General features: G+C 43.6%; 48 protein-coding genes (2 of these 48 cut by a window edge). 29 read left to right on the plus strand and 19 right to left on the minus strand.

The window, feature by feature from the left end:
* Positions 1-477, plus strand: partial view of an ion transporter gene (locus JMX82_RS00930; protein WP_087814355.1) — the final stretch only. The gene continues 507 nt to the left of window position 1, outside the view; the window shows 477 of its 984 coding nt (coding positions 508-984); the start codon falls outside the window, past its left edge; it ends in the stop codon at positions 475-477.
* Positions 478-590: 113 nt separating this feature from the next.
* On the opposite strand, the gene JMX82_RS00935 is transcribed toward JMX82_RS00930, so the two are convergent.
* The 3 genes from JMX82_RS00935 to JMX82_RS00945 all read right to left on the minus strand — a co-directional run bounded on the left by JMX82_RS00935 (position 591) and on the right by JMX82_RS00945 (position 5,455).
* Positions 591-1,238, minus strand: a complete 648-nt coding sequence (locus JMX82_RS00935) for a TerD family protein (protein WP_201538975.1) — start codon at positions 1,236-1,238, stop codon at positions 591-593.
* Between the two features lie 88 nt (positions 1,239-1,326).
* Positions 1,327-2,445 carry a helix-turn-helix transcriptional regulator gene (locus JMX82_RS00940; protein ID WP_201538976.1) on the minus strand — a complete coding sequence of 373 codons (1,119 nt, stop codon included), beginning with the start codon at positions 2,443-2,445 and terminating at the stop codon, positions 1,327-1,329.
* 175 nt (positions 2,446-2,620) lie between these two features.
* Positions 2,621-5,455, minus strand: coding sequence for an ATP-binding protein (locus tag JMX82_RS00945; protein ID WP_060490849.1), 2,835 nt, complete (start codon positions 5,453-5,455; stop codon positions 2,621-2,623).
* A gap of 392 nt (positions 5,456-5,847) precedes the next feature.
* On the opposite strand from JMX82_RS00945, the gene rsmG reads away from it, so the two are divergent.
* The 10 genes from rsmG (at position 5,848) to JMX82_RS00995 (ending at position 15,773) form a co-directional block, all read left to right on the plus strand.
* Positions 5,848-6,564 (plus strand): 16S rRNA (guanine(527)-N(7))-methyltransferase RsmG, encoded by a 717-nt coding sequence (gene rsmG, locus JMX82_RS00950; protein WP_060490850.1) that lies wholly within the window; start codon positions 5,848-5,850, stop codon positions 6,562-6,564.
* Positions 6,565-6,789: 225 nt separating this feature from the next.
* A complete protein-coding gene (locus JMX82_RS00955; protein ID WP_201538977.1) occupies positions 6,790-7,569 on the plus strand; it encodes a ParA family protein in 780 nt (259 codons plus the stop codon).
* A gap of 153 nt (positions 7,570-7,722) precedes the next feature.
* The gene (locus tag JMX82_RS00960; protein ID WP_201538978.1) at positions 7,723-8,868 is read left to right on the plus strand and encodes a ParB/RepB/Spo0J family partition protein; all 1,146 of its coding nucleotides are present in this window, start codon (positions 7,723-7,725) and stop codon (positions 8,866-8,868) included.
* Positions 8,869-8,953: 85 nt separating this feature from the next.
* Positions 8,954-9,688 carry a MotA/TolQ/ExbB proton channel family protein gene (locus JMX82_RS00965; protein WP_201538979.1) on the plus strand — a complete coding sequence of 245 codons (735 nt, stop codon included), beginning with the start codon at positions 8,954-8,956 and terminating at the stop codon, positions 9,686-9,688.
* A 72-nt stretch (positions 9,689-9,760) separates the two neighbouring features.
* Complete coding sequence (locus JMX82_RS00970) at positions 9,761-10,192, plus strand: ExbD/TolR family protein (protein WP_025651795.1); 432 nt, start codon at positions 9,761-9,763, stop codon at positions 10,190-10,192.
* A 94-nt stretch (positions 10,193-10,286) separates the two neighbouring features.
* The gene (gene msbA, locus JMX82_RS00975; RefSeq protein WP_227676242.1) at positions 10,287-12,074 is read left to right on the plus strand and encodes a lipid A export permease/ATP-binding protein MsbA; all 1,788 of its coding nucleotides are present in this window, start codon (positions 10,287-10,289) and stop codon (positions 12,072-12,074) included.
* Between the two features lie 85 nt (positions 12,075-12,159).
* Positions 12,160-13,299, plus strand: a complete 1,140-nt coding sequence (gene lpxK, locus JMX82_RS00980) for a tetraacyldisaccharide 4'-kinase (RefSeq protein WP_201538980.1) — start codon at positions 12,160-12,162, stop codon at positions 13,297-13,299.
* A 37-nt stretch (positions 13,300-13,336) separates the two neighbouring features.
* Positions 13,337-14,149, plus strand: a complete 813-nt coding sequence (gene kdsB, locus JMX82_RS00985) for a 3-deoxy-manno-octulosonate cytidylyltransferase (RefSeq protein WP_201538981.1) — start codon at positions 13,337-13,339, stop codon at positions 14,147-14,149.
* A gap of 84 nt (positions 14,150-14,233) precedes the next feature.
* Positions 14,234-15,370: a DNA polymerase III subunit delta' gene (locus JMX82_RS00990; RefSeq protein WP_201538982.1), complete on the plus strand. Its 1,137-nt coding sequence runs from the start codon at positions 14,234-14,236 to the stop codon at positions 15,368-15,370.
* A 55-nt stretch (positions 15,371-15,425) separates the two neighbouring features.
* Positions 15,426-15,773 (plus strand): PilZ domain-containing protein, encoded by a 348-nt coding sequence (locus JMX82_RS00995; protein WP_045446052.1) that lies wholly within the window; start codon positions 15,426-15,428, stop codon positions 15,771-15,773.
* A 294-nt stretch (positions 15,774-16,067) separates the two neighbouring features.
* On the opposite strand, the gene ppk2 is transcribed toward JMX82_RS00995, so the two are convergent.
* Positions 16,068-17,081 carry a polyphosphate kinase 2 gene (gene ppk2, locus JMX82_RS01000; protein ID WP_228139068.1) on the minus strand — a complete coding sequence of 338 codons (1,014 nt, stop codon included), beginning with the start codon at positions 17,079-17,081 and terminating at the stop codon, positions 16,068-16,070.
* Positions 17,082-17,329: 248 nt separating this feature from the next.
* Positions 17,330-18,889, minus strand: a complete 1,560-nt coding sequence (locus JMX82_RS01005; RefSeq protein WP_201538983.1) for an acetyl-CoA C-acetyltransferase — start codon at positions 18,887-18,889, stop codon at positions 17,330-17,332.
* A 577-nt stretch (positions 18,890-19,466) separates the two neighbouring features.
* On the opposite strand from JMX82_RS01005, the gene JMX82_RS01010 reads away from it, so the two are divergent.
* The 4 genes from JMX82_RS01010 (at position 19,467) to JMX82_RS01025 (ending at position 24,541) form a co-directional block, all read left to right on the plus strand.
* Complete coding sequence (locus JMX82_RS01010; protein ID WP_201538984.1) at positions 19,467-20,867, plus strand: 3-oxoacyl-ACP reductase; 1,401 nt, start codon at positions 19,467-19,469, stop codon at positions 20,865-20,867.
* Between the two features lie 360 nt (positions 20,868-21,227).
* Positions 21,228-22,145 (plus strand): MaoC family dehydratase, encoded by a 918-nt coding sequence (locus tag JMX82_RS01015; RefSeq protein WP_198330652.1) that lies wholly within the window; start codon positions 21,228-21,230, stop codon positions 22,143-22,145.
* Between the two features lie 176 nt (positions 22,146-22,321).
* The gene (locus JMX82_RS01020; RefSeq protein ID WP_201538985.1) at positions 22,322-22,864 is read left to right on the plus strand and encodes a beta-lactamase hydrolase domain-containing protein; all 543 of its coding nucleotides are present in this window, start codon (positions 22,322-22,324) and stop codon (positions 22,862-22,864) included.
* 261 nt (positions 22,865-23,125) lie between these two features.
* Positions 23,126-24,541, plus strand: coding sequence for a serine hydrolase domain-containing protein (locus JMX82_RS01025; RefSeq protein WP_201538986.1), 1,416 nt, complete (start codon positions 23,126-23,128; stop codon positions 24,539-24,541).
* Positions 24,542-24,559: 18 nt separating this feature from the next.
* Here the strand turns inward: JMX82_RS01025 and JMX82_RS01030 are convergent, their stop codons facing one another.
* The 3 genes from JMX82_RS01030 to JMX82_RS01040 all read right to left on the minus strand — a co-directional run bounded on the left by JMX82_RS01030 (position 24,560) and on the right by JMX82_RS01040 (position 28,903).
* Positions 24,560-25,807: a cation:proton antiporter gene (locus JMX82_RS01030; RefSeq protein ID WP_201538987.1), complete on the minus strand. Its 1,248-nt coding sequence runs from the start codon at positions 25,805-25,807 to the stop codon at positions 24,560-24,562.
* Between the two features lie 209 nt (positions 25,808-26,016).
* Positions 26,017-27,903, minus strand: coding sequence for a dihydroxy-acid dehydratase (gene ilvD, locus JMX82_RS01035; protein WP_201538988.1), 1,887 nt, complete (start codon positions 27,901-27,903; stop codon positions 26,017-26,019).
* Positions 27,904-28,108: 205 nt separating this feature from the next.
* Positions 28,109-28,903: a hypothetical protein gene (locus tag JMX82_RS01040; protein WP_201538989.1), complete on the minus strand. Its 795-nt coding sequence runs from the start codon at positions 28,901-28,903 to the stop codon at positions 28,109-28,111.
* A gap of 225 nt (positions 28,904-29,128) precedes the next feature.
* On the opposite strand from JMX82_RS01040, the gene JMX82_RS01045 reads away from it, so the two are divergent.
* The 3 genes from JMX82_RS01045 to dusB all read left to right on the plus strand — a co-directional run bounded on the left by JMX82_RS01045 (position 29,129) and on the right by dusB (position 33,098).
* Entirely contained in the window at positions 29,129-29,569 is a 441-nt protein-coding gene (locus JMX82_RS01045) for an HIT family protein (protein ID WP_201538990.1), read from the plus strand.
* A gap of 319 nt (positions 29,570-29,888) precedes the next feature.
* Positions 29,889-31,934, plus strand: a complete 2,046-nt coding sequence (locus JMX82_RS01050; RefSeq protein WP_045452155.1) for a BCCT family transporter — start codon at positions 29,889-29,891, stop codon at positions 31,932-31,934.
* A gap of 132 nt (positions 31,935-32,066) precedes the next feature.
* Positions 32,067-33,098: a tRNA dihydrouridine synthase DusB gene (dusB, locus tag JMX82_RS01055; RefSeq protein ID WP_201538991.1), complete on the plus strand. Its 1,032-nt coding sequence runs from the start codon at positions 32,067-32,069 to the stop codon at positions 33,096-33,098.
* 50 nt (positions 33,099-33,148) lie between these two features.
* On the opposite strand, the gene JMX82_RS01060 is transcribed toward dusB, so the two are convergent.
* Entirely contained in the window at positions 33,149-33,538 is a 390-nt protein-coding gene (locus tag JMX82_RS01060; RefSeq protein WP_201538992.1) for a DUF1622 domain-containing protein, read from the minus strand.
* Positions 33,539-33,727: 189 nt separating this feature from the next.
* Between JMX82_RS01060 and JMX82_RS01065 the strand changes: the two genes are divergently transcribed.
* On the plus strand, positions 33,728-34,615 hold the full coding sequence (locus JMX82_RS01065; protein WP_201538993.1) for an SDR family NAD(P)-dependent oxidoreductase: 888 nt from the start codon (positions 33,728-33,730) through the stop codon (positions 34,613-34,615).
* 381 nt (positions 34,616-34,996) lie between these two features.
* Here JMX82_RS01065 and JMX82_RS01070 read toward each other — a convergent pair whose 3' ends face one another.
* The 4 genes from JMX82_RS01070 to JMX82_RS01085 all read right to left on the minus strand — a co-directional run bounded on the left by JMX82_RS01070 (position 34,997) and on the right by JMX82_RS01085 (position 38,303).
* Positions 34,997-35,275 carry a peptidylprolyl isomerase gene (locus tag JMX82_RS01070; protein ID WP_045446094.1) on the minus strand — a complete coding sequence of 93 codons (279 nt, stop codon included), beginning with the start codon at positions 35,273-35,275 and terminating at the stop codon, positions 34,997-34,999.
* Positions 35,276-35,589: 314 nt separating this feature from the next.
* Complete coding sequence (locus JMX82_RS01075) at positions 35,590-36,612, minus strand: LLM class flavin-dependent oxidoreductase (protein ID WP_227676243.1); 1,023 nt, start codon at positions 36,610-36,612, stop codon at positions 35,590-35,592.
* Between the two features lie 137 nt (positions 36,613-36,749).
* On the minus strand, positions 36,750-37,664 hold the full coding sequence (locus tag JMX82_RS01080; protein ID WP_201538994.1) for an MBL fold metallo-hydrolase: 915 nt from the start codon (positions 37,662-37,664) through the stop codon (positions 36,750-36,752).
* 93 nt (positions 37,665-37,757) lie between these two features.
* Positions 37,758-38,303: a cysteine hydrolase family protein gene (locus JMX82_RS01085; protein ID WP_201538995.1), complete on the minus strand. Its 546-nt coding sequence runs from the start codon at positions 38,301-38,303 to the stop codon at positions 37,758-37,760.
* Positions 38,304-38,411: 108 nt separating this feature from the next.
* Between JMX82_RS01085 and JMX82_RS01090 the strand changes: the two genes are divergently transcribed.
* Positions 38,412-39,392 carry a GlxA family transcriptional regulator gene (locus tag JMX82_RS01090; protein WP_201538996.1) on the plus strand — a complete coding sequence of 327 codons (981 nt, stop codon included), beginning with the start codon at positions 38,412-38,414 and terminating at the stop codon, positions 39,390-39,392.
* A gap of 115 nt (positions 39,393-39,507) precedes the next feature.
* Here the strand turns inward: JMX82_RS01090 and JMX82_RS01095 are convergent, their stop codons facing one another.
* Positions 39,508-41,661: a heavy metal translocating P-type ATPase gene (locus JMX82_RS01095; RefSeq protein ID WP_201538997.1), complete on the minus strand. Its 2,154-nt coding sequence runs from the start codon at positions 41,659-41,661 to the stop codon at positions 39,508-39,510.
* 152 nt (positions 41,662-41,813) lie between these two features.
* Between JMX82_RS01095 and cadR the strand changes: the two genes are divergently transcribed.
* A complete protein-coding gene (cadR, locus tag JMX82_RS01100; RefSeq protein WP_413786748.1) occupies positions 41,814-42,224 on the plus strand; it encodes a Cd(II)/Pb(II)-responsive transcriptional regulator in 411 nt (136 codons plus the stop codon).
* A 141-nt stretch (positions 42,225-42,365) separates the two neighbouring features.
* Here the strand turns inward: cadR and JMX82_RS01105 are convergent, their stop codons facing one another.
* On the minus strand, positions 42,366-42,560 hold the full coding sequence (locus tag JMX82_RS01105; RefSeq protein ID WP_201538998.1) for a heavy-metal-associated domain-containing protein: 195 nt from the start codon (positions 42,558-42,560) through the stop codon (positions 42,366-42,368).
* Positions 42,561-42,711: 151 nt separating this feature from the next.
* On the opposite strand from JMX82_RS01105, the gene JMX82_RS01110 reads away from it, so the two are divergent.
* Positions 42,712-45,198, plus strand: coding sequence for a heavy metal translocating P-type ATPase (locus JMX82_RS01110; RefSeq protein WP_201538999.1), 2,487 nt, complete (start codon positions 42,712-42,714; stop codon positions 45,196-45,198).
* Positions 45,199-45,263: 65 nt separating this feature from the next.
* Entirely contained in the window at positions 45,264-45,656 is a 393-nt protein-coding gene (gene cueR, locus JMX82_RS01115; RefSeq protein WP_201539000.1) for a Cu(I)-responsive transcriptional regulator, read from the plus strand.
* 260 nt (positions 45,657-45,916) lie between these two features.
* Here cueR and JMX82_RS01120 read toward each other — a convergent pair whose 3' ends face one another.
* Positions 45,917-46,453 carry a hypothetical protein gene (locus tag JMX82_RS01120; RefSeq protein ID WP_201539001.1) on the minus strand — a complete coding sequence of 179 codons (537 nt, stop codon included), beginning with the start codon at positions 46,451-46,453 and terminating at the stop codon, positions 45,917-45,919.
* 122 nt (positions 46,454-46,575) lie between these two features.
* On the opposite strand from JMX82_RS01120, the gene JMX82_RS01125 reads away from it, so the two are divergent.
* Positions 46,576-47,289 carry an SMI1/KNR4 family protein gene (locus JMX82_RS01125; RefSeq protein WP_201539002.1) on the plus strand — a complete coding sequence of 238 codons (714 nt, stop codon included), beginning with the start codon at positions 46,576-46,578 and terminating at the stop codon, positions 47,287-47,289.
* Positions 47,290-47,432: 143 nt separating this feature from the next.
* Here JMX82_RS01125 and JMX82_RS01130 read toward each other — a convergent pair whose 3' ends face one another.
* From JMX82_RS01130 to lipB, 3 genes are all read right to left on the minus strand, one after another.
* Complete coding sequence (locus JMX82_RS01130; protein ID WP_201539003.1) at positions 47,433-47,900, minus strand: hypothetical protein; 468 nt, start codon at positions 47,898-47,900, stop codon at positions 47,433-47,435.
* 161 nt (positions 47,901-48,061) lie between these two features.
* Entirely contained in the window at positions 48,062-48,592 is a 531-nt protein-coding gene (locus JMX82_RS01135; RefSeq protein WP_201539004.1) for an inorganic diphosphatase, read from the minus strand.
* A 208-nt stretch (positions 48,593-48,800) separates the two neighbouring features.
* Complete coding sequence (lipB, locus tag JMX82_RS01140) at positions 48,801-49,628, minus strand: lipoyl(octanoyl) transferase LipB (protein ID WP_201539005.1); 828 nt, start codon at positions 49,626-49,628, stop codon at positions 48,801-48,803.
* Positions 49,629-50,229: 601 nt separating this feature from the next.
* Between lipB and JMX82_RS01145 the strand changes: the two genes are divergently transcribed.
* The 5 genes from JMX82_RS01145 to pncB all read left to right on the plus strand — a co-directional run.
* Positions 50,230-51,714 (plus strand): coniferyl aldehyde dehydrogenase, encoded by a 1,485-nt coding sequence (locus JMX82_RS01145; RefSeq protein WP_201539006.1) that lies wholly within the window; start codon positions 50,230-50,232, stop codon positions 51,712-51,714.
* A gap of 368 nt (positions 51,715-52,082) precedes the next feature.
* Positions 52,083-54,014 carry a glycine betaine ABC transporter substrate-binding protein gene (locus tag JMX82_RS01150; protein ID WP_201539007.1) on the plus strand — a complete coding sequence of 644 codons (1,932 nt, stop codon included), beginning with the start codon at positions 52,083-52,085 and terminating at the stop codon, positions 54,012-54,014.
* Between the two features lie 75 nt (positions 54,015-54,089).
* Entirely contained in the window at positions 54,090-54,998 is a 909-nt protein-coding gene (locus JMX82_RS01155) for an ATP-binding cassette domain-containing protein (RefSeq protein WP_201539008.1), read from the plus strand.
* Positions 54,999-55,458: 460 nt separating this feature from the next.
* Positions 55,459-57,273: a bifunctional peptide-methionine (S)-S-oxide reductase MsrA/peptide-methionine (R)-S-oxide reductase MsrB gene (gene msrAB, locus JMX82_RS01160; protein ID WP_201539009.1), complete on the plus strand. Its 1,815-nt coding sequence runs from the start codon at positions 55,459-55,461 to the stop codon at positions 57,271-57,273.
* 282 nt (positions 57,274-57,555) lie between these two features.
* Positions 57,556-57,671: the beginning of a nicotinate phosphoribosyltransferase gene (gene pncB / locus JMX82_RS01165; RefSeq protein WP_201539010.1), read on the plus strand. It continues 1,126 nt past the right edge of the window; only the first 116 of its 1,242 coding nucleotides appear in the window; its start codon is at positions 57,556-57,558; its stop codon lies off the right edge, out of view.

A 57,671-nucleotide genomic window follows, 5' to 3' on the forward strand; every position in this document is an offset into this window, starting at 1 on the left:
ATGATTGTGACGGCATCTAGTGGCATTTACTTGGTTGAAAACCACGCCCAGCCAGAAGAGTTTGAGTCGATACCTAAAGCGATGTGGTGGGCGGTGGTGACGCTAACAACGGTGGGCTATGGTGATGTCACGCCGATTACCAATGCGGGTAAAATATTGGGTGCGGTTATTACCATATTAGGTGTGGGTCTGGCGGCATTACCTGCAGGTATTTTAGCGACTGGTTTGGCAAATGAGCTGGCTCAGCGCCGTGAAGAGCTTGAACAGGACTTTCGAGCGCAGCTGATTGATAGTGATTTTGATTTGGTGAAAAATCAGATGATGATCGATAAAATTCGCCGTGAGCTGGGACTGGATAAAGAGCAGGCGCAAAATATCGTATTACAGGTATTACGCGAACAAGAGCTTGAGCGCCGCGAAAGAGAAGTGGAAGAACGACAAAAGAATTTTTGCCCACATTGCGGTGAGCCACTGTAAGTCTTTTATAGTGGTTACTTTAGGTTTCAAAAAATGGATATGTAAGAAAAGGGTGCAACGTTATCAGAACGTTGCACCCTTTTTATTAGCAATAAACGGATATTTTATGGTATTTAGATAGCTTGTGGAATGGGTAGCGCACGTGCCAATTCATGGGCGACTTGCTGCGCCGCCGTTGCTAAATCTTCGGCAGGAAGGGGTAAGTTTTGCAGTGTGAGATGCCAATCATCCACTTCTCGGCGTAAATGTGCCACCCAAAGCGTCGTGCAATCACGTGGCAGTTGCTTTAGATTGACTTCAAAGCATCGATTGCCTTCATCATCGCTTAGATGAATCTCGCCTTTTTTGACTCTTGAAAACGGATGACCGTGGTAAGAGTTGGCTATCATAGCAATGTGGGTGATATGTGCTGGGATTTTATCTAAGTAAAGCCTGATTTGCTCTTGGTCAAGAGGTGCCAAATACATCGCTTGTTCGCCGCGATCTTTGCCATTGAGACTGTCGCCTTGATGTTTCACTGATTCCGCTTTATCGCGCAATTGTTTGAACCAAACGATATCACTGATGGTGCAATTTTCGTCATATAGTACGCAAGCCAAATCAATATCAATAGCGCTCTGGTTTTTTTTAAAGCGCTTAAACATGCCTTTTGGCTCAATCTTGGTAAATTCATAGTTTAGCGCAAAAAATAAGGTTCCAGCATCTAAGCCCAGTCCTCTTAAACTGTCTGACAGTAATGGCAATGAGGCAGTGGTCGGCATAACATTCCTTATCTATTTTCGTTCTTCATTTTTAAATAGTGGTAATCGTCTGAATACGGTTAAATTTGAGCGTCATTACTCGCAGTTGTTATTTATGATCAAAAAACTTATCCAATACGGCTTGATGTAACAATGCTGGTTTGGCATTCAATAAACCATTGCCAAAACCACGCAACCACCAAACCAGTTGTGAAGTTAGGTTAACGGTGGCTTGAATGGTGAGCGTGTCATCATCCAACGTAACAGTTTGATCGTCACTGAGCTTGCTCTCAGTCAGGCTTTTGCCCGCTTGTTTGGTGAATTGTAGCTCAATAGCGGTGTTTTTGCCATGATTAGGCAGCTCACCGAATAAAGGGTGGCTAAAGCCCATACCACCAGCATCCAAATAAGTATCGAGTTGGAAACTATCAGGTGTTTGTGCGGCACTTTCGAGAATATCAACGCTAGTAAATCGATGTAGGGCAAAGGTACGAATGGTAAAGTTTGGATCATCAGTACGAGTTGCCAGCAGATAAATAATCACACCGCGCTGGATAATAGCGATGGGATTCAAAAGGTATTCACTGGCCTGTGATTTATTGCTGCGGGTATAGCAGGCTTTGATTTGTAATTGATAAAATAGCGCATGGTAAATATTGTCTTTGCTATCCAAGTCAATATGCGGCGCGATTAATGGCTGAGTGGCAGGCTCGATACGCACTCTGTCGATCCATGAATGGGTGACTTTACTGTTTTTTAGCTGCCGCCTTGCCAAGTCAAACCACGGAAATAATTCATCTAAAATAACAGGTGGTAGTAGCTGAGTTAGATTGGCTTCAACCATATTAAAGGCGACTGCTTGCGATAGATTCATGTGCGGTAAGCTTTGGAGTGGCGCGTCATCACGCCAGCGCCAGCCTTGTGGGTTGGCGTTGTTTTTCTCTATGGGAAAGCGTTTTGCCAGCGCATTTAAGTCGCGCTGAACGGTGCGCAGGCTGATGTCAAAGCCTGCCATCATCAGCTGCTCGTAGATATGGGTTGTGCCCACCCAGCGGTTGCGCTGTAGTTGCGATAATACTTGCCACTGGCGCGCTGTCGTCGCCGCGCCATGGCGATTATCGTTGTTATCTCCTGAGACATGACTGTCCGCTGCCGCTACAGTATTAGCTTGCTCAACAGAGTTCGTTTGAGCATGAGAGTGGTCGGCGTCAGTAGAATGTACAGTCATTAAGCGATAACCTTTATGAAATTACGAGTTGGCTTTTGTATAGCTTAGCGGAGTATTAACCATTCATCATCGCAGAAAAGCATCGTAGCGTCTAGGGCATGTCTTCAATTAGCACACTGACTTATTGATTGGTTTTGGCACGGCTAAATTTCACTATAAATCAGCTTATATGGCGTCAATGCGTGTTTTGGTGGCATATATTATCAATACCTTGATTGATGCCTTGATCATCATTTATAACGACTTCGTTGTGCTCCGCCTTGTCTTTACATTTTTCTTTTTTTCTCTTGTCCCGTTTTTTTTGACGTTTTGCTTTCTGCTTCTTTTTATCTTTCTTTTTGGATTTTTTATCATCAATACCATCGTCATTGTTATCTTGATTTTCATCCCATAACATCAGACGACTTAAGACTTTACCAAACAACGTGTCTTTACGATAGCGACCTTTCTTGTTCATGGTATCGATAGGTAAACCAGTCATCAGCGTCAATGCTTCGCTCAGTGTATAGACACCATAAATATGAAATTCGTTCGCCTTAACGGCAGCAATGATGTCGTCACGCAGCATGAGCTGTTTGACATTGGCCATTGGAATGACCACGCCTTGCTGCCCAGTCAATTCTTGCTCGCGGCATGCATCAAAGAATCCGGCGATTTTAGAATTGATGCCACCAACCGCTTGCACTTCGCCCAATTGGTTCATAGAGCCAGTAATGGCAAATGACTGGTCAATCGGGACGTTTGCTAAGGCAGATAGCAGCGCACAGCCTTCGCTGACGGTGGCACTATCACCATCGATATGGGCGTAGCTTTGTTCAAAAGCGAGCGAGGCGCTAAAGTTGAGCGCATGATGTTGGCTAAATAAGGCGCGCAAATAGCTGGTCATAATCAGCATGCCTTTGGCGTGTAAACTACCGCCCAAATCTACATCACGCTCGATATCGAGAATCTCACCCGTACCGATATTTGGTTGAATGACGGCAGTCAGGCGGGCGGGCATGCCAAACTCGCTATCGGCATAGCTGACCACTGTCAGCGCATTGACTTGTCCAACAGCGCTGCCTTGAGTTTGAATAAGCTGCTGACCGTTTTTTAGCTCATCCCAATAGAGGTCACGCAGGTATCCTGAACGCTCGTCCATATCATCGATGGCTTGTGTGACATGATAGGCGTTAACAATGTTTTTTCCGCTTAAATGCGCGTGGCGGTTAGACTCATGCAACAGCTTGATTAATAAATCACTGTGCAAGCTTAAGCGGTCTTGGTCTTCTGCTTGTAAGCTTAAATGCTCAAGTAGGGCAGCTTGCGCGCTACGATCAAACGGATAGAGATTGGCATAGTCAATGATATCAGCCATTTTCGCGACTAACGCCAATTCGTGCTCACTGCTGCGAGGCACATCATCGTGAAAATCCGCACGTACTTTAAATACCGCATCAAACTCAGGTTCAAGCTCTAACAGCTCATAATATAAGTCTGCTTCACCAAGCAAAATCACTTTAACATCAAGGTCAATGGGGGCAGGTGCTAACGATAAGCTGCCTGTTAAGGTCAGCATTTGTTCAAGGCTTGAGAGTTTGATTTTGCGTGATTGTAGCGCCCGCTTAAGACCCTGCCAAGCATACGGATGCTCAAGTAAGTGACTCGCTTCTAATAGTAAATAACCACCATTGGCACGGTGTAGAGCACCCGCTCGAATCATACTGACATCAGTGGTGACCGTGCCCAATTGGGTGATTTGCTCGACATGACCCAACAAGTTCAAATGCGTTGGCAAGTCCTCAAAGATGACGGGTGCACCGTCGTCCGGCGTGTGACTGACAATGACGTTGACCGCATAGCGACTTGGGGTTGTGGCTAAAACTGCTGTCACAAACTCTTCGTCATCGCCATTGACGATGCGCTCGACATGCGTAACCATGTCGGCAAATACGGTCTTGAGATAATCAATGACCAGCGGGTGACTGGCAAATTGCTCATAAACAGGGGCAAATAAAGGTTGCAGTGCACGACGTGCAATATTGCGATGCAGGGCTTCTATCGCATCATTGGCTTCGTCCTCTAACTGCTCTAACGCGATGGTCAACTGACTTAAGCGTTTTTGCATATGGTTTTTTTGAACAAAGTTATTTAACTCAGCTTCGTATTCACTATTGCCGTATTCAGTATTGTTTTCATTCTGCTCTGCATTCGTAGGATCGTTATACTCGGTGTTAGAAATGCTCGCTTTGCTACTATTATCGCTCACGGATTTACTTTCATGGCTAGCAGATAATTTATGATCACCACCACTAGTTTCTGTCGCGAGTTGACTGGGATGTACAAACACCGCTTTATTATCAAAGGAGCGAAACGTCAACGCCAAATCATATTGTTTGCCTTCTGCATTGAGCACATCATAAGCCTGACTTTCTTTTTGATGCGTGTCATTTTTGATGGCTTCGATTTTGCTTTGATATTGGTCACTACGAAAGCGTTGGCTCAATCGTTTTTTGGCTTGTTGCCATAATTGATTGACTTGCTGCTGCAATAAGGAGGCTTGCCCCGCAGGTAGTCGCAAGGCTAGTGGAGTGCGTGGATCGGTGAAATTATGCACATATACCCAGTCGTCAGGTGTGGGTGCGTCGGCGGCAATGCGCGTTAGCAAGCGGCTGATGACGGTGCGTTTGCCCAAGCCATTTTCACCAGCAGCAAACACATGATAGCCACTGGCTTTGATATCTAAAGCTGTTTGTAAGGCTTTTAGTGCACGCTGCTGACCAAAGCCAACGTCTAGATCTGGTGCCGTGCGAGTATCCGAGGGCAATTCATCAGGGTCGCTATAGCGTTTTAGTTGCTCAGCCGTGACAAGGCAGCGCTGCTTGATATCAATAAAGCATGGATGCGGTGCATTCGGTGTTGCTGATTTGGTGCTTTTTAATTCAATGATGGGTGTTGCCATATTATTAGCGTCTTTTTTATTAGCGTCTCTTGATAATTGAGAGGTAGGGATGTGTGGCTGTTTGGTCATAGGTATAAATTATATCGTTTGTGGAAAGTGGCGTGGTTATTAAGTGCTATTAAGTGCCATTAAGTGCTATTAAGTGTTATTAAGTTTACTAATGAGCGCTAATACTTGGTTTTTTCTAGTTAATTTGCATCGTTCATAAAAACATTTTACAAGATAAAACGGTGTTTTAAATAAATCATTAAAAGCAGTTTTGTATCATTAGCAGGCTCTGTTAAAAACACCTATATAAGCAATCATTCATCATCCATTTAACGTGATTAAAGAACAATAACGCCTCAATATAGGCTCAGATAGTATAAGATGTCTCACATTGGCGCAATCTGCAACTATTCAATGGGCAGACTGCATGATAAAATAGACGGTTCACATGTCAAAACTGGATAACTCGTTGTATGTCAGACTTTACTAAAACATCTTCATCTTCTGCTCACACGGGCAATATCCGTATTGATCCGACTGGCTTTGTAAAGCTTGGCGCACAGTTGCCAGCGCTGGCGAATACCTTGGCACAAGCAGTCAATGAGCTCAAGTTATCCTTGAGTGAGACGCAGCAGCGCACATTATTATTGTACTTAGACCAGCTTTTGTTGTGGAATAAAGCGTATAATCTGACCGCCATCACTGATCCAGAAGAGGCATTGATCAAACATATAATTGATTGTTTGGCTATTATAACGCATTTACCGTCAGGGTCACTGTTAGATATTGGCACAGGAGCAGGGATGCCAGCGGTTATTATTGCGATTTGTCAGCCAGAGCGTCAATGCACCGCACTTGATAGTAATCAGAAAAAAATTCGTTTTATTAAGCAAATCAGCAGCGAGCTTGGCTTGAATAATATGCAGCCAATTGCTTCTCGTATCGAGGCGCATGAAGCCAGCTATGACGTTGTGACTTCTAGAGCCTTTGCCAGTTTGATCGATTTTGTCGAAGTGGCTCAGCCGCGCTTAGCAGATAACGGTTACCTATGCGCGATGAAAGGCAAAGCGCCAAGCGATGAAGAACTACAAGCACTAGACAATGACTGGCATATTAAGACGATTAAGCTTAAAGTGCCTCGTTTACATGATAGTCGTCATTTAATTGAATTGTCCTATAAAAATGTCTAAGCTATGAACACCTTTTAAGTGATACGTGTCGGTGACACATGGTTTTGTTGATATCTGAATGGCAAGATATTCAAAATATGGTGATACAGATAGTGCTAATTGTATAGAGATACTCGTACTGTTTACACTTATGAGTATGATGCTATGCAAAGTTTAGCGAAAAATTGATTGTGTAAGCCAAAAGTAAAATAACAGTAATAGACCCTAATTAAATTGAGTGAGTGTATGGAAATCATAGCAATTGCGAATCAAAAAGGCGGCGTGGGCAAAACCACGACGGCAGTAAATTTGACCGCCAGCTTGGCTGCGAAGCGCAAGCATGTACTGCTGATTGACTTAGACCCACAGGGTAATGCGACCAGTGGTACGGGTGTCGATAAGAATGAATTGGCACTGACAATAGCGGACGTGCTATTGGATGGCTTGTCGCTGTCTGATGCTATTGTTACCAGTCCGGCGGGGTTTGATGTGATCGGTGCCAATCGTGATTTGGCTGGCATGGATATTACCTTGATGAATAAGACCGATAGTCATGAGCTGTTTAAAACAGCAATGGTGGCTTTGGTTAATGATCAGATAGCTGCTAAAAAACCTGCTTACGATTATGTGGTTATAGACTGTGCACCCAGCTTGAATTTGCTGACGATTAATGCGTTAGTTGCTACAGACAGCGTCATTATTCCGATGCAGTGCGAATATTATGCATTAGAAGGCTTGGCTGATTTGTCGCAGACGATAGAGCGTTTAACCGAGTTGAATCCAAAGCTATATATCCGCGGTGTGGTGAGAACATTATTTGATGCACGCAATACACTGGCTCGGGATGTGTCGGCCGAGCTTGAAGCGCACTTTGGCGATATTATGTATAAAACCCATATTCCAAGAAATATTCGTTTGGCAGAAGCGCCAGCGCATGGTTTGCCAGTTATCGCTTACGAGAGATGGTCAAAAGGTGCGCGCGCTTATCAAAAATTGGCGGCTGAAGTCATGAAACAAAGTGACTAATATGCATGTATGCATGTTTTTTAGCACCAGTGATAAAATGTCAGCACAAGCGACTAAACAGATATTGAACATTGAATGTCGTATTTATAAGTAATGAGTAAGCTGTATTAATAATTATTTGGCTTTTATTTTAGCGTTAGAGGATAGGTAATCATGGCGAAGAAAAGAGGGTTGGCTGCCAATCGAGGCTTAGATGCCTTATTGGGGTCAATCAAAAAAGAAAAGCAAATCACCGCCTCTGCCTTGCAAGACGATATGGCGGCGCGTGAGAGTACTTTGCCAGCTGAAACGCTAAACGCTGATAGATTAAATATTAGCACGCCTGCTCAATCTGATAGTAATGAGACCAGTGAAAAACCAACGACCAAAGCTATCGCCTCTGACGCCACTACCAGCAGTCGAACCACACGGTCGCCGCGCACGATAAATAAAGTTACGACTAATAAGAGTCGTGTTAATGGAACAGATGCCATTGCCTCTGAAGACCAGATCAGCTTGGTGCAAATAGATGTCACGCGTTTGCAAGCAGGTAAGTATCAGCCACGCCGTGATATGAGTGAAACGGCGCTTGCAGAGCTGGCGTCTTCGATTGAGCAGCACGGTGTCATGCAACCGATCGTTATCCGTCCGTTATTGGCTAATGAAGACAAGAGTGAAGCATTCGTTACCCATGAGATCATTGCTGGTGAGCGCCGCTGGCGTGCAGCAAAAATGGCAGGTAAATCTGTCATTCCAGCGATTGAACGTGCTTTATCGGATGAGCTTGCCATCGCACTGGCCTTGATTGAAAATATCCAGCGTGAAGACTTGTCTGTGATTGAGCAGGCCGCCGCATTACAACGTTTTCATACTGAATTTGGTATGAGTCATGCGATGATTGCCGAAGTCGTTGGCAAGGCGCGCACCACCGTATCAAACCTGCTGCGTCTCAATCAGCTACATGATACAGTCAAAGATCATTTGGCAAATAGCGCCTTAGATATGGGTCATGCGCGCACGCTATTGGCATTATCTTCTGAGCAGCAGCCGATTATCGCGCAAAAAATTATCGACGGCGGTATGACGGTACGCGACGCTGAAAAGTTGGTTAAATCGATCTTGCAGCCTGCGCCTAAAGCCAATCGTGCTGAGCAAACGCAATCTCGTGAGGTTGAGCGCTTAACGCAAAGGCTGACAGATATGTTAGGGGCTGAAGTCAAACTCAAACACAAAAAAGATGGTCAGGGTAGTGTTGAGATATTTTTCCATAACCAAGATCAATTAGCAGCTTTGATTAAGCACATAGAAGCACAGGCTTGATATCGCTAACGAGTTTGTCATGATGCTTTGAACTTGAGATATTTTGATAACCGCTATTCTTATAAAAATATAAAAGAGAGTCAGTATGTGGGAGTTGGTAAAAGCGGGTGGGTGGTTGATGACGCCTATCGTGGTGTGCTCAATATTGGCATTGGTTATCATCATCGAGCGTAGTCATACTTTACAGTTTAATAAAGTTGCCCCGAGTAGATTGCGCGAACAGCTAATCACGCGCTTACGTGAGAATGGGGATATTGGTCGTACACAGTTGATGAATGTCAAAGAAAAAACACCTTTGGGAGATATTTTAGCGACAGGGCTGCTGTATCGTCAATATGGCTTAGATTCGATGACGATGCATATGCAAAACCGCGCTAGCGTACAAGTGCATCAGTTAGAAAAAAACATCAATATGCTTGGGACCATAGGGGCGATTGCGCCACTACTCGGTTTGTTAGGCACAGTGTTAGGCATTATTTCGTCATTTTTGGCGATTACCGATGGCGCGATGCAAGACCCAACCATGCTTGCTGCTGGTGTGTCACAAGCGTTGATTACGACTGCTGCTGGTATGATCGTGGCTATTCCAGCACTGGTGGCTTATCGCTATTTTCAGCGCCGTATTATCGATATTAATGCCCAGTTTGAGACGCAAGCGGGGCTAATGATTCAAGAGTTGTATGATTATCATTTGCTGGAAAATACGTCTATTGCTGGTTTGAATGTGCCTGCACATCGTGCGCCATCGGCTGACGTTGTAGATCACGAGTATGCAGTGGATGGGTTAAACTCAAATAATGGTGTTGCTCTCACTTCTTAATATTTGTGACTGTTCAGCAGGCCCTAATAATCCATCAAGCACATGAGTATTCAGTAAATTAAAGAGAGTGATATGCGCTTTAGAAAACCGACTGTTGAGCCGCTCGAAATTAACTTGACCCCGATGATTGACTGTTTATTGTTTTTGATCGTATTTTTGCTGTTAGCAACGTCGTTTAATCATTTTAGCCGTTTAAATATTATTCTTCCTGAAGCTGAAGGTGTCGCGCTGACAGAAGAGAAAAATAGTATCGAAGTGGCAGTACAAGAAGATGGCAGTTATCTGGTGAACGGTATTACGCTTGCCAGTAGCAATGAGGCAGAGTTGACCAGCATGCTACAACAAGAAGCTGGCAGTAATCGTGACATGCTATTTGTTATTGCTGCGGATGCCAATGCCACCCATCAATCGGTTGTGCGAGTGATGGATATTGCGGGTAAACTGGGATTTTTGAATCTTAATATTAGTACGGTCGTGCCACTTGGTCAGCCGTTACCGCAGTAGCCTATAGCTACTTTAGTGCCATTGATAGATGCTCTTATAAAACTGTGATTTTAACGCAGTCCATTCATATTATGAACCCCAAATTGAGGCTTTTATGAGCCAAGCATATCAACCTGACTCTGCAAAAACTGCTGCTAAAAAACTATCAGCAGAGTCGTCAAACATACCTAAGCATAAGACCTTACTGCGTTTGCTGAGTTATTTAAAACCATACTGGTGGGCATTAATGCTTACTGTTTTGGGCTTTGCGATTAATGCGGCGACAGAGATTTGGATTGCCAAATTACTTCAATACATCACCGATGCCATTAATCAGAACGATCAAAGCAAACAGGATTTATTTCCATTATTGATCATTGGTCTGTTTTTTGCCCGCGGTGTTGGTAGCTTTTTGGGTAATTACTATTCTGCTCTGGTCTCACGTAATTTGGTATATGAGCTGCGAGTGGAAGTCTTTAATAAATTGCTTCGTCTGCCAAGCTCTTTTTACTTAGCCAATCCTGCTGGTACCATTTCATCCAAGCTGATATTTGATGTTGAGCAAGTCACCGCAGCTAGTACAGACTCTATGAAGACGCTACTGCGTGATGGTCTGACAGTCGTCGCTTTGATAGGTTTCTTGCTTTATAGCAATTGGCGTTTGACGTTGATTTTATTCGTTGTGCTACCGCCAATATTGTGGCTTATTCGCATCGCCTCAAAGCGTTATCTAAAGTTGTCTAAAGGTATACAAGAGACGATGGGTGATGTCAGCCATATTACCAATGAAGTGATTGGTGGCTATCAGGTTGTCAAAAACTATGGCGGTCAAGCATACGAAGCCGCACGCTTCGATAAAACATCAAAAAAGAACTTACGCCAAGGCATGAAGGTCGTGGTGACCAACAGTATCAATACGCCAGCAGTACAGCTGCTAATGGCTGTCGCCATGTCAGTTGTGGTGTGGCTCGCACTACGCCCATCGGTGATAGACAATATCTCAGCGGGTGAGTTTATCTCATATATCGCGGCTGCAGGTTTGCTCAGTAAGCCGGTACGCTCATTGACTGACATCAATCAAAAACTGCAAAAAGGTATCGCGGCAGGTGAGTCTATTTTTGCCTTGTTAGATGAGCCAGAAGAATCAGATACTGGTGTGCTTAGCCCTGCTTTGACGGGCGAAATCAAGCTGGATAATGTCAGTCTGGTTTATCCTGACTCAACGGTTGCTTTGCGTGACTTTACGTTAGAGGTAAGAGCGGGTGAGACGGTTGCATTGGTAGGGCGAAGTGGTGCTGGTAAGTCATCTTTAGTAAATTTATTGACGCGCACCTTATCGACCTCTTCTGGGCAAATTACCTTGGATGGTATACCGATTGAAGACATTAAGCTTGAGAGCTTACGGGCGCAGATTGCGATGGTCAATCAACAAGTAGTCCTGTTCAATACCACGGTATTTAACAATATTGCTTATGGTGGCTTAGCCAGTAAAACCCAAGCTGAGGTTGAGCGTGCCGCAAAAGATGCCTTTGCTCATGATTTTATTATGAAAATGCCAAACGGCTATCAAAGTGAAATCGGTGCTGAAGGTTTGCAGCTGTCTGGCGGGCAGCGTCAGCGCTTATCGATTGCTCGTGCGCTATTAAAAGATGCGCCGATTTTAATTTTAGATGAAGCAACCAGTGCGTTAGACAATGAATCAGAGTATTACATTCAGCAAGCGCTTGATAATGTGATGAAAGATCGTACCACATTAGTCATTGCACATCGACTGACCACCATTGAATCAGCCGATCGTATCGCCGTGTTAGACAGCGGTCAAATCGTCGAGTTGGGCACGCACGATGAGCTTATGCAATTGCAAGGTCATTATGCGCAAATGTATGAACGCGACTTTGAATAAAATTATCGGACTATTTTTTGAGCCGCTTTGTCGTTCAAATCGTGCTAAGTTCAAGTTTAGCTGAATAGGTAAGTAGTCAATTATCATGAGTATTGAAACGACAGTGACGCGTGCCTGGCAACGTCAAGCCGCTTGGCTATGGCTATTGCTACCTATTAGTTGGTTGTACGGACTTATCACCACGCTGCGTCGTCAAGCTTATAAAGCTGGGCTGTTAGCAAGTTATCGTGCGCCTGTTCCCGTTATGGTGATCGGCAATATTAGCGTGGGCGGTAGTGGCAAAACACCATTGATTATTGCCTTGGTTGATTATTTGCAAGAACGCGGAATAAAGGTAGGGGTTATCAGCCGTGGTTACGGTGGCGATACCAGTCAAATGCCAGCTTTAGTCGATGCCGCCAGTTTGCCCAACGTGGTAGGGGATGAGCCTTGTTTGATTGTCAATATGACAAATGCACCCATGGCAGTATGTCCTGATCGTAAGCAAGCAATTATGACCTTGTTAGCTGCCCATCCTGACTTGCAATTCATTATTGCCGACGATGGCTTGCAGCATTATGCACTGCAACGTGACATTGAATGGATTGTGGTCGATTCAGCACGGGGCTTTGGTAATCAACAGCTCTTGCCAACAGGGTTTTTACGTGAACCCATGTCGCGGTTGCAGGGTGCAACTGTCATCTACCATGAACCACTAACAACAGATTCAGTGGACAACAACAAAGATAACAGCAATCTGTACAGAGCCTATCGTTTGACAATGCATCTAGAAGCGGATGCTCTGCAACTCTTATGGCAACCTACTTTATCTTATTCTCAAATTGATGCGCCTAAAAAGGGTTGTAGAGTGCATGCGGTGAGCGGTATTGGTTATCCGCAGCGGTTCTTTAATACTTTAAATTCGCTAGGCTTCGATGTCGTTAGACATGCTTATCCTGATCATTATGATTTTGAGTTGGCGGAATTGTTGCAATATACCGAATATCCAATCGTAGTCACCAGTAAAGATGCGGTAAAAATAAGAGCATTGCTATCGAAAGCCACTACTGATAAAGCGTTAAATGATGAGTATCAAACGCTGATAAACAGACTATGGGTGCTGCCAGTAACTGCCGAACTCTCTGACAGCTGTTATGATAATCTGCAGCAGCAGCTAAAAAAGCTAGGTATTGATATCGCAAACGATAACAGTACCAATAACAGTACCAAAGCAAATAATAGATGATGCTTTAAACCGTATAAAAATTGCTATAGGAAACCCCATGTCGTCAGTGATTATGCCCGCCAAAACTCACATTGTTATCCCTGCTCGTTTTAAAAGCACAAGGCTGCCCGGCAAGCCATTACTAGAGATACATGGTAAGCCGATGATTCTTTGGGTTGCTGAAAAGGCGCAAACAGCGCACTTCGCTGATGATATGTGTATTGCCACGGATGATGACGATATTGCCAAGGTATGCACGGATGCAGGGTTTGATGTGGTGATGACCAGTAGCGAGCATGCTTCAGGCACTGATCGTTTGGCAGAAGTTGCCGCTATCAAAGGATGGGCTGACCATGATATCGTGGTCAACATGCAAGGCGATGAACCGTTAGTGCCACCGTTGTTATTGGAGCAGGTAAAGGCGCTTTTGGTCGCAGACAGTGATAGCGTGATGGCGACCTTGTGTGAGCCTATCGACGACTATGAGACCTTTATGCGTTCATCAGTGGTCAAGGTTGTCAGTCAACACGCTAATGACTTGCAACGTGCGCTTTATTTTAGCCGAGCGCCCATTCCTTGTGATCGTGATGTCGTATTGTCCAATGATGGTGATAGAAACCCACCAAAAAATGCTTATCGTCATTTAGGGTTATATGCTTATCGCGTCCGTTTATTACAGCAGTTTGTGCATTGGCCGCAAACGCCACTTGAGACACTTGAAAGCCTAGAGCAGTTACGCGTTTTAGAAAATGGAGCGCAGATTGCTATTGCAGTTGCCGCTTGTCAGCTACCTGCAGGGGTCGATACCCAAGAAGATTTAGACCGCTTAAATGCCATGAGCTTGACTGAATTTCAGAACCCCATTGGATGAATAGCCTAAGCAAAAATATTTCACCTAAAGCGTCATGAACACGCTATATCCTGAATAATCAAGCGAAGTTATAGGACGTTAGCTATGAGTGATAAGACGCAAAATACAGGCACAATGGATACTACAGACCACATTTATTTCGCCACGTTATTGCCATGGCAGCAAAATCTGTGGTCGCAATTGACCAAGCGAGTTTTGACATCACAGCAATCTTTGCCACATGCACTATTAGCTGCTGGTATGCAAGGTATGGGCAAGCGGGCTTTTGTATGGCGTTTGGTCGCTTGGTTGTTATGCCGTGAGCGTGATAGTCATCCCACAGGGGCTTGCGGCGCGTGCGAAAGTTGCCAATGGCTAAGATCTGGCACGCATCCAAGCTTACAGGTATTGCCACTGATCAGTATGCCAATCAGTGCCGACAATGCTGATAATAAAGAGAAACTAAGTAACGCTGCAAAGGATAAAAAATCATCCAAAACAGCCAATAACAGTGCTCTTAAGATTAAAGTGGATGATATCCGTAACTTGCAGCCTTTTATCTACCAAGGTGGTCAAGGAATGCGTATCTGTGTGTTAGACCATGCAGAGCAAATGACGATTGCCGCGGCCAATGCGCTACTCAAAACCTTAGAAGAACCACAAGCTCAAGTCCATTTATTTTTGATCAGCGATACTCCAGCACAATTACTGCCCACTATTAAAAGTCGGGTGCAGCAGTTGCCATTACAGACCATTCAGCCTGTAATCGCCGTTGACTATGTGACACAGGCACTTGGCTCTACGGTCAATCGTGAAGCGGTCGGTACGGCTGCGATTGAGCAGCTTATCCAATTAGCGAATGGCGCACCTTTGGCAGCGATAGCCACGGCACAAGCGCCATGGTATAGCAAACGTGCGCTATGGTTGACGACGTGGCAGGCATTGCGTAGTGGTAAACGTAGTAGTGTGGCAGCCAGTGACTATTGGCAAAACCAACTGAGTATCACAGAATTTATTCAGCTGTCTGAGCTGATGCTACTTGATATGCGCCGTATTTGCTTAGGTCTCAATGAGCTTCAAAAAGACGTCAATCTATCCGCTGCCTTAGAAAAGTATCCACCTGATAATAATGGCCTAGCACTTTTTTCTAATAGCTTACAGCAGACAAAAATCGCTCTGCAACAAAATGTGCAAGAAAAATTTGCCTATGATAAGCTAATGCAAGAATTGGCTTGTTTATAAGAAAATCTGCCTTGATAGCAAATAAAAATACCAAACTTAATGAAGGAATCTGACTATGGCCATGCCAGGACGCGGCGGGATATTAACCTGCCACATTGAAAATATCGAAATGTTATATGCCAGCTACTTGTCCTTTGTCAGTAATGGCGCATTATTTGTGCCATCCAATGACGCTCAGCAGCTAGGTAACGAGGTATTTATCGCCATCACTTTACCCAATTCTAGCGAGCGTTTGCCTATGAATGGCAAAGTGGTTTGGATTAACGCCAAAACGCAAGGTGGTCGACCGGCAGGTTTTGCGGTACAGATTGGAACTGATATTGCAGGTCAAAGAATTAAAAACGAAGTTGAGCGATTATTGGCGGGTAAAATAGATGGTTTGCAGTCCACGTATACCATGTAATTGTACTTATAATGGTTTTGATAAGTGTTAGACGACTATTATTAAATAAACAGTATAAAAAAAGCCACCTTATATATCGATAAGGCGGCTTTTTTTTATGAGTATAAGACTAGGGCGTGTCCTCATTTTAAAAATAGTGATAAAAATTGCCGTCAAACAATGAAGGTAATGCAAATAATATCGAGATATCAATAAGCTGTTTGACTATCCTTGGTAAAATGTAGCCATTTTTAGCCAATTTAGAGGACAATCGATTAAATTGAGGACACGGCCTACATAAAATTAGCATATCTTTTAATAGCGCGGTGGCACATACATATCATCTGGAATAGGCTCACGGTAGTATTCGTCATCACGTTTACGATCGGGTAATTCTACCTCATCACGTGGCACTTCCTTATAAGGAATTTGTTCGAGTAAATGAGCAATACAGTTTAGCCTTGCGCGTTTTTTATTGTTACCTTCAACCACCCACCAAGGTGCTTCCGGGATATGCGTTCGCTCAAACATGGTCTCTTTAGCCTTGGTATAGTCTTCCCAACGGCGGCGTGACTGTAAGTCCATGGCTGAGAGCTTCCATTGCTTGAGCGGGTCATGAATACGGCTCATAAAGCGTGAATGCTGCTCATCATCAGTGATCGAAAACCAGTACTTCACCAAGCGAATACCTGAGCGTACTAGCATGCGTTCAAACTCAGGCACCGACTGAAAAAATTCTTCATACTGTGCATCGGTACAAAAACCCATCACACGCTCAACCCCCACACGGTTATACCAACTGCGGTCAAACAGAACAATCTCACCAGCAGCAGGCAAGTGGGCGACATAACGCTGAAAATACCATTGTGATTGCTCACGTTCCGTCGGTGCAGGTAGGGCAGCCACTCGACACACACGAGGGTTTAAGCGCTGCGTGATACGCTTGATAGCGCCACCTTTACCCGCTGAGTCACGACCCTCAAATATGACAACGATACGCTCACCGCGATCAACGACCCAGTCTTGCAACTTAATAAGCTCGCGCTGTAGCCTTACCAACTCTTGAAAGTACATACGACGATCAAGTCTTTCTTGCTCACTCATTTCGCGCCCATCAAAACGAAAGTCACGCACATAATCATCTATCTCATTTTCTAGCTCTTCATCATAAGTATCGATGAGGTCTTCGTGCATCTTACGACGCAACTGATCATTAAAAACCTCCTTATCCATACGCTCGATAAAACTGTGTTGCTCAGGTGAGCTAAGTTCCTGACGCTCTTGTGGCGTAAGGGATTTGGGATTGATGGACGAAGGTATCTTACCCATAAAAAACTCCTAATCAGTGTTGTTATGATTTTTATTGGTTATCCTCTTACTTTAGCATAACTACCGATAGAGCTATGCGTTGGCTACGTTTCATTATTGTGTTGTTAGCAAGACCATGACTAATATCCAGTTTTGAGTAGTAAATGAGCATAAAAAAGCACCCTCTAATCCATCGATTAAAGAGTGCTTTAAAGTATTCGTGCTAACTATTGACTGGTAATAGCAATCAAATAATAGCAGTCAAAGAGTTATTTCTCTAAGATACAAGTCACGCCCTGACCACCAGCTGCACAGATAGAGATTAGTGCACGACCTGAGCCTTTTTGATCCAATAGCTTCGCTGCAGTGGCTAGGATACGACCGCCCGTTGCGGCAAATGGATGACCCGCAGCTAACGACGAGCCATTAACGTTCAGCTTGCTACGATCGATAGAGCCTAATGGTGCATCTAGTCCTAGACGCTCTTCACAGAACTTTTCATCTTCCCAAGCAGCTAGTGTTGATAACACTTGTGATGCAAAGGCTTCATGGATTTCATAAAAATCGAAATCTTGTAGTGTTAGACCTGCACGCTCAAGCATACGCGGTACGGCATAAGCAGGTGCCATTAATAGGCCTTCTGTGGTGCCAGATTTACCAATGAAATCAACGGCGGCCGTTTCTTGATGAACGATATAAGCCAATGGCTTAAGACCACGCTCTTTTGCCCACTCATCGGTTCCCAATAGGACACAAGAGGCACCATCAGTTAAAGGTGTAGAGTTGGCTGCTGTCATCGTTGGCTTGGCGTTCTTTTTACCAAACACAGGCTTTAATTTAGCCAGTTTTTCCAAAGTGGTATCAGGGCGCAAGTTGTTATCGCGCGTCAGACCTTTGTATGGAGTGATTAGGTCGTCAAAGAATCCTTCATCATAAGCGCGCGCTAGGTTTTGATGACTGTTAAAAGCAAGCTCATCTTGTGCTTCGCGGCTGATATTCCACTCAAGTGTGGTGATGGCTTGATGATCGCCCATTGATAGGCCAGTACGTGGCTCACCATTTTGTGGCGAATCGATTAAGTCTTTTGGATTTAGACCCATTAACGCTTTTAGGCGTTGTTTGTTGTCTTTAGCCGCGCCCAGTTTGATCAGTACTTTACGTAGACCATCACCAATCGCGATCGGTGCATCAGAGGTCGTGTCTACGCCGCCAGTAATTGCTGAATCGATAAGACCCAGTGCGATTTTATTGGCAGAAGCAAAAGTCGCTTGCAAGCCAGTACCGCAAGCTTGTGAGATATCGTAAGTTGGCGTATGTGGGTTGAGCGCTGTGTTAAGCGTGGCTTCGCGAGTTAGGTTGATGTCACGGCTTAGTTTCATGACGGCACCAGATACCACTTCACCCAACACTTCGTCTTGTAGATTATAGCGTTCAATCAAGCCATCTAATGCAGCTGTCAACATGTCGGTGTTGCTAACGTCAGCGTATGAACCGTTCGAGCGTGCAAATGGAATACGGTTGCCACCTAAGATAGCCACACGATTTTGACCAGCAACGGCTTTGGTTTTGCTGGTTTTTTTGGCAGCAGATGTTGGCTTTTTCGTAGTAGAATCTGGTGATTTATCATTTGCTTCTGTGGTGCTAGAAGACTCATTATTACTAGAAGACTCTTTATTAGACGTGTCTGTAGCTGTCGTGCTTTTAGCTTTTTTAACAGCCGTTTCTGTTTTGGCGCTGTCTGATTTATTATCAGTAGATTTTGACGCACTGGCTTTTACCACTGTGCTTTCAACAACAGGGCTATCAGGGTGATTGTTTTTATTACTCATAATATTATCCTTAAAAAATATGGGCAGAAGAAAAGAGGGTAACAATAGTAAAACTAATAATAAAAATGATTATATTAAAAAATTCAATAATCGAAAATAAACAAGAAGCAAATATTATCACTTATTACGCAGCATAACTGTTTATGATAAGACGTTTTTACGACCTTACTGTATATCTTTGGCAAACTATGTGACGCTTATCTAAGGTCGGTATCAGCTTTGAAAGATATCAATATGACTTTCGTAGACTGGCTAGTATCGATTATTGGCATTGCATAACGATAGATTTGATAATATATTGTTATCGATAATTTCATTTGCTATAACTTATAGGTCTGATTTTAGCACAATGTGGTGATTTTTAAATCCAGAAAAAGTGACCGTCTTGTATACTGAGTTGTTTACAGATTGTTGTAGACATTATCGGTTTTTGGACTTGTCTAAGATGGCAGTGTATAGTTAGGCCAGCTTTAGACTCATTTACTAAATATCAATAATTATGAGGTTATTGAGTCTATATAATAGGCACATTACATTTATTACTATTATTCTAACCGTTCGTTATAGGGATTATATTATGTCAGACCGTTATGGTGATTTTGTTCAGTCTTCTATTGGCAAAAAAGTGGCCAAAAATTTGGGTTTACCGTTACCTGTTACCCTTGATCGCTTCGAAAGCGGTGAGCCTTTAGTACGTGGTAGCGTATTGGTTGGTCGTGCTAATGGCGATAATAAAAGCGTCAGTGAGTCTGTTGCGCGAATTTTGTCAGACGTACATGCTGATGTTTATGTAAACAGCAGTGATGATATCAAAGATGCCCTTGCTGATGCAGGCGTCGAAGCAAAAGCCAATACGGGCGGCGATGATAAATTTAAAGTATTGTTGTTTGATGCCAGCAATATTAGCAATGCCGATCAATTAAAAGAAGTGTATGAGTTCTTCCATACTGTGGCTCGTCGTGTAGAAAAGTCTGGTCGCGTCATTATCATTGGCCGCCCACCAGAAAATATCACTGATATTGATACAGCTTTGGCTCAGCGTGCGCTTGAAGGCTTTGTGAAGTCTGTCGGTAAAGAGTTCAAACGCGGTATTACGGCACAGCTTATTTATGTAGAAGACGGCGCAGAGCAAAACCTAGATTCGACTTTACGCTTTTTCACCTCTGCTCGTTCAGCTTATGTCTCAGGACAAGTCGTACGCGTTAGTAAAGGTAGCAATGTTGATGTCGATTGGACACAGCCTCTTGGCGGTAAAACCATGCTGGTGACTGGCGCAAGCCGCGGTATTGGTGAAGCAATTGCTCGTGTATTGGCTCGCGAAGGCGCTCACGTTATCTGCCTTGATGTACCGCAGCAGCAAGCAGACCTACAAAAAGTCGCTAGCGAAATTAGTGGCTCAGTATTGACCGTCGACATCACCAGTGATGACGCTGGCAAACAAATCGCCGAAGCTGCACAAAAGCGTGGCGGATTAGATTCAATCATCCATAATGCTGGCGTCACTCGTGATAAGACATTGGCAAACATGGACGAGAAAAAGTGGGACATGGTTATTAATATTAACCTAGGTAGTATTGCTAGGCTGAACCGCTATTTGCTAGACAACGACGTATTAAAAGACAATGCACGTATCGTTTGTGTGTCATCGATTTCAGGTATCGCTGGCAACTTGGGTCAAACCAACTATGCCACCTCTAAAGCAGGGGTGATTGGTTTGGTGAATGCCACTGCCAAGCAGTTAGAAGACAATGCCAAAGGCATGACGATCAACGCTGTTGCTCCAGGGTTTATTGAAACGCAAATGACCGAAGCCATTCCATTTGCTATTCGTGAAGCGGGTCGCCGTATGAACTCTATGAGCCAAGGCGGCTTGCCAGTAGACGTGGCTGAGACCATCGCATGGTTTGCATCACCTGCTTCTGGTGGCTTAAATGGCAACATCGTTCGCGTTTGTGGTCAAAGCTTATTGGGTGCTTAATATCACTTTATAAGTAAGTGTCAATTATAAGTAAGTGTAAATGATGATTTAGATGATGATAAATGGTTGATATTAATCAGTATTTTTAATTTTCCTCACATATGCTTACGAAAAAATTGCTCATAAATCGTAATAAAGCTGCCCAAGGGTGGCTTTTTTATGATAAAAACACAGAGAACCAGTAGCCAAATTGTTTTTTGCTGTGAGAGTTGCTTACATTGTCTAAAACCACGCCTATGAATTGTGCCTAATTTAGGCATAATACTGGTGGCATTGCTCAATGATAGGCTGTAACCAACAATGTCATAGCATCTTTAGATACACCAAGAAAATTTGCTCAAGCCCCACTTAGGATTTATTATGTCAGACAAACATTATGATGCGTTGCCGAAAGCGCATACGACCTATGCCAATATCGTTAAAAGTTTATTGCCTATTGGTAATAATGGCAAAATCAGTAAAGACCAATTGCCGCAAGCGACTTACTATGTGGACGATTTGCACATTGACCAAAGTAACTTAAACGATTATCGTAAAATTTGTGGTTTTGCAGATAATGGCAAAGTACCTATTACTTACTTTTCAGTGCTGTCTCAAACACTGCAAATGAATATGATGGTCAAAGAGCCATTTCCATTTGCTATGTTGGGTCTAGTGCACGTCGATAATAGTGTGACTCAGTATCGTCCTATCGGTGAGCGTGAAACGGTTGCTATGTCAGTCACCTTTGATAATTTGCGTGACCATGCTCAGGGTCAGCAGTTTGATTTTGTGACGACGGTCAAGTCAGAAGATAAGGTGATTTGGGAAGGTACTTCGACGTATCTATCACGCAGCAAAAAACCCATCAGCAGCAAAGACAAAAAAAGCACTCCACGTCCAATAACGGTCAAGCCATCAGTCAATCCAGAAGGCGTGCATAGTATCTTTGAAGTGCCAGAAGATATCGGTCGTCGTTATGCTTTTGTTTCAGGTGACTTTAACCTCATTCATCTCCATCCATTATCTGCGCGTGCGTTTGGCTTTCCTAAAGCGATTGCTCACGGCATGTGGTCAAAGGCCAAATGCCTTGCTATGATGGACGAGTTGCCGGATGCTTGTACGGTTGATGTGTCATTTAAACTGCCTATCTTTTTGCCAGCCGAAGTAGAGCTTATCGCTGATCCGGTGGCTGCACTTGAAGACACAGACGATACCTGTGAGTTTGGCTTATTTAGCTCTAAAAATGACAAGCCGCATTTGGCAGGTACGGTTAAATTACAGAGTGGCAATGAATAAAAGCCAGTAGAACAACTGTCATTTAACTAAAAAATATCTCAATATGGTCGATTCGTGATAGAAAAGTAATAGCGTTAACCTCGCTTGAAGTATTGCTTATACATCGACACGCGGTTGCTTTGTACTTATTTTAACTGGAATTGACCATAGTAAATATAACGAACAAATTTATAATTATGACTTCACATACCGCCGTACCAAACCCAGATCAACTGAATCATTCAGTAGCTATTGACACAGTATCGAATGCTGGCAATAGCGTTTTAGACAATGGTGTTGATCTTAGTACTATTCTTGAGCCTTATTTTCGTCCTGATGACACTACCATTGTATGCGGTGCACTCAATGACGAAAAAGTGGTTGCCTTAGCGAAATCAGGGGTTGAGTTAGTGATTAACTTACAGCCAGATGATGAATTGAGCTTTGATGAAGCCGCAGCGGTCGAGCGAGCTGGCATGCACTATGAGCATCTGCCTATTAATGGTGCTGCAGACTTAAAGCAGCTTAATATATTGGCATTTGATAATATATTGCGCCAACATCATGGCAAAAAAACAGCAGTGCATTGTGGCTCAGGCAATAGAGTGGGTGCCGCAATGGCGCTACGCGCAGGATGGCTACGTGGACGTAAAATGGACACCGCTATGGAACGTGGGCGCAGTCATGGATTAACGAAGCTTGAGCAAGAAGTTCATAATCGTCTGTTGGTACCGCGCTAAGACATAAAGATGACAACGTATTATTAAGCGGCATTGCATGACAGAGAGGCGACCACTAGGTTGCCTTTTTTATTAAGGCGCGTTGTTATTTTTAAAATGAGGATACGCCCTAAGCAAACGAAAAAATAACGAGTTAGTATTGAGATACTGAACAGTTACGCCTTAGCAAATAATGTATTTTTTATCATATGAACACTTAATATCAGGGGCTAAATAGTTTTTTACCGTTTAGCTGTTTTATAGAAATGGAGCAGGGTAGCCATGATCGATAATAATAATAAAACCACGCAGATTTTTGATCATCAGATAAATATAACGTTGCAACAACGTTTGCAACAAATACTCACCGACTTACAGCTTGATGATGCACCAGCTGGTGGTGCCGTGGTTGTCTATCAGGCAGGAGAATGCATTGCACAGGCGAGTGTGGGGATGGCACGTCCAGAGATGCCATGGCAGCCTGATACTTTGGCGATTAACTTTTCGACGGGTAAAGGTGTATTGGCGACGCTCGTACATATATTGGTTTCGCAGCAGATGCTTGATTATGACCAACCTATTGCCCATTATTGGCCTGCATTTTCTGCACAGAATAAAGGGAATATTACACTACGTAGCGTGATGTCGCATCAAGCCAACTTATTCTCAATTCAGAGTATCGATGCGGATAGCGAAACTTTGCTTGATTGGGATCAAATGCTCAATAAAGTTGCCGCGATGCCGATAACAGCACCAGACCATGGCGAGCTATATGACAGCGCTTATAGTGCTCTGGTCTATGGTTGGGTGTTGGGCGGTCTGATAGAAGCCGTTACTGAAATGTCTTTAGCTGAGGCATTGCGCCATTATCTCACTGAGCCTTTAGGTATTGCTGACAGTTGCTATTTTGGTGTACCAAAGAATAAAGTCAACCAAGTAGCAAGACTCGCCAAAGACTTCGAAGCATCAAATGAGGCTGGCTCACAACTGCGTAATAAACGTCATAAACCAACCCTAAAAGCCGATTCACAAAATACTTTACGTACTTATGCCAATCTACATAGTTATGCTTGCTGGCAGCAGCAAGCTTTAATGGATGGCAAAGCGGCAGACCTAAGTTCAGATGATGAGCAAAATACTTTACCGATATTAGACACGGCTCATATTAATCGTTTGTACTTCAATACCAGTCAGCTTAATCTAAAAAATTATAAGGCGGCACTCATACCTGCTGGCAAACAAGCGATCGATTATCACAGTCGTGAGACACTACAGGCCATTATTCCAGCAGCAAATGGTGTCGCTTCAGCTCAGGCATTGGCCACCATCTATGCGATGTTAGCCAACGGCGGAACATGGCAAGGACACACGTTTATTAATAGCGCCACTTTTGAGCAACTATCCAAACTGCAAGTCACAGGGATAGATGCCGTCATGCCAGCAAACATGGATTGGCGCTTGGGTTATCATCGGTTATTGAGTCTTTGTCAGCATACAGACAGTGAAAAAGTTGATGCAAACAAGCAAGGATTTGGGCATATGGGCTATAACGGTTCAGTAGCTTGGTGTGACCCAGAGCGTCAGTTGTCATTTGCCTTTATCCATAATTTTGACACCACGATGCTGAATGATGTCCGTCAGTTTGCACTAACGGAAGCGGTACTTAACTTAATCGATTCAGAGCTTTCAAAACGCTAGATAGCTCTATCGATAAGGTTAATGTGATTTATTCGGCGTCATTTTAAGTAACCTTGTGGCGCTAAGACCATGGATAAAGATTGACGCCAAAATGACAATTGAACAGACGACCCACAGTTTAAGCGCATCTTCATCACCGAAAAAACCTTGGTTGAGCGCATAAGATAAATAATATAGCGTACCAATACCACGGATGCCCAAAGCAGAGATGGCATATTTTTCAGTGTGTGGCATGTTTAGTCCTGATAAAGCAATAAACCCACCAATGGGACGTATCAACAAGAGGAAGGTGAAGCTGACGATGTAAACACGCCATGTCAGCTCAACGCCCGATTGCAATCCTTGACCAAGAAACATGCCGAAAGTGACCAGCACTAGAGACATGAGTAAGCCTTCTGATTGTTCTGCAAAATCATGGAGCTTGTGGTGATAGCTGTGCTCATGCTCTGAGCGACGAAAGGCAAATGCAGCGATAAATACAGCGATAAAGCCATAACTATGTACAAATTCGGCAAGTCCATAAGCCACTAACGTTAGCGCAATGACCACATATCCTTGAGAAATAGTAGTGTTTTGGCTATATTTTGAAAATACCAGCTTGGCCATAATTTTACCAACGACAATCCCAACTACCAGCCCTGCACCAATTTTCCATAAGACATCATGAGTGAACCATGACCAGAGCATCTCGAGGGTAAAGGGATTGCCTTGGCTAAAAGCTTCCGCTATTTTTATGGCCAAATAAACAAATGGGAAAGCCAGTCCGTCATTCAATCCTGCTTCTGACGTCAAAGTAAAGCGCGGTGTGTCTTCGCGACCTGTGTTGGGTGGCCCTACTTGAATACTAGAAGCCAATACGGGATCGGTTGGAGCCAGTACTGCGCCCAGCAATATAGCGGCTCCCAGACTGAGACCAAATGCATAGTAGCCTAGCACCGCCATCGCAAAGATGCCAATCGGCATGGTAATAAGCAACAGACGCACGGTCGGTCGCCACAATTGCCAAGACAGCTTCGTATCAATTTTGATACCAGCACCAACCAAGGATACGAGCACCACAATTTCGGTTAATTTTTCGATAATTAAGCCGTTATTCATAGGGTCTAAAAATGATAAGGTCGTCCACCAGTACCCCATCAGCAGCCCAAAGCTGACCTGCAACATAGGCAAAGAGATAGGCGTGCGCTTAAATATAATGGGGAACAACGCCCCCAGTAGAAAAGCGATACCGCAGACCAATAAAAATAAATTGTAGTTTTCAATCATAAGGTAGGTGCACGCTGTTATGTTTATCTTAAAAAGTTAGAATAAGGCTATATTTACTAGTCCATTATAATGACGCTAAAAAATAATGATTACCGCAAAAAATCGTTATCAAAACGACATATGCGTTGTTTTTTGGTGAAAAAAAAGCCTGCATAGCGCAGGCTTAATAGATTTTTACCAATATACTTTAACAATTAATAATTGAAGGCTCAGCGCTCAACTTGACTCACGTCACGTACCGCACCGGTATCGGCACTGGTAGTCATGGCAGCATAGGCACGTAGCGCAGGGGTCACATGACGGTCACGGCTTACAGGCTTCCACGCATCGCGGCCACGAGCTTCCATCGCTTCGCGGCGAGTGGCCAAATCGGCATCACTGACTTGCATGTTAATCGTACGATTAGGAATGTCGATATGGATGGTATCGCCTTCTTCAACCAGACCAATTGCGCCGCCTTCCGCTGCTTCTGGGCTGGCATGACCGATTGATAGGCCTGAGGTACCACCAGAGAAACGACCATCGGTGAGTAGGGCGCATTCTTTACCCAAGCCTTTTGACTTGAGGTAAGTCGTTGGATAGAGCATCTCTTGCATACCAGGACCGCCTTTAGGTCCTTCATAACGGATGATAACCACATCACCTGCCACGATCTCGTCGGCCAATACCGCAGCGACAGCATCATCTTGTGACTCAAATAGACGAGCACGACCAGTAAAGACTAGAATGCTGTCATCCACACCTGCGGTTTTGACTACACAGCCACGCTCAGCGATATTGCCATACAATACGGCCAAACCACCATCTGTAGAATAGGCATGTTGGGCACTACGGATACAACCTGACTCACGGTTGACGTCGAGGTTTGACCATTCTTTTGATTGCGAAAATGCCTCAGTGGTACGTATGCCACCCGGTGCTGCAAGGAAGCGTGCGCGAGCCTCTTGATTATCAGGATTCATGATGTCCCACTTATCAATTGCAGCTTTCATCGTTGGACTATGGATGGTCGGTACGTCAGTCTTCAGTAATCCAGCACGATCAAGCTCGGCCAATAACGCAAAGACACCGCCAGCACGATGCACATCTTCCATGTGGTATTTCTGCGAGGCAGGGGCGACTTTTGCAAGGCAAGGTACACCGCGACTTAGACGATCGATATCTGACATTTTGAAATCGACTTCTGCTTCGTTAGCAGCCGCTAACAGATGCAAAATAGTATTGGTTGAGCCACCCATCGCGATATCTAAGGTCATTGCGTTTTCGAAAGCGGCTTTGCTCGCGATTGAGCGTGGCAATACTGAATCATCATCTTGCTCATAGCGACGTTTGGCAAGTGAGACAATGGTGCGTCCTGCTTCTAAAAATAGCTCACGACGCAATGAATGAGTTGCCAATAGTGAGCCATTACCCGGTAATGCCAAGCCCAACGCTTCGGTTAAGCAGTTCATTGAGTTAGCAGTAAACATACCAGAGCATGAACCACAAGTTGGGCAGGCTGAGGCTTCGATAGCGGCTACATCTGCATCACTAATGCTATCATCAGCGGCATCCATCATCGCATCGACAAGATCAAGCTTACGAATCGCACTACTGTCACTACCATCGGTATTATGGCTCTTACCAACGGTACTGGCTAAGATTTTGCCCGCTTCCATTGGGCCACCTGAAATAAACACTACTGGGATATTGAGGCGCATGGCTGCCATCAGCATACCCGGCGTTATTTTATCGCAGTTAGAGATACAAACTAAGGCATCTGCACAATGGGCATTGACCATATATTCGACCGAGTCGGCAATCAAATCGCGACTTGGCAGTGAGTACAACATACCGCTATGACCCATGGCAATACCATCATCGACCGCAATGGTATTGAACTCTTTAGCCACGCCGCCTGCTTGTTCAATTTCACGTGCGACCAGTTGCCCCAAGTCTTTTAGATGCACATGGCCAGGTACGAACTGGGTAAATGAGTTGGCAATCGCAATGATTGGTTTACCAAAGTCGCCATCAGTCATGCCAGTTGCACGCCATAATGCGCGCGCGCCTGCCATATTACGGCCGCCAGTAGAGGTTTTTGAGCGATAATCCATGTGATATTCCTTACAAATAGGCGAGGTTTGTGAAAATGTGCACCCTCAACTTTAATATTGATAGTGTGCTTTTTATAAAATGCGAGGACTAGTGAATAATACTAGGTCGTTACCATACCATTAGATATGAATCACTGAAAACTATTCATTGATAATGCCAAGTCAATAGTAGTCATAACATCGTAAGTATGTGGAAAATAAGGTGTTATTCGACGCGCTCTACTATCGCCGCCTCAAACCAAGGCAGCTCTGTTTTGTCCGCTTCCAATTTAGCGATAACCACTAACGCATGAGTCGCTGGCAAGCATTGATAATCAGCGTTTGCTTCAATACGAAGTAGTTGCTCATTGCCTTCAGCTTGTTCATCTATACTGATTAAGGTTTGCTTATTATTTTTGTAGAGTACATCGATACGACCAAAAAACTGCCAATCTTTAAAAGCGGCTGTAATAGCATCTGCTTCATTCTGGGTATAAAGTTGTTGGGTGTCTTTGCCCGTATTGGTCCAATGCAAGCGTACGGCTAACTGCAGCGCTTCGCTAAACACCACCAATGACCCGATGATTTTGACATGCCAAGGGCTGCTTATTAGTGCTTCGTTAATACCAATCAGCTTGGCTGCTTCATGAGCGCTCATGGGCGTATTGAACTGTGACAGGAGGGCGGGTGTGAGCGGATTCGCTTGCTTAATCGCATCATTTAAACTGTCGTAATGATATAAGAACGGTAGTGGTAAATCCTGTGTGACCGTCTTTTTAGTTATTTTGCAATTGTGTATTTTCCAACCAATCGTCTTGTCGCTTAGTGCTTCGGCCAGAATGAGCGCGTTAGGTTCAATGCTTTGAGTGGGGGCTTGAGTCTCATTTTCAGTCTCAGCGCTGCTTGGTTGTTTTTCATTATTGAATACAGAGCCAGCTGTGACAGACGTTTGCGCTGCTTGAGCAGGTTCTGTATAAATGTTACTCATATTTGATTGAGTCGGCAAAATAGACGAATCCATAAACGTAGCGTTGTTAAAGTAGAGGGTTAATATAACATTTAAAGCGCCTGACTCGCCAACCAAATTAGTGAGCTACCGCGATTAGCTTATGTATTGCTAATTTTTAATAACGAGTGCTATAGCAACTTGTGCTTAAACGACATTTCGTCCACTATATTACAGGCTATTCCATCCCTTCTAAAAGCTGTCGAGCAACCAATAATCAAACAAGTAAAGGAAAAAATAATGACCCAAGCCAATGAGCAAGCCGCGTATGACGATAACAATATCTTTGCCAAAATGCTAAACGGTGACATCCCCTATCACAAAGTCTATGAAGATGATAAAACTCTTGCCTTTATGGATATCATGCCACAAGCAGAGGGGCATGTGCTGGTGATTCCTAAGCAAAAAGCCGTTGATTTGGCAGACCTTGAACCAGAGTATGCCGCCGCGGTGTTAATGACCGCTAAAAAGGTCATGCAAGCACAGCGTCAAGTATTTGCGCGTGAAGGCATTATTCAGATGCAATTAAATGGTAGCGAAGCGGGTCAAACCGTTTTTCATTACCATGTACATCTCATTCCATCGAGTATTCATGAGCTCGGTCGCCATGCAGTGACCCAAGCTGATCACACAGAACTGGCTGAAATGGCAAAGCAACTTGCTGCTGCCATTACTATTTAATAATAAAAAAACGAGATGTCTGTCGAATTAACAAGCAAAACGTAAATTGTTCCAGAACAAAATAAAAAGGTCGCTAACAAGCGGCCTTTTTTATTACTTGGTAATAGTCATGTAACAATCGTTAAAGTCATGTTACAAGTTGGGCGCTTGTCTGGGGTTTTTGAACATAGTGTGATAAAAATTGTATTTATTTAATAACAACTGATGCATTTTCGCCTTTGTGAGTCACTTTTTATAAAAAAGGCACTGCTCCTTCTGATTATTAATCTTTATATCGAAGATTATTTTTCATTGCTACTTTTTGGGGATATCACTTTCTATGAGTAAATTACCTCGCTCCACTATTTTGTTGCCGGTTTTTGTACCGGCAGCAGCGATTATGCTGTTATTGGTGATCGGTACAGCCATCAACCCTGACGCTGCTGGCGAGCTGTTCAGCAAAGTGTTGGCATTTACCACCGACACTTTCGGCTGGTTTTATATGTTGGCAGTCGCCATATTTTTGATGTTTATTATCGCCTTGGCATTTTCGCCTTATGGCAGTATTAAATTGGGCCCTGACCATGCGGAGGCTGAGTATAAGTTTCTGGAATGGTTCGCCATGCTATTCTCCGCAGGCTACGGCATAGCCTTGCTGTTTTATGGCGTAGCAGAGCCCGTATTGCATTTTGCCAGTCCGCCACTTTCCACGCCGCAGACGATTGAAGCTGCTAAAGAAGCCATGCAAATTGCCTATTTTCATTGGGGTTTTCATATTTGGGCGATTTATGGTGTAGTAGGTTTGTCGCTGGCGTATTTCTCTTTTCGTCATGGCTTGCCATTGTCGGTACGCTCAACGCTATATCCATTAATCGGCGACAAAATCTATGGCCCTATTGGACATACCGTTGATGTGTTTGCGATCGTGGGCACGATGTTTGGTATCGCCACCAGCTTGGGTCTATCGGTGGCGCAAATTAACGCGGGTCTAAATTATTTGCTACCAGAGATGGTGCCAGTTAATACGACGGTGCAGGTTATTATCATCGCACTAGTGACTGCAGCTGCCTTGGTATCCGTGCTGGCAGGTATGGACAAAGGCGTCAAGCGCTTGTCTATCTTAAATATGGTATTGGCAACGGCACTCATGCTATTTGTCTTTATCGTTGGTCCGTCGATTTTTATTCTCAATGCTTTTATGGAAAATACGGGCAGCTATCTGGGCAATATCGTTGAGCGTACTTTTAGCTTGCAAGCGTATCAATCGAGTGATTGGATCGGTAGTTGGACACTATTTATTTTTGCATGGACGATTGCTTGGGCGCCTTTTGTGGGTCTGTTCATTGCCAAAATCAGTCGCGGTCGTACCATTCGTGAGTTTGTACTGGGCGTCATGTTAGTGCCAACGCTATTTACCTTCTTTTGGTTTTCAGTGTTTGGCGATACGGCACTGCATATGATTATGGTTGATGGTTACGACGCCTTGATTAGTGAGGTGCAAAACAACCAAGCGATTGCGTTATTTAAATTGCTAGAGAATTTACCATTTACGCAGATTGTCTCATCATTGACAGTACTGTTAATTATTACTTTTTTTGTGACGTCATCAGATTCAGGGTCATTAGTGATTGACTCGCTCGCTGCGGGTGGGCGTAGTGATACGCCTTGGTGGCAGCGCTCGTTTTGGGTGGTCACCGAGGGGGCGGTCGCAGCGGTTTTACTTATCGCAGGCGGTCTGAGTGCACTACAAACAGCAGCTATCGTTAGTGCTTTACCGTTTGCAATCATTATATTGATTTCGACATTTGGTATGTGGCGTGCACTACGTATTGAAGGACATCGCAATCAAAGCCTAGCCAATGACAACCATCTGCCGCCGCATCTACTTAAGCTCGACGCATGGCGTGATCGTATTGACTATATCACCAATCAACCAACGCGAGATAAAGTGCTGGGTTATATCAAAGGTACGGTTTTATCATCGATGCATGAGGTGGCAGAGAAATTTGCCGAAACAGGCTGGTTGCCTGATGTGAATTATGATGAGGTTAATAACCGTGCTGTATTGGAATTGAGACGCGGTGACAATGTAGAGTTCTGGTATGAAGTTCGTTTGTCAGAGCATGAAATTCCTGACTATTATACGGAAGATATGGCCAATGAATTACCACAAGAGCACCATCATCGTGCTGAGGTATATTTGCGTCGTGGCGGTCAAACCTATGATTTATATGGCTATCAATCAGAGTCGGTGATTAACGATATTATTGATCAGTTCGAAAAATATCTACACTTCTTAAATGTGTCGCCAGATAGTTTGCCGTGGCGTATGCAGGAGCATGATGAGGACATCACACTAGAGCAGGGCAGTGTGTTTGATAAGTAAGGGTGTGCTGTTGAAAAAGTAGTGTTTCTTAATGCAAGTTATTCACGTTAATAGCTTGCAATATGCGTACGATTCCTTAGAATAACGGCTTGTTTTTATTATCTTATTTTAATTAATGGCAAGCCGTTTTTTATGTCTACTGATTCTCCTAATTTACCGTCGTCTTTGCCAGTATCTGACCATCCATTATTGCAACCATTGAATATTGGTGGCTTGACGATTGAAAACCGCCTCATGGTTGCTCCTATGGCGGGCGTGACGGACAATCCTTTTCGGCGTTTATGTAAATCCTTTGGCGCTGGTCATGCGGTGAGTGAAATGATTATCGCTGATACGGCACTTTACGCACGCAAAAAGTCCTTGTATCGTGCCAATTTTGACAATGAAATTGCGCCTATTTCAGCGCAAATTGCAGGGGCTGAGCCTGATAAGTTAGCAGAAGCGGCACGTTATCAGATAGATAATGGCGCGCAAATTATTGATATAAATATGGGCTGCCCTGCCAAAAAAGTCTGCCGTAGGCTGGCAGGTTCGGCACTGTTGCAAGACGAAGATTTGGTTGCCCGTTTGCTAGATGCGGCGGTAAATGCCGTCGATGCACCTGTGACCTTAAAAACGCGATTGGGCTATGAGAATGGTCGTGAGAATATCTTGCGTGTGGCGAAGCGCGCTGAGCAAGCAGGTATTGCGGCGATTGCCATTCATGGGCGCACGCGCGAGGATATGTATACTGGCGAGGCGCGTTATGAGCTGATACGCGAAGTTAAAGAAAGCATCAACATTCCCGTCATTGCCAATGGCGATATCGATAGCGCGCAAAAAGCCCAGCGTGTTTATGAGCTGACAGGTTGTGATGCTGTGATGATTGGGCGTGCTGCCCAAGGACAACCATGGATATTTCGTGATATCGAGCACTTCTTACGCACTGGCGATAGTTTGGACGCACCCAGTGTCAGTGAGATAAAAGAGGTCGTATTGGCGCATTTGCAAGAGCTATATGACTTTTATGGTGAGTACTCTGGCTGCCGTATCGCTCGCAAGCACATTGCTTGGTATACCACAGGCATTCCTAATTCTAATGCTTTTCGCCAAGCAATGTATGGTGAAGAAAGCACCGCTGGACAGTTTCGCGTGGTCGAAGATTTTTTGCAGGCGCACGAATAGTAAGTGGGCAAACGGCTCATGCTAAGCGTCTGTTAAATAATAAAAAAGCTTTAAAGCTCGTCCACTTTAGCGGTATGTGGTTCTTTTTTGAGTGCTGTATTTTCTTTTTGCCAAGGAAATTTGCCTTCTAATTCTACTTGTAGTGACAAGCTCAAAAAAGTCCGAATGAGTACGATAAAACCTAGTACTAGGACGCTGCGTAACGTCGGTTCTGTGACGACAGTCGCCATAATATCAGCGGCGATGAGGACTTCTAATCCTAATAAAATAGATTTACCCACAGTTTGTCTGATTTCGATATAGGTCTCGTGATTAAAACCACTGGTTAGGCGAATCCCTCGATAAAAAGCAAAAAACAGTCCAAAAAACATAATAAGTACGCCAATGACCTCGACTATCTTAGCAATTAAATCAATGTAATGAGCTAGAGTTGCAATCAAAACAGATACTCCTTATCGATGCTCGGTGAAAAGCGTAAGTCTGAAAAATACTGCGATTATACGTTTATCAATCCTTATAATCGTCAAATTATCTGGCTGAGACGGCGGTTTTGTTCACTTTAAGCCATAATTTTTTGCTATGCTGTAATCGAACATTCATAGGCATAGAAACAACAAAAAGGATTTTTTATGGCCAATCCCTCAAAAAAAGCAATCAACAAAGCGGTCAAAGATAAGCATATCATTATCACAGGGGCATCAAGCGGTATTGGTGAGCGTACAGCGTATTTACTCAGTGAATGCGGTGCGCATGTTATCTTATTAGCACGTACCGAAGACAAACTAAAAGCCGTTAAAGAAAGTATCGAGGAGCTTGGTGGCAATGCCAGTTATTACCCTTGTGATTTGACCAATATGGATGATATCGAAAAAGTTAGCACGCAAATTTTGACAGATTTCGGACATGTTGATGTCTTGGTCAATAACGCTGGTCGTTCAATTCGGCGTTCGGTTCACGAGTCTATTGATCGTTTCCATGATTTTGAGCGTACTATGGATATCAATTACTTTGGCGCGGTTAAAATAGTTCTTGGCTTTTTGCCGACGATGATTGAACGTCAGACTGGTCAAATTGTGAATATCTCCTCTATTGGCGTATTGGCAAACAGTCCGCGTTTTGCCGCTTATGTCGCCTCAAAATCGGCATTGGACGCTTTTAGCCGCTGCTTAGCTGCTGAAGTGAAGGGCGATAATGTGACGATTACCAATATTTTTATGCCGTTGGTGCGTACGCCTATGATTGAGCCGACTAAGCTATACCGCTACATGCCTGCGCTTATGCCTGATGAAGCGGCGATGATGGTTGCCAAAGCGATTGTCCATAAACCAAACAGTATTGCCAGTAACATGGGTAAATTTGCGTCAGCTACTTATTCACTGGCACCAGCAATCAACGTTGGTATTCAGTCGATGGGTTATCGTATTTTTCCAAGCACCCGCGCTGGACTGACTACCGATAAGAAGCCAAACCTTGCTCAGCGTGCTTTTGCCAGAATACTTCCTGGTGAGCATCATTAGAATTGGCTGTGTATGAGCCTTGATTTAGAATAAAAAAGGACGCTGCGGTGTCCTTTTTTTAATGCCTAAAAAATTATTAATGTTGATACAAAAGAGGAGAGAGGGCAGTAGCAGCCTTTTGTTCTTAACGCTTTATTATGATCAAAATCTATTTATAACTGTCTACCATCATTATTCTTATGGGAACTAAAGTTTATTCAACTCAAATTTATATTTAGATAGGGCACTGACATTAAGTCATAAGTCGTTTTGGGTCATAAATGAATGAGTCAATCATGGCAGCTCAAATCGTGATTGCCATGATGTTAGATCCTGTATGAGTCAGGATAATGTTTAAGGCATATGTTAGTCGGCTTATAATTAAAGCTCCGCCCCCAATGCTTATGTCCTGTAGAGTACTTTGACCACATGCCAGCCAAATTTGGTTTTTACCAAATGTGGGGTGAAGAGTTTGCCGCTGAAGCAGATTTTGTCAAATGGCGGTACCATGTCGCCTTGTTGAAACTCACCTAAGCTGCCGCCTTTTTTACCTGATGGGCAGGTTGAATGTCGTTTCGCCAGCACATCGAACTTAGCGCCTTTTTGAAGCTTGGCAATAATATCTTCAGCCTGTTCTTTGTGTTTTACTAAAATGTGTAATGCGCTAGCTGTACGAGCCATAATGTAAACCTTTCATAAAATATCGATTATCGGGGCATTATATCACGGCTTATCTTGGTTGCTAACTGCACTTGTATGCGCTACTTCTTCAAAAGCCATTATCTACACAGGGACTACTATTTGGATGAGAATCGGTGTCTTTTGAGTGTCGCTGTCATTACATCGGTGCAATGCATTTGGCAGATGTGCATGAGCAGATCAATCGCACCTTGATCTGAGCTAAGAATCATGGGTAACTTACGAGCCCAATCAAGCCTAATGGTTAGGCATTAAGCGCTTTGCTAACTTTTTAATATCGTTATTCCCAACAGGATCTAGTGACTTGGCATACCATAATGATCTGCGATTAGCTCAACAGTGCGCGATTGAGCATGGCGCGAATAACCCTGAACCACCATCATGACCTCATCGACTCCTGTCTGCTCCTGAAGATCCTCTAAACCTTTTGCTACCTCATCAGCAGTACCATGAATGGTTTGATCGGTATATTGCTCAATAATCTGGCGCTCTTGCATATTACCTTGAAAGGCCGCCACTTCATCAGGAGGCAGTAGGGCAAAAGGCTTGCGCTGGAACATTCTCAACATTGCCATGGCAGACGAAGTCGACTGGCGGCGTGCTTCTACAGGATCTTCATCTGCAATCGCGCCAATGCTAACCAAACTGTATGGCTTAGCTAGAAATTGTGAAGGACGGAAGTTTTCTCGGTAAATGCGCATGGCATTTAAAACATCAGCACTGCCAAACTGCAAAGCGAAGGCATAAGGTCTGCCAAGTTTTGCTGCCATATGTGCTGAATAGGTCGATGACCCCAGGATCCAAACATTAGCAGCGGTCTTCGATGGAGGTACTCGGTTTTGCTCGGCTTGCCATGGGCCTGGCACCGCATGAACCGCATTATAAGGATGGTCTTTTGGAAAACTGTTTTCTAAAAAGCCCAACAACTCTGCGACTTGCTGAGGAAATTCATCGTTTGCTGCCTTATGCCGACGCAAAGCGGAAGCCTTTGCACCATCCGTACCCAGTGCCCGTCCCAAACCAAGATCAATTCGTCCTGGCGCCATCGCATCGAGCATACCAAATTGTTCAGCAATGACCAAAGGCACATGATTCGGTAGCATGATGCCGCCTGCACCAAGTCTAATGCGCTCAGTTTCTCCAGTCAGCCGAGCCACCATCATCTGCGGCGAAGGCACCGAGGTACCAAGCATGGCATGATGTTCAGACATCCAAAACCGCTGAAACCCTCTTTTATCCGCCAGTTTTGCAAGCGCAATCATCTCTTGAATGGTGTTCTCTGCTGTATGACCAACACCGGTGAAGGCATTGTCAAGCACCGAAAGAACGAAAGGGGCGCTACCTTAATGATTTGGCATATTCATAAACGATCTCATTTTTACCGTATTAACGATGCATGGCAACACACTTTTGGTATTGCCACACAAGAAAGATTTAAAGACTCAGCCATCAAGCACTAGAATTTATAGGTTTGACCATCATTAGGGACAAGCGCACGCTGCTTGTCTAAGTGCTTTTCTTCGATAAAGCGGCGCAGCTCTGCTTTTGTGAGGGTGGCATGATTCACCGTATCCATATGCACGCTCACAATCTGAGCATTAGGAGAGAATTTATATGCACGATATACATCGTCTTTACCCATGATGATAGAGTCATCCACAAAGGTAGTCAGCTTCGCATACCCTGTATTTAGGATGACGGCATCAGGATTATAGCGAGTGAGTGCATTCTCTACGTCTTTATTCCAAATGGTATCCCCTACTACATAGACCGTCTTATAGTTTGGTTTCTGGAATACAATTCCCATCGTTTTGCCCAGCAGTTCAGCTAATGGCGCCACTTTGTACATCTCATTAGTGCCATGCTGTCCGATGGTTTTGTTGATTCTAGTGCTTTTAAACACAACGCCTTGCTCGGTTAATACTCTGACATCAGTAAAACCATCTTTACGTACGATTGCCGCATCGGCTGCATCTTGGGTAAAAATTGGCATGTCACGAGGCACGAGGTTGCGTGCGGCATCATCCCAATGGTCCGCATGAAGATGCGTCAAGATAATGGCATCCGCCTTAAGCACTTCGGCAACAGTCATCGGCAAATCCACCATTGGATAGCGTATTTGGCTATTTACTGTGCCATCAAACCCTGGATAAGCGTTTTTAGCTGCTAGCATCGGATCCACTAAAAACGTGGTGCCAGCATAATCAAGCTTGATCGTGGCATTACGGATTTGTTGAAATTGAACGGTATTGGTCACTGTCTGTTTTACCGCGTTAGAATTTGCTGCTGGACTAGCAAAGGTGGTACATGCCGTTAACAACATGACGCCACTTAACAGTGTGGTGCCGGTCAGTGATTTTACGATATTCATAATAGTTACCTTATTGAGAAAATTCTTCTTAATGGCAATAGGGTTTAAGAGTCTATTTCATTACTAAATCATGATTTGATACTCAAACGTGGATTAACGCGCAATCCACGTTTGAGTATCAATCACTTCGCCATATAGAAACTCAATCGCTGCCATGATGGTGGCGTGAGCCTGGGCAGCGGGTACTTTTGTGCCATTAAACTCAAGATCAAGCGTGGCACAGGCATCATGAACAGTAGTTGTGGTATAACCAAAGTCCACTGCCGCACGAACCGTGGCATCCACACACATGTGGCTCATGGCGCCAATCACGGTTACTTCTTTGATACCTTCTTTATCCAATAGCTCTTTCAGATCGGTCTCACGGAACGAATTGGGATAATGCTTAGTGATGACGGCTTCATTCTCTATTGGTTTTACCTTTTCATTGATCTCTACACCATCAGTACCAGGCGTGAAGATCGGGGCATCAGCAGGCATTTCATGACGGATATGAATGACGGTATGACCTTTTTCTCTCGCAGACGCAATCACCAAAGCGGCATTATCAGCGGCTTCGTTAATACCTACGAGTGCGAGTTTACCTTGTGGAAAATACTCATTTTGAATGTCGACAACGATCAGTGCTTGTGTGTTCATGATAATTCCTTTTTGTTTATGGAAGTGACTGTATAGACGTATATTTTACAAGTACTATGCTACACTAACGAGTGGCTACATCGACACATAAGAGGTTAATAACGACATATGAATCAAAAGTATGCTATTGAAATTGGCTTGATCGTCTATGAGAAAGCACAAATGGCCGCTGTCCTTGGCCTGACTGATTTACTGACGGTTGCCAGTAAACTCGCCGTCAAACGTCAAGATACAACAGATCTGCCTCTACAAGTGAGTCACTGGGAGATTAAGGGTGCTGAGCAGCAGCCTACTTGCACTTTTTCGAGCAATCCTGATAGCGTAGGAAAATTAACAGCCGTCATCATTCCACCCACGTTAGAAGCACCGATTGCAAAGCAAGCATCAGAACCTTGGCTAGAATGGCTAAAAGAGCAGCATTCGACAGGGGTGATACTGTCGTCCGTCTGCGCCGGTGCTTTTTTATTGGGCGAAACAGGACTACTATCTAAGCGCAAGGCAACCACACATTGGGGCTATGTAGAGGATTTTAAGCAGCGTTTCCCTGATGTGGAGCTCGATGTCGATCGCATTATTATCGAAGACGGTGATATTGTGACCGCTGGTGGTGCGATGGCCTGGACAGATTTGGGACTTAGGATGGTGGATCGCTTTCTTGGTTCTCAGGTGATGAATGAGACCGCTCGTATGTTATTAATTGACCCTTCAAGGCGTGAACAATGTTATTACAGTGCTTTCTCACCTAACCTCACCCATGGAGACACAGCCATATTAAAAGTGCAGCATTGGCTACAAAGAACCAATACACAAGATATCGATTTGTCCACACTAGCCAATTGTGCGCAGTTAGAAGAGCGTACTTTTCTGCGTCGTTTTCATAAGGCGACGGGTATGACATCCACAGAATATTGTCAGCGGTTACGCATCGGAGAAGCAAAAGACTTTTTACAGTTCTCATCATCTCCTGTTGAGCAAATAGCGTGGAAGGTGGGTTATAGTGATGCCAGTGCATTTCGTAAAATATTTAAGCGCATTGTTGGTTTGACACCAAGTGAGTATCGGCGCAGATTTAATACGAATAAGGCGTGATAGGTTTAGGTAATGATTTTTTTAAAGGTAGGCACATTGACTGCTTATAGGTAAGAGTTAGATGTAATAAAACGGCCACTGATGTAGCCATAACCGTTTTATTCTTTAACTATCATTAACGGGAAGACACTCCTTTAAAACGTAGTAAACGCAATGCATTCAGCGTCACCAGTACCGTAGCACCAGTATCTGCTAGCACAGCAATCCAAAGTCCTGTCACGCCGAGCACAGTGGTTATCAGAAATATGCCTTTTAACCCAAGTGCAAATATGACATTTTGATGGATATTTCTCATGGTGGCGCGGGATAAGGCAATAAGGTTAGCAACGTCCATCACGCGGCTTTTTAATAGGGCAATATCAGCCGTTTCGATAGCCACATCCGTGCCACTGCCCATCGCAATGCCAATATCTGCCGCTGCCAAAGCGGGTGCATCATTGATACCATCACCAATCATCGCTATTTTACTATTGCTTTGCATCTCACTGAGTAGACGTAGCTTGTCTTCAGGTAACAGCTCAGCTTGCCACTCTATATCTAACTGACTGGCTAGCGCTTTTGCCGTACGGCTATTGTCACCTGTGAGCATGACAGAACGCACGTTCATCTTATTAAGCTGGGCAATAGCTTGCTGTGCATCTTCTCGTAACTCATCACGTAGAGCGACCAATCCGAGCGCATCCCTCGTTTTCTCATCAAACAAAATAGAAACCGTTTTACCATCATTTTGTAGCATCTCAATTTGAATCTGCTGCTCAGCTAGTAACATCACTTTCTCAGCGACGTAGACTGGTGAGCCGATGGCCAAAGAGCGTCCAGCGACAGTGGCATGAACGGCTTTGCCTGCCGTAGCAAAGGCATTAGAGGCATCTGGTATCACTACCTTAGCGGCTTTGGCATAATCCACAATAGCGATAGCAAGCGGATGACTAGAGGTAGCATCAACACTTGCAAACAGTGACAGTAGTTTATCGTGACCCTCAGCAGCGGTATGCGCTGTTTTAAAACCAATAACATCGGTTACGCGTGGTTTTCCTTCAGTCAAAGTACCCGTTTTATCAAAAGCGACGGTACTGACCTGACCCACCAACTCCATGACATTACCGCCTTTGATAAGCAGTCCATGGCGCGTGCCGACCGCCAAACCTGAGGCAATAGCGGCAGGTGTTGACAGCACAAGGGCACAAGGACAAGCTATCAATAATAGCGCCAAACCACGATATAGCCATATTCCCCATTCTGCTCCCATCAGTAGAGGTGGGATAATAATCACTAAAGCCGCAATCGCCATCACGATAGGCGTATAGTAGCGGCTAAAGGTTTCAATAAATCGTGCAGTCGGTGCTTTAGACGCTTGCGCTTGCTCTACAAGTTCGATAATACGCGCAATCGTATTATCTGCCGCTGTTTTTTCTACGCGTATTTGTAGTACCCCATCAACGTTGATAGATCCAGCAAAGACCTCAGCGCCTATGGTTTTGGCAACAGGAACAGATTCTCCAGTTACAGGTGACTCATCGAGGCTAGAAACACCTTGAACAATCACTCCGTCAGCAGAAACTCTATCACCGGGACGCACAAGCACCTTATCGTTAATCTGTAATGCAGTCGCTGCCACCTGACATTGTTGTCCTTGCGCGTCCAATAGAATAGCAGTCTTTGGCACTAGTGATGATAACGCTCTGATGCCAGCGCGCGCACGATCAGCTGCGACGCTTTCTAATAGCTCACCAACCGAAAATAGGAACACCACGGCAGCAGCTTCTTCTGCCTCTCCAATGATAAGGGCGCCGATAGCCGCAACAGACATGAGCATTTCAATTGAAAAAGGCGAACCTACTAACGCCAATGCAAAAGCTTTACGGGCGAATGGTAGGACACCGATAGCCACAGCGGCAATAAAAGCCCATGCGCCATATTCAGGGAAAATTAAAGACAACATATATGCGGCACTCATCAAAAGCCCAGTACCAATAACCTGTTTGCCTTTTATGGTTTGCCACCAGCGCTGATCGTTTACCGCTGCTTGACCACCATCAATACCCATCTCATTTTGTTGACTCGTTAACGCTGATACGCCAAACCCTAGGCGCTTAATAGTCTTTTCGATATCTTTAACGTCAGTACTTGTATCAGGTTCTAGAGTTAACTCTAGCTTTTGAGTCGAAAAGTTTAGCTGAACCTCAGAGACACCAGGCATACGTGTTAGTGCCCGCTCAATTTTGCCAACACAACTGGCACAGTCCATACCTTCAATATGATATTGCATAGTTATTTATCCTCTTATTAAAGACATTATGGACCCTATAGTAGCTTCAGGGTCAAGGCTTTTAACGACAAAGGGGTTTGATTTTTTATCAGCAAACCTTATAGTTGCTTTATTGTTTTAGATAATAGAAAATACTATTTAAGGAGATACACATGCTAATCAAAATTGGTGAGCTTGCCACGCGCACAGGGGCGACGGTCGAAACCATTCGCTATTATGAGAAAGAGAGGTTATTACCGGAGCCTGCGCGTAGCCAAGGCAATTATCGTTTGTACAATGAGGCGCATTTTGAGCGTCTACAATTTATCCTGCACTGCCGTACGCTCGATATGACTTTGGATGAAGTACGAACCCTGCTTCAGTATAGAGATAAACCTGAGGAAAACTGCAGTGAGGTCAATGTGCTATTGGATGAGCATATCGATGCGGTAGAAACACGTATGGAAGAGCTGGTACAATTAAAGCAACATCTACTAGCGTTGCGGCAAAAATGCGCAAGTGAAGCGCTAGCTGAATCCTGCGGAATATTGCATGCGCTTGCCGATAATTCGTGTCATAAATAAAGTATTCATTTTGGTAACATTATCCACTTTTCATACGTAAAAGTAGACATATCACCAAACGCGCGTGGTCAATAAATTCAAAATGATTCAGCCCATAATCCTTTCTGTTAATCGTATAGACTGCGCGTCTATCAGACTGATTCATTGCACTTGTGCAGGGAAGCCAGCCTTTGCTAAAGCAGCCGTCATCTGCTCAACACTTGCGATGGTTTCGATACTGATCACTTTGGCTGCTAAATCAATGTCAATCTTGGCGTTTGAGTCGATATCGTGAATGGTTGCTGTCACACCACGAGCACAGCCGCCACATTTCATATTTACAATCCATAGTTTCATAGCCTTTCTCCAAATAAGTTTTTATTTCATCACTAAGCTTAAGCCTTGTCATGATGGTAAGGTCAAACACATTTTAAAAAAACAGGCTTGACCTTACCATCATGTCAACCTCTATGCTGTTGATAACAGATTGAACATGATAGAGGGTGTTATGAACTCAGAAAATAATAAGTCTTATCTTTACAATGAAACATTGCCAATTGAGGGTATGACCTGTGCTTCCTGTGCTTCCTGTGTGGGACGAGTGGAAAAAGTATTAAAAAAAGTTGAAGGTGTTGAAAATGCTGAGGTGAATCTAGCGACTGAAAACGCCATGATTTCCTCGTCTCAACCTTTAGATCTAATTGCAGTAACCAAAGCCGTAGAACGAGCCGGTTATAAGGTCTTGACCTCTCAGCCGATTGAGTTGTCGATAGAAGGTATGACTTGTGCTTCCTGTGTTGGACGGGTAGAAAAAGCATTAAAAAAAGTCGAGGGCGTACAACAAGCAAACGTCAACCTTGCTACTGAACGCGCATGGGTACAAGGCAACGCTCAAGTACAGAGCAGTGATTTGATTCAAGCCGTTAAAAAAGCGGGATACACGGCTAAGCAGATTGAGCAGAGTGTAAGTGTTCAACAGGATAAAAAAGCCACGGAGCAGCAACAGTTGAAACGAGATTTGATGATCTCTTTAATTCTAGCCGTGCCTGTTTTTATTCTAGAAATGGGGTCACATATGATTCCAGCTTTTCATATGTGGGTCATGGGCAATATCGGCACGCAACAAAGCTGGCTGATTCAATGTGTTTTGACCACGCTGGTACTCATCTTTCCAGGCCGACGTTTTTATCAAAAAGGTATTCCAGCATTATGGCGCTTTGCTCCAGATATGAATTCATTGGTGGCTGTTGGAACACTGGCGGCTTATAGTCTTTCGCTAGTCGCAACATTTATTCCACAAGTTCTACCTGAAGGCACTGTGAATGTTTATTACGAAGCGGCCGCTGTGATTGTAAGCTTAATTTTATTAGGGCGTTATTTTGAGGCAAAAGCCAAAGGACGTACCTCTCAAGCCATTCAACACCTAGTGGGTATGCAAGCAAAAACAGCACGTGTTCACCACAATGGGCAAGTGATTGAAGTGCCGATTGCAGAAGTGACCACAGAAACGATTGTTGAGATTCGTCCCGGTGAGCGTGTTCCAGTCGATGGTGAAGTCGTTGAAGGTCAAAGTTATATTGATGAATCCATGATTACAGGTGAACCCGTGCCTGTCAAAAAACAAGTGGGTGATCAAGTGGTCGGAGGCACGGTTAATCAGAATGGGACCTTGAATTTTCGGGCGACTGCTATCGGGGAATCGTCAGTATTGGCACAAATCATTCGCATGGTTGAACAGGCTCAAGGGTCTAAATTACCGATCCAGGCATTGGTCGATAAAGTCACTATGTGGTTTGTCCCCATGGTCATGCTCTTAGCCACTCTGACTTTTGCTGTGTGGTTTATTTTTGGTCCTGACCCTGCGTTGACGTTTAGTCTCGTCAACGCCGTTGCAGTCCTAATCATTGCTTGTCCCTGTGCAATGGGATTGGCAACCCCTACATCCATAATGGTTGGTACAGGTCGCGGCGCAGAAATGGGCGTCTTATTCCGCAAAGGTGAAGCATTACAAGCGTTACAAGACGTTCAAGTCATTGCGGTCGATAAAACTGGCACATTGACTGAAGGCAAACCAACCTTGACAGACTTTTATGTCCAACCAGGGTTTGAACAGAACCAAGTCTTGCGTATTGTGGCATCGGTTGAAGCAAAGTCTGAACATCCCATTGCCCTAGCCATTGTTCAGGCTGCAGAGCAACAAAATATTAGCTTATTACCGATTACCACTTTTGACTCTGTGACGGGATTTGGAATCAAAGCGGAAGTGGCAGGTCAAGCCGTTCATATTGGTGCTGATCGTTATATGCAGCAATTAGGACTTGATGTTATTCCCTTTAAAGACGAAGCGGCGCACTTAGGACAAGAAGCTAAAACCCCCATATATGTTGCGATTGACCAGAAATTGGCTGCTATTATTGCTGTTGCAGATCCTATTAAAGACACCACTTATGCCGCTATTGCAGGTTTACATCAATTGGGCTTAAAAGTAGCAATGATTACAGGGGACAATCGGCATACTGCGCAAGCGATTGCCGCAAAATTACATATTGATCAAGTGATCGCAGAAGTGTTGCCTGATGGAAAAGTAGATGCAATACGTCAACTGCAACAACAATATGGACGAGTGGCTTTCGTTGGTGATGGTATTAATGATGCACCCGCTCTCGCTCAAGCTGATGTCGGTCTGGCGATTGGGACAGGGACAGATGTAGCGATTGAGGCAGCAGATGTGGTGTTGATGTCAGGTAGTTTACAAGGGGTTCCTAATGCGATTGCTTTAAGTAAGGCCACCATCAAAAATATTAGACAAAATCTTTTTTGGGCATTTTTCTATAATATTGCTCTGATTCCAATTGCCGCAGGGGTTTTATATCCAGCGTTTGGAATTTTGTTGTCACCTATTTTTGCAGCAGGCGCAATGGCGCTATCTTCTGTTTTTGTGCTAGGTAATGCCTTACGCTTAAAGTATTTTCAGGTGCCTGTGATTAAAGCATAGATTGTATTAAGATAGGGTTGAAGTAGCCGTTTGGCTTTAACCCTTTTTATATCAGGAGGAAAGTTATGAATATCGGTCAAGCGTCAGAGCAATCAGGAATCTCTCCCAAAATGATCCGCTATTATGAACAGATTGGGTTGCTTGATACCGCAAAACGCTCGAATTCAGGGTATCGAATCTATTCTAAACAAAATATAAAAGACTTATGCTTTTTGAGACAGGCTCGTGATTTAGGTTTTTCCTCCAAACAGATGAAAGCGTTGCTTGATTTACGGAAAAATACAGATCGGCAGAGTGCTGATGTTAAACAATTGACACTGCAACATATCGCAACTTTAAATCAAAAAATAGCTCAATTGCAAGATATGGTGAGCTTACTACAGATTTCAGCTGATCATTGCTCAGGTGATGCAAACGCAGATTGTGCCATACTAAAAGATCTTGAACAGAGTAAATAAAATAAATTACATATAGTCCTATCTATTTTTTTATGCATATTTCAGTCTAAAAAAACATGTGTCTAAAAAAATAGTTTCAGAAAAATTTAAGGCTTTGGTTCCCTAGTGAGGACTTGAGTCTTTGGCTGTAGGCTAATGATATTAAGGTTTTAACTCACTGAAATATTCACAGTATAATTAATGGTGTACAGAACGTTAGTTTTTCAAGCTCAAGAAACCTTGGATAGCACTTATCGCTAAGTGTATTACAATCCAGATTATTATCTATCTGGATCTAAAGCTTCATGTATATATATATTATCAACTGGCTCAAAGATATCTGAAATCTCTACATCTTCACGTAAAATCATAGTAAAAGTAAAACTTTCGTCTGATGATCTCAATAAACTACCTGTACTGACATCAAAGAAATGAATCGAGCATAAATCTCTTACCCAGCATCTAAGCAAGAAAGTTAAATCATTTTCAGATATATAGCTAATGTTTAATTTAGCTAACGCATACAGCCTTGTCTTTACATCCTTTAAACCGTAAAAATGCTTTTCACTGAAAATTTTTAAATCATGCACATTTATACAAAACCCCAGTAAACTTAAGCCATATTTCTCTTGAGGAATTGTTGAGCTATCAGTGTAAAACATCCTTAAAAAGTCTATAAAATCGTTTTCTACAGTTAAGTAATCGTTGATGTTTTCGATACCAATGTTTTCGATAAAGTTAGCGATGTTAGTCCATTTGGCATCAAAAATAGCTTCGCTATCCTTAAATCTAGATACTGCGTAAAAATTAAAGCTCATTTGTATTTACTCGTGATTGGTGCGCTATACAGGAATCGAACTGCTAGTGTTAAATATAACTTTAATAACCATTAAATCAATAGTACACGTCATATTCTTTAACATGAATAGAGATCGATTGAATGATTGAAACTACTTCCCCGTTGGATACGCAAAGATTAGCGACCCTAGAAGATGTTTTAGGTGTAACACTCCCTCAAGACTATAGAGGTTATTTGCTAGAGCATAATGGTATGGGTTTTGAGAAAAATGCTTTTGAGGTATTTAAAGGTGAATACTCTATTATTCATCATGTATGTAGGATTTCCAATGACAATGATTATTTTGATTTAATTAATTCGTACAAGAATGGAAAAAGCATAGATCATGAGGAAGGACGAAAATTTTTAATCATAGCCGATGACAATGTAGGTAATGACATCATGCTAAGTCTAGCGGCAGATAGTTTTGGAGAAGTCTATTTCTATGATAAAGATACTATAGGCACTAAATGTATCAAGCTGGCACAATCCTTTTCAGAATTTCGCAGCTCTCTATTCGACCTTCAAGATATTTCAGTATATGAAAATACCGTGGATGAGGCTCTTGATAAAAAAGATTTAAAGCTTTTAGAGCGTGCTTTACAGCAGGGTTATGATATTGAGAATTTAGATAAGTATAGTAGAAACTTACTTGAAAGGAGCGTTATTACAGGAGATATTGACTTAGTAAGCTGCGTACTAGAATGCCAACCGCAGATGAGAAGCTCTATGTCACTAGCTGAAGAAAACTATATATTCTTTAAAGAAGAGTATGCACCCATTATAGATATTTTAAAAAAGCACTATAAGATGTAGTAAGTTTCAAAAATAGGTATACCCCAAGGGAACCAGTTATTTCACCCTTCAAACCTATTAACAGAGCACTTAAAACAGACTGCTATAATGGAACCACTTATAACAGACTATAAAAAATTTAACACGACAACATCCTATCCTAGTTAACCAAATACCCGCCATAATATCCAAAATAATCCAGCCATAATGATGGCAATCACCAATAGCCGTTTCAGCCAATAGGGTATCAGCGGTTTTTTATAGCCTAAATCATTAATCTGGCTGTCCACACCATTTTGCAGGCTCTTGAATCCTCGACTTTGCTTAGTCGTTTTGACGCGATTTTTTATCAGCTGTCCAGCTTCATCCTCAGCACCTTGCTCTCTATCAAAGCTAATAGCATGGTTAGGAATGCCTTGCTTGCTGGCGATAGTGTTGAGTTTTTGCTGCTGCTTCACCTTTAGTTGTGTCTCATAGGCATCAATCCTATTCTTGGCATCATCCATACTAATGTCTTCGTCTGCCGCCAAAGTCTTGATCGCCATCACTAAATTGTTTTTTTCGATCATCATGATGACGTCTCTTGGCAGTTTTGGGTTGACTGATTTTGAGCTAGGGTCGGGGTTAAACATGACTGTCCTTATGGCGATATGAAAAATAGGCATCGATAGTGTTGATTATTATAACCATTTTACAGCAGTAATATTCAATCAAAAAAATACCACAATCACGATAATGACTGCGGCATTTTAATAGCTATCCTTTATTAGTATTTCTGCCAATTTTTGATGGCCTATAGGTCTTTCCAGCGTTGGATAGACTCTTTGATGACTTCTTTTGCTTCTGCAACATCGCCCCAAGATTCAACGACCGTAGTGCCTGGTTTTTTCAGATCTTTATAGTGACTGAAATGGAACTCTAACTGGTTGATTAGCTGCTGTGGTAGATCCGCTAGGCTGTTATAAGCGTTGCCTGTATCACGGTCGTCAGCAGGTACGACGACGATCTTGTCATCGACTTCGCCATCATCAACGAATTTCATCACACCAATGACTTTGGCTTTTAGGAAAATACCAGTTGGTAGCGGCTGCTCAGTCAGCAATAACACATCAAGCTCATCACCATCTTCGTCAAGCGTTTGCGGGATAAAACCATAGTTACAAGGCTTGGCAAAAATCTGTGGATCAATACGATCAAGCTCGAATACCGCCAGTTCGCGATTCCACTCAATTTTATGGCTGCTACCAGCTGGGATTTCTACTACTACGTTGATAATGCCGCCGTCTACATCGCCTGCGTCCAAAATTTTGTTAAAATCTGCCATAAAGTACTCCAATTTGCTTTTGTTTTAAGTGCTTGAATAATAAGTGATGATAAAAGAATAACGTCGCGGCACTGCGATATTATCACTGTGCCCAATATGTGCCGCCTGCGATTATAACAAGTTTGACTCAAATTTTCTCACAATGCTTAAGTCTAAGCGTGCACGATATTATGCAAAAAAAGATTATGCAAAAACGGACTCAAAGAACTCACTTGGGTGCGAGTGCGCGTAGCTCAATGAGTCCGGCATGACGCTTAGCAATGTTATCAATAAGTTTTTGGGTCACTTGCTCATAGCTTAAGGCTTCACCAGTTTGTTCATCTGACACTTTTTGCATAGCCACAAAGTCGGATAACCGTAACATTTGCATCCCCGCATAGCCGCACGGATTAATCGCATTAAATGCGGACAAGTCACAATTTAAATTAAGCGCGATACCGTGATAGCTAAATCCATGTTTAATTTTGAAGCCTAACGATGCCATTTTTCCAAGCATCATTTTATCATCGACGGAGGTACTGTTGGCTGGTGCATCGGTATCGGTATTGTCATCCGCTACAGATGTATCAGCATATAGATAAACACCGGGTGCGTCACGGCGCGCATGGGCGCTGATGGCTGTTGTGTCTGATGAAGCAGGATTTTGCAAACAGTCATTAATGACATCTTCGATTGCTTGCTCGGCATGCGAGACCAAGTTGCGCACACTCCAGCCCAAGCTATTCAAATCGAACAACCAATAAATAACCAGCTGGCCGTGACCATGCCATGTCACTTGACCGCCGCGATCCGTTTTTATAATAGGCGTATTGGTACGTTGCAAGATGTGCTCTTCTTTACTTGCTTGCCCTAAAGTATAGACATCATTGTGATCGACAATCCATAATTCGTCGGGTGTACGCAGTCCTTGCTGTTTTTTTAAGTCAATACGCGCAAGTGTACGTGCTAGCATCGCATCGAGAGTGGGAACGTAATCGGCTGTTGTTAGAGATTTGCTGATCAGTGTGTCATTAAGCTGTTGCGTGGTGTTTTGCATGAGAGTCGCAGTCTTATTGTGGTCTGGTTCGAAGAGGTGTATCACTGATATTCAGTCGTGATATCGATAGTGAGTGTAGCAGTTTTTGCGATTGGTACCCAAGATTATCTCTGGTCACGCTGTAAAACTCAACAATCAAAACACTGATAAATGCCCTAACGGAGTAGCCATAATAAGCAAAAGTTCTCAGTGCTTAACATGAAATTTCTAGCATTGTGATGCGTGTTTATAGACACTTATTTCATACAGACGCAGGAGTCAACTTAATGTGCTGTTCATTGATTCGTTGATGCGCTACATTAAAGTGCAATGAATGGAATCGCATTACTTATATTCAGGGGTGACCATCAATGTAACCCCTGATTAGGGCGTGTCCTCAATTCAATCGATTATGCTTTAAATGGGCTAAAAATGGCTAAATTTTGCCAAACATCGTCAAATAGCTTCTTAATATCTCGATATTATTTGCGCTACTTTCCTTGTTTGACGGCAATTTATCTCATGTTTATCACCATTTTTAAAATGAGGACAAGCCCTAGAAATACAGAGTCTCTAACCCAATAGAGTATATTGACTCCAACGCAGATGACAAGGAAGATAAATGACAGATAATAATCAAAACATGAATGAGCAGACCTCAATCGACACGGATATGTTGCAGCAACCAGTGCCAAAATCGCCTAGTATTGCTAATACGGTTGATGAGATGCGAGCGCAATTTTCACGCTTACAAACGCTCAGTCGCACGCAGCCAATCAATGACTGGGCCACCCGTGAAACCCAACTAGACAGTCTAGAAGTCATGCTTAGCGATAACCAAGCCAGTTTCGCCAAAGCGATCAGTGCCGACTTTGGTTATCGTAGCGAATCAGAGACCCAGTTTGCCGAGTTGTTTCCTAGCTTTACTGGTATCAGTCATGCCAAAAAGCACGGTAAAAAATGGATGAAAGTTCAGCGGGCTTCTATTTCAGCGCTGTATATGCCAGCTCATAATGAAATCCAGCCTCAGCCATTGGGCGTGGTTGGTATCATGGTGCCTTGGAACTATCCGCTATTTTTAGCAGTAGGACCGATGATTGATGCACTCACTGCTGGCAACAGAGTTATGATCAAGATGAGTGAAGCGGCACCGCAATTTGCCCAAGCATTTGCCAGTGCGATTGCTCGTTATTTTTCACCAGACATGATTTGTGTAGTACTGGGTGAGGTAGACATTGCGGTTGCTTTTAGTGAGCTGCCTTTTGATCATCTGCTTTATACGGGCTCTACGGCTGTGGGCAAAAAAGTCATGGCAGCGGCGGCTCCTAACTTAACACCCGTCACGCTCGAGCTGGGCGGTAAATCACCGGTCGTCGTGTTAGAGGGCGCAAACTTAGAAAACGCCGTCAATCGTGTGATGATGGGCAAAACACTAAATGCGGGTCAGACCTGTATTGCCCCTGATTATGTACTGATTCAGCGCCAATATCATGAAGAGTTTATCCATTTAGCAAAAGAGTGGATGGAAAAGCACTATCCAAATATTGAGACCAATCCAGATTACTCACGTATTATCAATGGTGAACAATTTAAGCGTGTCAAAGGCTATCTAGATGCATTATCGAGCGATGGGATCCATAAGCTCACTGATGCTGAGTCTGATATCGAAACGCGTCTAATGCCGCCTGTCATCGTGAGTGAGCCTGCCCCCGATAGTGATGTGATGCAGGAAGAGATTTTTGCGCCGATTTTGCCATTGATGCATTACGATACGCTTGATGATGCCATTCATTTTGTCAACGAGCGACCACGCCCACTGGCGTTATACGTTTTTGGTGATAACTATAACGCCCTAGAGAAAGTACGTAACAATACGGTCTCTGGTGGCCTATGTATTAATGAAGTGCTGATACATGTTGCCCAGCATGACTTACCGTTTGGTGGGGTTGGCGATTCAGGAACAGGGGCTTACCATGGTAAAGCGGGATTCGAGCGTCTTAGTCATATGAAACCAGTATTTGTACAATCCAAGCTGAATGGGTTGAATTTGTTGTTGCCACCTTATGGCGGGTTGTTTAAAAAAGCCATGGCAATGTTTTTAAAATAACAAATGCTAAAGTGAGCAAAGTTGACATAGCTTTCATTCAAGTAAACAAAAATACTTAATCATTGTGAGTAATCATATAAGCAACTTTAAAAAACAGCATCTATCTCAATAGGTGCTATTTTTTTGTATAAAAGTAAGCGATAAAAAATTAATGAGCATTTGTCATCTTGTCTATAAATCGCTACACTTTGTAGTAAGCCTAAACGATAGTAGTATTAGTTTTAGATGAAGACGTTGCCTAGTCTTCAACGACTGAATGAGCCATCAGCGACTGAATGAGTCATAAGCAGTACAGGCTTGGCGTAAAGCAATAATATTATTGACTTGAGCGTTAATTTCCATAATAAAAATTATAAATAGGACATCTTATGCGCCAATGGATTGCGTTAAGTTTACTATGCATGAGCACACTGTTACTGCCAGTATCGGCATCAGCAGCCTGCGACTCACCAATCAAATTTGGCGCTCTGACATGGGAGAGCGGTCAGTTTATCTCTGGGGTGCTTAAGTACATCGCTGAAGATGGCTACGATTGTGCGATCGAAGAAGTGCCGGGTGCTGGTCCTGCACTCGAAACGGCATTGTCACAAAACGATATTCAAGTGATTGGGGAGCAGTGGGTTGGACGCTCGCCAATCATGGAACAAGCCATTGAGCAGAATAAAGTGGCAGTCATCGGTGATACGCTCAAAGGCGGCGCAACTCAAGGCTGGTACGTACCCAAATATGTATTAGAAGAAAACCCAGGTCTACGCCGCTATCAAGATTTGCCTAAATATGCTGAGCTGTTTAAAGATCCCGAAGACCCTAGCAAATCACGCTTTATGAATTGTCCGTCTGGTTGGACGTGTGAGATTTTCAATACTCGCTTGCTGAAAAGTACAGGTTTGGACAGTATCTTTAATAATGCCCATCCCGGCACTGGGGCGGCGCTCGACGCCGAGATTGCCTCTGCTTTTGAGCAACATAAGCCACTACTGTTTTATTACTGGCAGCCTACGGGCTTGATGGCAAAATATGACTTTGCGCCATTAGAGTTCCCTGCCCATGATGACGCCTGTTGGCAAGACTTATTACGAGCGGATGGCACCGCCGACTGTGTGTCTGGCTTCCCTGTCTCACCTTTAGGTATCGCAGTATCTACCTCCTTTATTGAATCCAATCCAGAGCTTGCTGATGTTTTTAAAAAAGTTCAGTTTAGCTCCGATGAGCTCAATGGCGCTATCTTGGAGATGAGTGAAAATAAACGCAGTGGCGATGAGCAAGCACTAGCATTTTTGCATAAATATCCGAGCGTCTGGCAAGCATGGTTGTCTGATGAAGCAGCCAGTAACCTTGCGGCTAAGCTAGGCATTAGCTTAACGGGCGAGGCTATCACTGCGGATGCAACCGCCTCTAGCACTAATCGAGCGACCTCATTATCGAGCTTTCCTTCTTGGTCACTTGAGACACCGCTTAATAATACATTGGCAAGCGTTGTCCAAAATTATGGCGATGTGTTTCGTACTGTCAGTACCATGGCGTTAACCTATCTATTGCTGCCGATTGAGCGTCTATTAACCACTATGCCGCCTTGGCTCATCATTGCGCTTGTGACCGTATTGGCATGGTTTGGTGTCCGTAAAATCTGGTTTGCACTGGCATGCGGCGCCGGACTTTTTCTCATTGGTGCATTTGGACTATGGGGCGCATTGATTGATACTTTGGCACTGCTCATCGTATCAGTGTTGGTGACCGTCGTGATTGGTATTCCTATTGGCATTGCTATGTCGGGCAGTAAAATTCTTCGCAAGGTTGTGACGCCGATTCTGGATGTGATGCAGACCATGCCAAGTTTTGTCTATTTGATACCCGTATTGATGCTATTTGGGATTGGCAAAGTGCCTGCGTTATTTGCCACTATTATTTATGCCTTGCCGCCACTGATTCGGCTGACGACATTGGGGATTACCCAAGTCAATCACGAGATGGTCGAAGCAGGGCGCTCGTTCGGTAGCACACACTTGCAGCTGCTCATTTGGATTAAATTGCCGCAAGCATTACCCAGTATTATGGCGGGCGTGAATCAAGCGGTGATGATGTCGCTCTCTATGGTGGTGCTCGCTTCTATGATTGGTGCACCGGGGCTTGGCGAAGATGTGTTGCAATCGATTCAAACGCTTAATATCGGTCAGGGCTTGCAAGCAGGCACGGCGATTGTCATCGTTGCCATTATCATTGACCGTATCACCCAAGCGTTCGGTCAAGGTAAGCGTGCTCGGCAAAAAACCATCGATGCTGGCAGGCATCCCATTGGTTAATTATCAGTGCCATGGTCGAATGTTCAACACGCCCTAATCATAATGATAACTAGAAAAATAAAAATGAGAACCATCATGAATCATATTCAATTGGAAAATATCAGCAAGATTTATAATGCCAATAGCTCGCAAGCAAAGTCTGCATTGGCATTACTAGCAGAAGGTATGGATAGTATTCAGGTAAAGGAACAAACAGGCTATTCGGTCGGGCTTTATGACATCAATTTAAGCGTTAAAGCAGGTGAGCTGCATTGTATTATGGGCTTGTCAGGTTCAGGAAAATCAACCTTGATACGCCATATCAATCGTTTGATTGACCCAACCAGCGGTAAAATATGGGTTGATACTTCTATTAATGCTAAGCCGTCTACTATTACTAAGCCCTCCACTAATGCCAAACCCTCTGCTGATTTATTAGAAAATGGAAGATCATCGTCTGCTATTAATGTTTTAGAGCTAAATGATAAAGCGCTACAGCATTATCGCCAGCAGACAATCAGTATGGTTTTTCAGCATTTTGGTTTGGTGCCACATATGACGGCGCTGCAAAACGTCGCTTACGGCTTGCGAGTGCGAAAAATGAGTATCAAAGAACGCCACGAGGTTGCTCGGCATTGGCTTAATGAAGTTGGGCTAGCAAATTTGGAGAAAAGTTACCCTGATGAGCTGTCAGGAGGGATGCAGCAGCGTGTCGGGCTGGCGCGTGCCTTAGCAACCGATAATCCGATATTGTTGATGGACGAGGCTTTCTCTGCCCTTGATCCGCTCATTCGTGCCCAATTACAAGACCAACTACTTGAGCTACAAGCACGGCTAAACAAAACCATCGTCTTTATCACTCATGATATCGATGAAGCGATTAAGGTGGGTCAGCGCATTAGTATTTTAAATGGCGGGCGTTTGGTACAAACGGATACACCCAGTGAATTGCGCCATAACCCAGCTGATGAGTATGTGGCTCAGTTTATGGGTGCCAAAATTTAATTTAAAAATAATACGACGTTTTATAAAATGCTGTTTTATAAATGGCACCTGCAAAATGATAGATTTCTGTCTATATCATTATTCTTACACTGTTGTTAAAAAAGTGTAGCAACCCATTAGTTACTATTAAAGTAAACTCCATCATCGATGTATACTATTAAGATACTCTAATAATGTATTAGGGCGTGTCCTCAATCTGAACGAAAGCAACCAAATGGACTGAAAACGGTTAGATTTTGCCAAGCTAAGTCAAATAGCTGATTCATATCTCGATATTATTTGCGCTATTTTCCTTGTTTGACGGCAATTTATCTCATTCTTATCATCATTTTTAAAATGAGGACACGCCCTAGCTTTGCTAAAATTTCGATTTATCCACTCTCATTGATCACGTAAGAAGACCATGAGCGAGCATAAAAACTCAGTTTATGATCGTAAGACTTCGTAAAAAGGACCTCGCATGCCGCATAAGAAAATTCGCCATAATGATCGTAGTCATACTAATAAATTAGCGACAGACTCACCACGTGATTCATCACGTTGGCTAAAGAATGTCAGTGCCGTTGGTGTCACGACAGTACTGAGTGCTGGCATATTGGTCGCTTGTGGACAAATGAGTTGTGCGGAGAGCAATGCAAGTAGCACGACTAAATCAGCCAAGCAAAACAGTGGAGTAACTAGCTCACGTGATATGTTGCCCTCCGATATGCTTGGGCAAATGCAAGCACTGCCGCAATTGACAAAAGGCTTAGGTGACACGGGCACAGCCGTCATTGATCCTAATAAACCAACCTTGATTAAATTTTGGGCAAGCTGGTGCCCATTATGCTTGGGCACGTTGGCAGAAACCGAAGAATGGCGTACCGATCCCAAGTTCGCTGATTTAAATGTCGTGACTGTTGTCAGTCCCGGTCATCTAAACGAAAAAGCCGATAGCGACTTTAGCACTTGGTATGCAGGCGTCCAAGCAGACTATCCAAAGCTACCAGTATTGTCTGACGCTTCAGGCGAGCTGATTAATAAACTTGGTGTGCAAGTTTATCCAAGCTGGGCGATACTCGATAAAAGCGGCAACTTGGTACATTTGGTGAAAGGCAATATATCGGTAGAGCAAGCCTATGCTCTCGCTGAAAATGCCAATAATGATTTTGCTGAGCTTAAAACAGGTAGTGCTAAACCAGCAAACGCGCAAACCTTAGACAACAACAGCAAGATTGAAACTATCAAACAAAAAGATGGCGTTTATTATAACGATAAAGGCAAAGCGATTAATACGCGCTCAATTTATTTGGCAGGTGGCTGTTTTTGGGGCGTAGAAGCTTACATGGAGCGCGTCGAGGGTGTCGTCGATGCAGTATCAGGCTATGTCAATGGCGATACTGCTAATCCAAGCTATGAGCAAGTGATTCGTGGCTCAGGTCATGCCGAAGCTGTCAAAGTCACTTATGATGCGGACAAAACAGACCTTGATACTATCTTAAAATACTACTTTCGCGTGATTGATCCAACCAGCCTCAACAAACAGGGCAATGATCGCGGTGTGCAGTACCGCTCAGGCGTTTATTACACCGATAAAGAAGATAAAGCAGTGATTGATGCTGCCCTCCAACGTGTGCAAAGCCAGTATAAACAAAAAATTGTAGTAGAAAATGAGCTGCTAGACAATTTCTACTTAGCTGAAATGTACCATCAGGATTATCTGGCAAAAAATCCAAACGGCTATTGTCATGTTGATTTAAGCCTTGCCGATGATAAGCCAGAAGGCACTGCGCGTACCAAGCTTTCACCTGCAAGTACCGTTGCTGAGACCTTAGATCCTAAGCGTTATGCAGGATTTGATAAAGGCGCATTGAAAAATACGTTGACCAAAGCACAATACAATATCACGCAAGATGCCGGTACTGAGCGCGCCTTTAGCCATGAATATGATGACTTATTTGCACCCGGTATCTATGTCGACGTGGTGAGCGGTGAGCCTTTATTTTTATCAACCGATAAGTACCAGTCTGGCTGTGGTTGGCCAAGCTTTACCAAGCCGATTGATATGCAAGTCATTACTCAGCATGAAGATACAGCCTTTAATATGGTACGTACTGAAGTTCGTTCGCGAGTAGCAGACTCACATCTGGGTCACGTATTCCCTGATGGGCCAAAAGATCGTGGCGGTCTGCGCTATTGTATCAATGGCGGGGCGCTACAGTTTATTCCAGTCGATGTGATGCCGCAGTCAGGCTATGCGCCATTAGTGAAGTTGGTTAAGCCTGCAAAACCTTAATTATTAATACTGATAATCGACTTTATATAGAGACGTTAAGATAATTCTTAGCGTCTTTTTTATGATTGATGCCTTGAGCATAATTACTATCACAGCATGATGGTTCGTTTTATTATCGTTGTATTTTTGCTGTTATAGCCGTTGAATTATGAAAAACCAACCAAACTTCGTTATACTCAAAAGCTGAGCGTTTTCTATTATTTATACTTTTATAGTTATGTATACCTATTTCGTCGCTGGATTTGTTTGGCGGCTTTTCATTTTTGTATTTAAGGCTGTAACATGACCGTTACTCATACCTCTAAACCTTTCGAACCTATTATTACCTCTTTACTCGATAATGATTTATATAAATTTACGATGCTGCAAGCCATGCTGCATCAGTTTCCACAGACACA

The organism is Psychrobacter sp. 1044 (genome assembly GCF_904846525.1).
Taxonomy (GTDB): domain Bacteria; phylum Pseudomonadota; class Gammaproteobacteria; order Pseudomonadales; family Moraxellaceae; genus Psychrobacter.

Excerpts from the sequence above, each read along its gene's own strand:
- JMX82_RS00935 (WP_201538975.1), bottom strand. The coding sequence starts at position 1,238 with ATGCCGACCACTGCCTCATTGCCATTACTGTCAGACAGTTTAAGAGGA.
- JMX82_RS00940 (WP_201538976.1), bottom strand. The coding sequence starts at position 2,445 with ATGACTGTACATTCTACTGACGCCGACCACTCTCATGCTCAAACGAAC.
- JMX82_RS00945 (WP_060490849.1), bottom strand. The coding sequence starts at position 5,455 with ATGACCAAACAGCCACACATCCCTACCTCTCAATTATCAAGAGACGCT.
- rsmG (WP_060490850.1), top strand. The coding sequence starts at position 5,848 with ATGTCAGACTTTACTAAAACATCTTCATCTTCTGCTCACACGGGCAAT.
- JMX82_RS00955 (WP_201538977.1), top strand. The coding sequence starts at position 6,790 with ATGGAAATCATAGCAATTGCGAATCAAAAAGGCGGCGTGGGCAAAACC.
- JMX82_RS00960 (WP_201538978.1), top strand. The coding sequence starts at position 7,723 with ATGGCGAAGAAAAGAGGGTTGGCTGCCAATCGAGGCTTAGATGCCTTA.
- JMX82_RS00965 (WP_201538979.1), top strand. The coding sequence starts at position 8,954 with ATGTGGGAGTTGGTAAAAGCGGGTGGGTGGTTGATGACGCCTATCGTG.
- JMX82_RS00970 (WP_025651795.1), top strand. The coding sequence starts at position 9,761 with ATGCGCTTTAGAAAACCGACTGTTGAGCCGCTCGAAATTAACTTGACC.
- msbA (WP_227676242.1), top strand. The coding sequence starts at position 10,287 with ATGAGCCAAGCATATCAACCTGACTCTGCAAAAACTGCTGCTAAAAAA.
- lpxK (WP_201538980.1), top strand. The coding sequence starts at position 12,160 with ATGAGTATTGAAACGACAGTGACGCGTGCCTGGCAACGTCAAGCCGCT.
- kdsB (WP_201538981.1), top strand. The coding sequence starts at position 13,337 with ATGTCGTCAGTGATTATGCCCGCCAAAACTCACATTGTTATCCCTGCT.
- JMX82_RS00990 (WP_201538982.1), top strand. The coding sequence starts at position 14,234 with ATGAGTGATAAGACGCAAAATACAGGCACAATGGATACTACAGACCAC.
- JMX82_RS00995 (WP_045446052.1), top strand. The coding sequence starts at position 15,426 with ATGGCCATGCCAGGACGCGGCGGGATATTAACCTGCCACATTGAAAAT.
- ppk2 (WP_228139068.1), bottom strand. The coding sequence starts at position 17,081 with ATGGGTAAGATACCTTCGTCCATCAATCCCAAATCCCTTACGCCACAA.
- JMX82_RS01005 (WP_201538983.1), bottom strand. The coding sequence starts at position 18,889 with ATGAGTAATAAAAACAATCACCCTGATAGCCCTGTTGTTGAAAGCACA.
- JMX82_RS01010 (WP_201538984.1), top strand. The coding sequence starts at position 19,467 with ATGTCAGACCGTTATGGTGATTTTGTTCAGTCTTCTATTGGCAAAAAA.
- JMX82_RS01015 (WP_198330652.1), top strand. The coding sequence starts at position 21,228 with ATGTCAGACAAACATTATGATGCGTTGCCGAAAGCGCATACGACCTAT.
- JMX82_RS01020 (WP_201538985.1), top strand. The coding sequence starts at position 22,322 with ATGACTTCACATACCGCCGTACCAAACCCAGATCAACTGAATCATTCA.
- JMX82_RS01025 (WP_201538986.1), top strand. The coding sequence starts at position 23,126 with ATGATCGATAATAATAATAAAACCACGCAGATTTTTGATCATCAGATA.
- JMX82_RS01030 (WP_201538987.1), bottom strand. The coding sequence starts at position 25,807 with ATGATTGAAAACTACAATTTATTTTTATTGGTCTGCGGTATCGCTTTT.
- ilvD (WP_201538988.1), bottom strand. The coding sequence starts at position 27,903 with ATGGATTATCGCTCAAAAACCTCTACTGGCGGCCGTAATATGGCAGGC.
- JMX82_RS01040 (WP_201538989.1), bottom strand. The coding sequence starts at position 28,903 with ATGGATTCGTCTATTTTGCCGACTCAATCAAATATGAGTAACATTTAT.
- JMX82_RS01045 (WP_201538990.1), top strand. The coding sequence starts at position 29,129 with ATGACCCAAGCCAATGAGCAAGCCGCGTATGACGATAACAATATCTTT.
- JMX82_RS01050 (WP_045452155.1), top strand. The coding sequence starts at position 29,889 with ATGAGTAAATTACCTCGCTCCACTATTTTGTTGCCGGTTTTTGTACCG.
- dusB (WP_201538991.1), top strand. The coding sequence starts at position 32,067 with ATGTCTACTGATTCTCCTAATTTACCGTCGTCTTTGCCAGTATCTGAC.
- JMX82_RS01065 (WP_201538993.1), top strand. The coding sequence starts at position 33,728 with ATGGCCAATCCCTCAAAAAAAGCAATCAACAAAGCGGTCAAAGATAAG.
- JMX82_RS01070 (WP_045446094.1), bottom strand. The coding sequence starts at position 35,275 with ATGGCTCGTACAGCTAGCGCATTACACATTTTAGTAAAACACAAAGAA.
- JMX82_RS01080 (WP_201538994.1), bottom strand. The coding sequence starts at position 37,664 with ATGAATATCGTAAAATCACTGACCGGCACCACACTGTTAAGTGGCGTC.
- JMX82_RS01085 (WP_201538995.1), bottom strand. The coding sequence starts at position 38,303 with ATGAACACACAAGCACTGATCGTTGTCGACATTCAAAATGAGTATTTT.
- JMX82_RS01090 (WP_201538996.1), top strand. The coding sequence starts at position 38,412 with ATGAATCAAAAGTATGCTATTGAAATTGGCTTGATCGTCTATGAGAAA.
- JMX82_RS01095 (WP_201538997.1), bottom strand. The coding sequence starts at position 41,661 with ATGCAATATCATATTGAAGGTATGGACTGTGCCAGTTGTGTTGGCAAA.
- cadR (WP_413786748.1), top strand. The coding sequence starts at position 41,814 with ATGCTAATCAAAATTGGTGAGCTTGCCACGCGCACAGGGGCGACGGTC.
- JMX82_RS01105 (WP_201538998.1), bottom strand. The coding sequence starts at position 42,560 with ATGAAACTATGGATTGTAAATATGAAATGTGGCGGCTGTGCTCGTGGT.
- JMX82_RS01110 (WP_201538999.1), top strand. The coding sequence starts at position 42,712 with ATGAACTCAGAAAATAATAAGTCTTATCTTTACAATGAAACATTGCCA.
- cueR (WP_201539000.1), top strand. The coding sequence starts at position 45,264 with ATGAATATCGGTCAAGCGTCAGAGCAATCAGGAATCTCTCCCAAAATG.
- JMX82_RS01120 (WP_201539001.1), bottom strand. The coding sequence starts at position 46,453 with ATGAGCTTTAATTTTTACGCAGTATCTAGATTTAAGGATAGCGAAGCT.
- JMX82_RS01125 (WP_201539002.1), top strand. The coding sequence starts at position 46,576 with ATGATTGAAACTACTTCCCCGTTGGATACGCAAAGATTAGCGACCCTA.
- JMX82_RS01130 (WP_201539003.1), bottom strand. The coding sequence starts at position 47,900 with ATGTTTAACCCCGACCCTAGCTCAAAATCAGTCAACCCAAAACTGCCA.
- JMX82_RS01135 (WP_201539004.1), bottom strand. The coding sequence starts at position 48,592 with ATGGCAGATTTTAACAAAATTTTGGACGCAGGCGATGTAGACGGCGGC.
- lipB (WP_201539005.1), bottom strand. The coding sequence starts at position 49,628 with ATGCAAAACACCACGCAACAGCTTAATGACACACTGATCAGCAAATCT.
- JMX82_RS01145 (WP_201539006.1), top strand. The coding sequence starts at position 50,230 with ATGACAGATAATAATCAAAACATGAATGAGCAGACCTCAATCGACACG.
- JMX82_RS01150 (WP_201539007.1), top strand. The coding sequence starts at position 52,083 with ATGCGCCAATGGATTGCGTTAAGTTTACTATGCATGAGCACACTGTTA.
- JMX82_RS01155 (WP_201539008.1), top strand. The coding sequence starts at position 54,090 with ATGAATCATATTCAATTGGAAAATATCAGCAAGATTTATAATGCCAAT.
- msrAB (WP_201539009.1), top strand. The coding sequence starts at position 55,459 with ATGCCGCATAAGAAAATTCGCCATAATGATCGTAGTCATACTAATAAA.